Raw genomic sequence first — 57671 nt, 5'->3', positions numbered from 1 at the left:
GTAGGTTTACTTGTAGTGTTTGTACTAGGTTTCCTTATAAGTTCAGATCGTAAGAAAATTAAATATAAACCAATTGCACTTATGCTTGTAATTCAATTGGTACTTGCGTATTTCTTACTAAATACAAAGATCGGATTTGTGTTAGTAAAAGGGATTGCAGATGGATTTGGCGCTATTTTAAAATTTGCGGAAGCAGGGGTTAATTTCGTATTTGGTGGTCTAGCAAATGATGGACAAGCACCATTCTTCTTAACAGTATTATTACCAATTATTTTCTTAGCAGTATTAATCGGGATCTTACAACATATTAAAGTTTTACCGATTATCATTCGTGCAGTCGGTTTCGTATTAAGTAAAATTAACGGTTTAGGAAAACTAGAATCATATAATGCGGTAGCAGCTGCAATTGTTGGTCAAGGTGAAGTATTTATTACAGTAAAAGATCAACTAAGCAAATTACCGAAAAATCGTTTATACACACTTTGTGCATCATCAATGTCAACAGTATCAATGTCAATCGTTGGTTCTTATATGAAAATGATTGATCCGAAATATGTAGTAACAGCACTTGTACTAAACTTATTTAGTGGATTCATTATCGTTCATATCATTAATCCATATGACGTAAACGAAGAAGACGATATTTTAGAATTACAAGAAGATAAGAAACAAACATTCTTTGAAATGTTAGGCGAATATATTATGCTAGGTTTCTCTATCGCTGTAACAGTAGCGGCAATGTTAATTGGTTTCGTGGCATTAATTACAGCAATTAACGGTGTGTTCGATTCTATTTTCGGAATCACATTCCAAAGCATTTTAGGATATATCTTCTCACCATTAGCATTTGTAATGGGTATTCCAACATCAGAGATGCTAACAGCAGGACAAATTATGGCAACGAAATTAGTAACGAACGAATTTGTTGCGATGCTTGATCTAGGAAAAGTAGCTGGTGAGTTATCAGCCCGTACAGTAGGTATTTTATCAATCTTCCTTGTATCATTTGCGAACTTCTCATCTATCGGAATTATCGCAGGTGCAACGAAGAGTATCGATGGCAAACAAGCAAATGTTGTATCATCATTCGGACTAAAACTTGTATACGGTGCAACGTTAGTAAGTATATTATCAGCAATTATCGTTGGGGTTATGCTTTAATAAATAACAAAGAAGTCGTTTATCTCTCGCCTAGAGGATGAACGACTTTTTTATTTTGGTATGATAAATATAATAAGGCAGTGGGTGGAATTATGATGAAAGAGCGAGACAACTTAAAAGAGCTTGATGAGGTTATTGAGAATATTGATAAGTTAACCGGAGAAGATGCTAGAGCATTTTTGAAATTTATACATGGGTACTTGAACATAGTGGAAGAGGGAGATGGTACTTTTACTGAGAGTGATTTTGTTGAAAAGGTTTCAGGGATTTATAAGCAGGATTTGGCTAAGCTTATTCAGCTTAGAGAAGAACAAATTAAAAAATCACCTTAATACATTCATTAAGGTGATAAAAATATTACTCAGCTGGAGGCGTAAATGTACGTTTCTCTAATTCAGCATCTAGCATAAATAGTGCGTTTGAATCGCTTGTAATACGTTTTAATTTTTGAATGATGCTATCGAATGAAGCTTCTTCTTCTACTTGCTCATCAACGAACCATTTTAAGAATGTAATTGTTGCGTGCTCACGCTCATCCCAAGCGATATCAGATAAGTGATAAATACGTTTCGTTACTTCACGCTCGTGTTCAAGTGCGACTTCAAAAGCATTTAATACAGATTCGTATTCGTTATTAGGATTATCAAATCCAGTAATAATAGCGCGCTCGCCGCGGTCATTAATATAGTTGTAAAGCTTCATTGCGTGGAAACGTTCTTCTTCAGCTTGTACAAGGAAAAAGTTAGCGAATCCATCATAGCTCTCAGCTGTACAGTAAGCAGCCATTGCCATATAAGCGTGGGCAGAGTAAAATTCAAAGTTCATTTGTTCATTTAATGCGTCGTGCAATTTTTTAGATAACATAAAATCCCCCTTATTATTGTGACAATAATATTATATCATAATTGATAACATTCTCATTTAGATGTTTCAAACCTTTTCGAAAGCTTTGTGACGTGTGCTTCCATAATGTCCTGCAAATCTAAATCATATTTTTGCGAAAGAATAATAAGATTAGATAGTACATCACCAAGTTCTTCTTTTAGTTCTTGTTTTAGCTCTTCTTCTGTTTTCGCATCTTCATCAGGACGATCGCGGCCGATTTCAATAGCGCGAACAACTCGTGAAACTTCCCCAACTTCTTCAGTTAAGAAATTTAAGCGAATAAAGGCATTATACTGTGACCAGCTTCGTTTTTCGTAAAATTCCTCAACCCATCTTTGAAATGCAACGATATCCATTTCTTCCTCATCCCTTCAATATGCTGTACAATGTCAATTGTATCATAACAATATATAGTTTCGGGGTGTAGGAATGAGAAAGATTTGTGTGTTTGCAGGTTCCAATTTAGGGGAGAGACCAGAATTTAAAGAGCAGGCAATGGAATTAGGCAAAATGTTTGTTGAGAACGACTATGAGCTCGTATACGGTGGTTCATGCGTTGGATTAATGGGAGAAGTAGCAAACGAAGTTCTTCGTTTAGGTGGACGTGTAACAGGTGTTATGCCGCGCGGTCTATTTCGAGGAGAAATCGTACATACAGGATTAACAGAATTAATTGAAGTAGAAACAATGCATGAGCGCAAGGCGAAAATGGCAGAGCTTGCGGATGCTTTCATTGCATTACCAGGCGGATATGGAACGTTTGAAGAGCTATTTGAAGTTGTATGTTGGTCACAAATTGGTATACATAATAAGCCGGTTGGTTTATTGAACATAAAAGACTTTTACGGACCAATTTTACAAATGGTTGAACGGGCAGCAGAAGAAGGCTTTATGAATCCATCGAATAAAGAGTTAATCGTTTCCGCTGAGACGGCAGATAAACTAATTCATGAAATCCAAAATTACGAGCGTCCTGTCTTGGGGACGAAGTGGAAGCAATTATCATAGTACATTTTTATAGCGATTTATAGAAACACATGTCTTTTTTTTCGTAAAAAGGCATGTGTTTTTAATATAGTCAAATATATTAATGTTAAAATATAATGTTTTCAAAAAGGAGAAATAGATGGAGGAGTTTGTGTATTTACGTCCTGTTTTTAAAAGTATTTTAGCAACGTCTATTCTTGTTATGCTAATCGTTTTAAGACAGAAGAAAGAGCTGATTAATGAATTTTCGCTTTGGTTTATTTCGATAATGTGTGTCGGTGTTTCAGCGATAACATTGTTTATGTCTGGATTTATCGTTGATGAGTATAGTCTAGGTGGAGATCCACAATCGTTTTGTTTGTTTATAGCAATTGATTGTATCAGTGGTTTGAATTTTATTATTTATTATAGACGGAAATAAAAGAAGGCATTCCATATTACTTTGGAATGCCTTTATCACTTTGATTACTTTGTTTTTTATACAGGTACCAGCCACCCCAGCCGCCACCAATTGCTACAACAACGAGGAAAGCATAGTCTTTAACCTCGACACGTATGTTGAAAATATTAGCTATGAGTAAGAGAATCCCAACTGTTATTAACGCAAAAAATGCTCTAATTAAGTAGTCTTTCAACTGAACCACTCCCGTCATTTAAGTCGTAAATGATGAACTTGGAAAAGCTTTTTTGGATCTAATTACTAAAGGGTGTTTCCTATATTTTAACATAAAAGAGATTGTAATATATTGATAAAAGTAGGGAAAGGGCGCGCTAATATTGTCGTGTTTTGTCGGTAAGTCGATATAATGAAAAAATCGCCGATATAATTCGAGTTGCGGTCGATATAATTGAAAAATTGCTGATATAATTTCATGTACTTTCATGTGTGGCAACCTCATAGAAAAAAGCGACTCTGAACGAGCCGCTTCCGCTTTTACATAATATCCAGCTCCAGCGGCTAGAACAGTCGGTTGTTTCACTCCTTCATTCGAGGCAAAAAGCGCCTCTTCGTCAGGAGCTCCAATGCCCTCCTGTTCTGAGCGAGCCGCTTTCGCTTTTACATAATATCCAGCTCCAGCGGCTAGAACAGTCGGTTGTTTCACTCCTTCATTCGAGGCAAAAAGCGCCTCGTAATCAGGAGTTCCAACACCCTCCTGTTCTGAACGAGCCGCTTTCGCTTTAAAATATATTATTGATTCAAGAACGCACGTAGCATCCAAGCGTGTTTTTCTAGTTCTGTGTAGATGCCTAGTAGTAGGTCAGATGTCATTTCATCGTCAGAGTCTTGAGCGATTTCCATGCCTTTTTTCAGTTCACTTAGCATCATTTCGTAGTCTTTCATAATTGATTCGACCATTCCTTCTGCAGTTTCTCCGTAAGCTGCTTCTTGAATAGAAGATAGTTCTAAGTACTCTTTCATTGTTGCTACTGGTTTACCGCCAATTGCTAAGATGCGTTCTGCAATTTCATCGATGTGAGTAGCTGATTCTGTGTAAAGTTCTTCGAATTTCTCGTGTAATGTGAAGAATTGAGGTCCTTTTACGTACCAATGGAAGTTGTGTAGTTTTGTAAATAAAACGCTCCAGTTTGCTACTTGTTTGTTTAATGCTTCGATTACTTGTTTGTTCATTATGATCAATCTCCTTTTGAGTTGTTATGTTATATCAATTACTAATTTATAATTATTATAATCTAGTAATTTGTATAAATCAACCCTTTTGCTGGAATTAATTTGAACAAATTATGAACTGTTGTAAACAAAAATCCCTATTACTGTGAAGTAATAGGGATTTTTGTTGATATCTAGCTCCAGCGGCTAGAACAGTCGGTTGTTTCACGCCTTCATTCGAGGCAAAAAGCGCCTCGGAATCAGGAGTTCCAACACCCTCTTGTTCTGAACGAGCCGCTTCTGCTTTTAGTTATTACACAGCTTGTCTCTTTTCTTCTACATCCTGTCCATCCCAACATTCTGTATTCTTTAAGCCAGGGATAGAACTTGCAATGAAAACAGGATCTTTTCCTTGTTTCTTTTGCTTTATATAGTCTACTAATGCCGCATAGGCGAACTTGCTAAGGAATGAGATGGCAATTAAGTTTGTAAATACCATTAGTCCCATAAAGAAATCAGCTAAACTCCAAACCGTTTGAAGTGCAGCGATAGATCCGAAGAACACCATTCCGACAACTGCAACACGATAAATCAGTAACCATGTTTTGCTTTCTTTAATGAATGCGATATTTGTTTCACCATAATAGTAGTTTCCTAGTAAAGAACTGAAAGCGAATAGGAAAATAATAATCGCTAAGAAAGTGCTTGCCCACGGTCCAATTTGTGAACTTAATGCTTGTTGTGTTAATTCAATACCTTCTAAATTCGATCCTTTGTAAAGTCCAGAACATAATACGATAAACGCTGTTGATGTACATACTAAGAATGTATCTACGAAAACACCTAATGCTTGAACAAGTCCTTGTTTTACAGGGTGAGATACATCTGATGTTGCTGCTGCATTAGGAGAGCTACCCATACCAGCTTCTGTTGCGAATAAACCGCGCTGAATTCCGAACTTGATTGCTGCTCCAATACCACCAGCGAGGGCTTGGTCTAAACCGAATGCACTGTTAAATATTTCTGTAAAAATGCTTGGTAACATATTGAAGTTGTTAATAACGACAAAAACAGCTACTCCGATATAAATGATTGCCATTGGAGGAACAATCATTTCTGTAATACGTGAAATGCTTTTAATACCACCAAAAATAATTACCGCAACTAATAAAGCTAAAACAGCTCCTACGATAGTTCGTTCTAGTCCAAAAGCATTTTCAAACGCTATAGTTACTGTATTTGCTTGTACTGAGTTGAAGATTAATCCGTATGCAACTGTAATTAGAAGTGAAAACCAGATACCCATCCAGCGTTTATTTAATCCTTTTTCCATGTAATATGCTGGGCCCCCACGGAATCTGCTTCCATCTTTTACTTTATAAATTTGTGCAAGCGTACATTCTACAAAACTAGTAGCTGCTCCGAGAATCGCGATAAACCACATCCAAAATACTGCGCCAGGTCCACCCATAGAAATTGCTAATGCTACACCAGCTAAGTTCCCGATACCAATGCGGGCTGCCGCACTTAAGCAAAATGCTTGGAATGGAGAGATGCTATCTTTTTTCTTTTCTTTTCGATTGAATCCTTTACTAATTAAACTGACCATCTCACGGAAATGAGTAATTTGGACAAATTTCATTTTAAAAGAGAAATAAAGACCGAAGCCGATTAACATTGCAATAAGAATATATGACCACAGAATATTATTCGTTACCTCAAGGGATCTGCTAAAGATATCAACCATATAATACACTTCCTTTTTTTCATAATAAGAAAAGTATATGCAAAAAATATATCAGAATCAAATTTTCTAAAAAAACATGTTACTTAATTGTACTTTATGTTATGGTTAAGTTACATCGTAATATTTTTAGAATTATTTACATTTTAAAAAACTAAATTTAAAGCGAAAAAGAGGGGATAATTTGAAAGAAGAATCTTTATTGAAAGTAAGCCTTAAGAGTTTGAAAATGAGAAGTAATTTATTTTTTATCATTACATCTTTAAGTATCTTTTTAGGAGCCACTTATTATTACAATAAAAGATTTCCAAATCACAGGTATCCTGAATGGTTAGAATTTCTAAAATTGATTTGATGAATAAAAGACGGAAAAACAGAAAATTCAAATAAAAATCGTTGTGGAGGAGCTAAATATGAATATTAGAGAAAGTGAACTTCCGGGTATTGGTTACAAATTTCAAATCGTTACGAAAGGTAACGAAAAGATGGTGATTGTCATTCATGATGATGGGCGTAGAGAAATGTATCATTTTGATTCAGACCATGAAGAAAGCATCTCAAGTATTTCATTACGTGACTCAGAGGCAAGACAAATTGCAGCAATATTAGGTGGGATGGTATATAAACCTCGGGCATTAGAAAATGTTGAGATGGTCTTTGAAGGTTTAGCAATTGAGTGGTTCAAAGTGGAGAATGCAGCGCCAGTAATTGGAAAAACAATTGGTGATCTTGAAATAAGAAAAACATATAGCGTAACGATCATTGCAGTTATGAAAAAGAATATGAAAAAGCTATTTAATCCAGGACCAGAAACAGTAATTGAAGAAGGCGATATGCTTGTAGTTTCGGGTGAGAGAGAAGAAATTAAAAAAATTATTAATGAGTTACTTTCGAATAGGGGGACTGACTAGATGGATACTTTAATTTTTGAAGTTGGTACAGCTTTAGTTTTAGTAGCAATTGCGGCAGTAATCGCTGGAAAGTTTAAATTCTCAGTAATACCTTTTCTAATTGTTCTTGGCATGTTAGTAGGACCGCATGCGCCGACAATAGGTGTTATCGATCTCAAATTTATTGAAAGTGCAAGTGTAATTTCCTTCCTTGGAAGGATTGGAGTTCTCTTCCTTCTGTTCTATCTAGGCCTGGAGTTTTCGATGAAAAAACTAATTAAATCTGGACGTTCTATTGCGATTGGCGGAACGATTTATATTTTAATTAACTTTTCACTTGGATTATTATACGGATTTATAATGGGCTTCCCTTTACTTGAAATCTTAATTATTGCGGGTATTATTACGATTTCTTCTAGTGCCATCGTTGCTAAAGTGTTAGTGGATTTAAGAAGAACTGGTAATAATGAGACCGAATTAATATTAGGAATTATTATGTTTGAAGATATATTCCTTGCTGTATATTTATCAGTAGTTTCAGGCTTAGTACTTGGGGATCATGCTTCCTTCTTAGGTGCCCTTACTTCAATTGGAATTGCTTTAGGATACATGCTTCTATTCTTTATTGTGGCTAGAAAGGCTACGCCGTTATTAAATAGATTGCTCAATATTAGTTCAGATGAAATTTTCATTATTGTAGTATTTGCTTCGTTATTCTTTATTGCAGGTTTCTCGGAAACAATTCACGTTGCCGAAGCAATTGGAGCACTTCTTTTAGGATTAGTTTTCTCTGAGACAGAGCATAGTGACAGAATTGAACATCTCGTTGTTCCATTTAGAGACTTTTTCGGAGCTATTTTCTTCTTCAGTTTCGGATTAAGTATCGATCCGTTTTCATTAGGCGGGGCGATATGGTTAACGTTAGGTGCTGTCCTTCTTACAATCGTCGGAAACTTTGTTGCAGGGATGATTGCAGGAAGACAAGCTGGATTATCTCATAAAGCATCAACAAATATTGGATTAACAATCGTTTCAAGAGGAGAGTTCTCCATCATTATGGCTAATATCGGTATCGCCGGTGGTTTAATGTCAGTATTGAAACCATTCTCAGCACTATACGTGCTTATACTATCGATTTTAGGTCCACTTCTTACGAAAGAGTCGAAAAATGTATATAAATTATTAAATAAAATATTTAAGTGGGATACGAAGGCAAACTAAATTTTTAAAAATAAAAGTACAAGATATTTACCGCTTGTACTTTTATTTTTGGCAATGAAAACAGTAAAGAGAGGTAAATGATGTTAGGAGAGTTGATTCATTCAGTTTTAGTTTTTTTAGAAGGACTTGGTTATTGGGGAATTATGCTTGGACTGATGTTAGAAGTTATTCCAAGTGAAATCGTATTGTCTTATGCAGGATATTTAGTATCGGCAGGAAGTATTACATTTTGGGGTGCTGTTGCGTTCGGTACAATTGGGGGTGTAATCGCACAATTATTTATTTATTGGATTGGTCGATACGGAGGAAGACCTGTTCTAGAGCGATATGGAAAATATATTTTGATTCAGAAGAAACATATTGATTATGCTGAAGCGTGGTTTAATCGTTACGGAACTGGTGTTATCTTTACCGCGCGCTTTATTCCTGTTGTGCGTCATGCTATTTCCATACCAGCGGGTATTGCAAAAATGTCACATGCTAAGTTTATTACGCTAACTACACTAGCTGTTATTCCATGGTCAATTGTGTTTGTATATTTAGGCTTTAAATTAGGAACAGAGTGGGAAAGTATTAATAAAGTAGCTGGGCCATATGTGAAATATTTTGCACTTGCTGCTATTGTTTGCGCACTTGGTTATTTTGTGCTCAAAAAAATGATGAAAAAAAAGTGATTACGGAAAAGGAATCTATGCCGACATAGGTTCCTTTTTTTATTGTCATTTTTCAAAGGGGCAAAGAGTACGTTTAATATTTACCATATTGTGGCATACATATAGAAAAAGAGAGCTTGGAAAGGGGAATAAAAAGAAATGGAACTCCAGTTTCAAAATGTATATCAACAAGTTGAGAATTGGTATGTGTTGGATTCGGAGCTTCCTTGGGATGCCAAAAGGCTAAGAGATGATTTGTTTTCACTGATTGAAGCGTGTAAAACGCCAGTTATTTTTTGTGATACGTGTGATGCGAATCATGTACTTTTATCATTAGGAGAAGAAGAAGAGGAATTTTTATTCCCGGTAGGTGGTTTTTATCATAAAGAAAAACAATTAATTTTCGTTTGTATGTGGGAAGAGTATGAGCAAGTGCTTAAAACACTTTTGCATGAATTTCGCCATGCGATGCAGCATAAGAGAGAAGTATTGTATGTTGGAAGTGAATCATACGAAGAGAGATGGATTGAGAAAGATGCGAGGAAGTTCGCGGAGAGGAAATTAGATGAATATAAAAATAGAAAATTGATGTAAAGCATAGTGGAGAAATAGCGCTGTGCTTTCTTTGACGCTTACTATAAGTAAGTTATTGACTTTTATAAAGTTTAGTCCTAAACTAATAGTATTAAACGAGCGAGGTGATGGAATGAAAATCGAAGATAGACTAGGATTACTATTATGGTTTCGTTTATCACGCTTTTATAATAGAAGTATTCGTGAGACAAATCAGCATTTGAAAAAGTGGAATGTATCTGCCGCTCAGTTTGATGTATTAGTTCAAACTGGAGGACACGATCGTTTAACGCAGCAAGAGCTTGGAAATAAGTTGTTTGTTACGAAAGGAAATGTTACGCAGCTTTTAAATAAGATGGAGCAACTAGATTGGATTCAGCGTGAACAAGAAGGTACCACGAAATATATTTCATTAACAGAAAAGGGAAAGGTTCTATATGAAGAAATAGTCCCGCCGCAAGAAACATTTCAAGCAGAGCAATTTGGTAAGTTAAATAGAAAAGAACAAAAACAATTATTAGAATTACTGAAGAAGTTGCAGTGATAAAATTAAAAATAATTATCTCGATTTCGAGATAATATGAGGTGAAGGATATGTTTAGAAAAGTTGATCATAAAAATATGGGAAGAGCAAATCACGGTTGGTTAAATACACATTTTCATTTTTCCTTTGCAAATTATTATAATCCAAACAATATGAATTTTGGAGCAGTGCGTGTTATGAATGATGATTTAATAGCGGCACAAACTGGTTTTGATATGCATCCGCACCGTGATATGGAGATTATCTCTTACGTTATAGATGGTGAATTAACACATGAAGATAGTATGGGGAACCGAGGGACAATTGAGCGTGGGCATGTTCAATATATGAGTGCAGGTACTGGTGTATTTCACAGTGAGCATAACTTAGGAAATGAAACATTACGTTTATTGCAAATTTGGATTTTACCAGACCGCGATGGTCATAAGCCGAACTATGGTGAGTTTAAATTTGATTGGAGTAAACGTGAAAATGAGTGGTTCCATATGGTTTCCCCAGTAGAAGGCGATGCACCAATTCATATTCACCAAGATGCAAATTTATATTCTTTATCATTAGAGGCTGGTAAAGAAATTCATTTTCCTGTTAAAGAAGGACGTCAATTATACCTTGTACAAATTGAAGGTAGCAGCGTTATAAACGGTGAAACACTTGTAATGCGTGATGCAGCGGAGGCTGTAGGAGAGGATGTTCAAATTCAAGCGAAAGAGAAATCTCACTATTTAGCAATTGAAATGAAAATATAATAAAGTGAAACTTTAATCAGTGGAGAGGTATTCATCCCACACCAATCGGGCTTTTACTGGCAGTTAATGCGGGATAAAACAAGATTTTAATTTGTGGTGATTTTTCAGTATATGAATAACAGGATGAAAAGTTAGAGGAAAGAGGACATCGAAAAAAGATGTCCTCTTTTTTATACGTTGAATTATCAGAAAAAACTTTCTCAATTTTTGGAAAAAGGTATTAGGAGGAATATTCAGAATATTATAAAGGTGTTAAAAACTTTTAGGGAAATGGGGAGTGTTAGATTGAAAAAGCAAGCAGTTTCATCAGCATTAGCGTTATCCGTTATTATTGGGGGATTTGGGGCGTTTGGAGCAACAAAAACACAAGCGGAAGAGCAAAAAATCCAGTATCACCAAGAGTTTAAAACACCAGCTTACATAGGTGAAGAGTGGAAAGCACCAGAAGGTCTAGATAAAAAAGAGACAGTATTTCAATATTTAGAGAGCAAGAAAGATATGTTTAAACTAGCAGGAAATATTGATAAACATTTTAATGTCGTTGGCGAAGAAAAAGATGCTGAATCTGGTACAACACATGTGAAGTTAGTTGAGAAGCATAATAACATTCCTGTGTATGGCTCAGATCAAACGGTTACGCTTGATAAAGAGAATAATGTAAAAGCATTTTTCGGACAAGTTATTCCGAATTTAGAAGATAAAAATATTCCTGCATCTGCAAGTATTAGTGCGGAACAAGCAGAAACGATCGCAAAAGCTGATATTGAGAAAGAAATTGGTAAAGTAAAGAATTATGATGGTGTGAAAAAAGATTTATATGTGTATGAAAAAGATGGTCAATACTATCTTGCATATCTTGTAAAAGCATCGGTTTCAAAACCAGCTCCAGGATATTGGCATTACTTTGTTGATGCAACAAATGGAAATGTTATTGAGAAATATAATGCTGTAGATAACATTACTGGATTTGGTTACGGAGTATTAGGGGCTAGACAATCATTTGAAATTGCTCAAGATACGAAAACAGGAGCGTTCAACTTATTTGATGGTACACGAGGACAAGGTGTCCATACATTTGATGCAGAGAATATGGATGAAAACTGGTTTAATTTATTCTCACAAATTCTTGGATATACAGGAGAAGAAATTACAAGTAAATCTAAGTTCTTCGAAGATAAAGCGGCAGTTGATGCGCATGTGAATGCAGGAAAAGTATATGATTACTATAAAAAGACATTTAACCGTAACTCTTTCGATGATAAAGGTGCGAGACTTATTTCTACTGTTCACGTAGGTGAGAAGTGGAATAACGCAGCTTGGAACGGTGTTCAGATGATGTATGGTGATGGCGATGGTAAGACATTCATTCCATTATCTGCTGGACTAGATGTTATCGGTCACGAATTAACGCATGCTGTAACTGAACATACAGCAAATCTTGTTTATAAAGATGAGCCAGGAGCGTTAAATGAATCGTTATCTGACATTATGGGTGTCATGGTTGAGAAGAAGAGCTGGGATTTAGGTGCTGATATTTATACACCTGGTAAACCTGGAGATGCACTTCGATCTCTGAAAGATCCAGCATCTATTCCGAATCCATTAAAACCTGGTGAAGGTTACCCAGATCATTACAATAAGCGTTATACTGGAACAGCTGATAATGGCGGCGTTCATATTAACAGTAGCATCAATAATAAAGCAGCATATTTAGTATCTGAGGGCGGCACTCATTACGGTGTGAAAGTTGTTGGTGTTGGCCGTGAAGCAACAGAAAAAATTTACTACCGTGCTCTTACTAAATATTTAACTGCAAACTCTGACTTTAAAATGATGCGTCAAGCAGCAATTCAATCAGCGGAAGATTTATATGGTAAAAACTCTAAAGCTGTTCAAGCTGTAACGAAAGCTTATGACGCTGTAGGCGTAAAATAATAAGAGAAAAAAGACCTGACTGGATTGTCAGGTCTTTTCCTTATTTAATCACGAATACCTAATGCGATTTTTGCCATACGTGACATACGTTCTTTCGACCATGGTGGATTCCATACAACGTTTACTTCTATTTCATTTACTTCAGGTACGTTCGTTGATAATACTTTCTTAACGTCGGATACGATTTGGCCAGCCATTGGACAACCGATAGAAGTCATCGTCATTGTAATGACAGCATTATTATTTTCATCCACTGTAACGTCATAAACTAATCCAAGATTGATAATATCAACACCTAATTCAGGGTCAATAACAGCTTCTAAGTTCGCATATAACTTTTCTTCAAATGCTTGTTGTGACATGTGTAGCACCCCCTAAATATTAATGATATCGATTCTCATTATAACGGATATATGTATAAAGTGCAGGAAATGAGCTCAAAAAAAATATTCCTCTTGGAAGAGGAATATTTTTAAAAAAGCTATTCAGTTTTAAAATGAGATACGAGTTGATCTAATTCTTCTACTGTTTGTTTCATTTCTTTTGCAGTTTTTGTCATTTCATTCATAACAAGGACTTTCTTCCCAGCAGATTGTGCTGTTGCGGCAGTCTCACTTGAAACTTCATTAGAAATTGAAGCGATGTTATTAAGTGAAGCATTCATTTCTTCAGCACTTGCGGCCATTTCTTCAGCAGTTGCTGATATGTCTTGCATTTGAGTAGACACTTTATTCACTTGACCAACGATTGTTGTGAAAGAAGAGCCGGCATCACGGATGACGTTAATACCTTCAAATGCTTCGGAACGACCTTGAGACATCATAGAGCTAGCAGTTTTTGTGTCATTTTGAATTTGCTGCAGCAATTGGTTAATATCCTTTGCCGCTGTTTTTGATTGTTCAGCAAGTTTACGAACTTCATCAGCTACGACAGCAAATCCTTTTCCTTGTTCGCCGGCACGAGCAGCTTCAATAGAAGCATTTAATGCAAGTAGATTTGTTTGTTCAGCGATATTAGAAATAGATTGTACAGCTGTATCAATATATTTTGTGTGAGTGATGAGACGTTCGACTACTTCTGATGTAGCATTCACAGCTTCATGTATCGTGGTCATTTGTGAAATGGATTTTTGGATTACAGTACTTCCATCGTTAGCATGTTCTTCTGTAGCTACAGCAAGTTCAGCTACAGAAGAAGCTGATTCAGCAATACGCTGAACACTCATTGCCATATCATCCATTGCAGTCGAGCTTTCCTCCATACTAGAAGTTTGCGATTGAATGCTTGCATTTAAATTGGACATCGAGCTTTGAACTTTTAGTGTCGCATCAAGCGATGTATTGGTCTTTTCTAGCATGTTTTCAGAAGCATTTTGTACTTCCACAGAAGTTTTTTGAACACGATTAATGATATGTTGTAGGTTTTCTAACACTTTATTAAATGATGTTGCAATTGCACCGATCTCGTCATTGCTATTTACTTGTAGACGAGCTGTTAGGTCACCCTCTTGGGAAGATAACTCTTTTAGTTTAGTATCAATTTGCTGAATTGGTTTTACAAGTTTACCAGAGAACCACCATGCAAGAATAAATGCAACGACAATACATATAACAAGTGATAAGAATACAACGTATTCAATTAGTAGTGATGATTGGTCAATTTTTTCAATGGATTGATCACGTAACTTAGCTTGTTCGTTGCTATAGTTTGTGAAATCACCAATAACTTTATAAACCGTACCATTTTCTTTAGAAGCAACTTGTAATGCTTCTTCCCATTTTTGTTCTTTCGCAAGAGTAACAACTTTATCATCAATAAATTGTCTCCATGTAGAACCTAATTGCATTGTATCTTTTACTTGCTGAGAAATATTAGGATTAGAAAGAAGCTTATCTTTTGAATCCTCAAGACGTTTACTCATTTCATGAAACTTGTCTAATTCGACTTGATCATGTTGCAGTAAATAACCTCTTAAAGCAGAAAGTTGTACTTGATAAGCGTCTCCACGTTCTTTTAACTCTGTTGCAAGAGGAGAAATTTCTTTTTGCAATGCTTCAGCTTTACGAGTCTGATCAATAGCGAAGAATAGAATAAAAGCTAAGGCAATGCCAAATAAAGCGCAAATCGTTCCCATCATGAACATTAATTTTTTTCGAATGCTAATAAAATTCATATGATTAAAAAACCTCCTTTGTGAAATTTGAGTATTAGGATTATCTTATATAACAATTTAAGAGAAAGCCTTATTCCAATTTAAAGTTGGAATAAAGCTTTCTTATTTCCTTTAGGAATTATAGCAGACAGAGTGGGAGAGAGAAAGATATATTTTTAAGTAAAAAAGAGGGGCTAAAAAAACAAATCCCTCTTTTTTACTATTATGCATTTGTTTTGAAATGAGAAACGTGAACTTCGAGTTCTTGTACTGCAGTTTTCATTTCTGATGACTTTGTAGCAATGTCTTTCATTACACTTACTTGGCCACCAGCTGAATGTGCTGTCTGTGTCGTTTCAGCGGCAACTTCGTTTGAAATAGAAGCGATATTATTTAAAGCGGCATTCATTTCCTCAGAACTTGCGGCCATTTCTTCAGCAGTTGCAGACATTTCTTGCATCTGTGCAGAGACTTTATTAACGTGGTTAACAATTGCTGAGAATGAAGAGCCAGCCGTACGAATGATTGTGATTCCTTGTGAAGCTTCTGATTGTCCTTGTGTCATCATTTCATTGGCTATTTTCGTATCCTCTTGAATTTGATGAAGTAAATGGTTAATGTCGGTTGCAGCTAGCTGAGATTGTTCCGCAAGTTTACGAACTTCATCAGCGACAACAGCGAATCCTTTACCATGTTCACCAGCGCGGGCAGCTTCAATAGAAGCGTTTAAAGCAAGTAGATTCGTTTGTTCTGCAACGTTAGAAATGGATTGAAGAGCAGTATCAATATGATTTGTATGTGTAATGAGTCGCTCTACCACTTGTGATGTAGCGTTAACAGCTTCGTTAATTGTATGCATTTGTGTAATAGATTTCTCAATGACTTTATTTCCATCATCTGCTTTTTCAGAAGTCGTAACAGCCAATCCAGCAACAGAAGAGGCAGATTCTGCAATACGCTGAACACTTGTTGCCATATCGTCCATTGCCGTTGAGCTTTCTTCGATGCTAGACACTTGTGAACGAATATTATGATCAAGTGTATTCATAGTTGCTTGGATGTGTGCGGTAGTATCCATAGATGCAGTCGTTTCGATAAACATATTTTCTGAAGCTTCTTTTACGCTTGTTGATGTTTGTTGAACTTGCTTTATTATACGTTGTAAGTTGGTGAGCATTTGATTAAAGGAATGTGCAATATCACCGATTTCATCTTTACTAGTTACGTGCAATCTCGCAGTCAAATCGCCATCTTGAGAAGCTAATTCTTTTAATTTCGCATCAATTTGTCGAATAGGTTTAACAAGTTTACCAGAGAACCACCATGCTAATAAAATAGATGTTAATGTGCATGTAATGAGTGAGAAGAAAATAATATATTGGATAAGAGATGATGAAGATTGAACATCAGCAATTAATGTGTCACGTTTTTCATTCTCTTCATTTGCGTATTTAGTAAAACGACTTAAAAGGTCATTTACGTAATCTGTTTGAGCTAAAGCAATTTTGGATGCTTCGTCCCATTTTCCTTCACGCGCAAGGGGGAGAACCTCATTATCTATGACGCTTCGCCATTTCGCACCCATTAAAATGGCCTCTTTCATTCCTTCAGGGAGTTTTTTATCACTTGTTACTTGTTCCCTAGTATCAGCTAATTTCTTTCCTTCACGGTTGAATTTATCCAACCCTTTTTGATCATGCGATAGTAAATATTCTTGTAAGCCAGCAACTTGTGCTTGAAACCAATCACCACGTTCTTTTAAAATGGTTGCTCTTTTCGATACATCGTTTTTTAATGTTTCAATTTCACTTGCTTGGTTCGTAGCGAATGTAAGAATAATAATGAGAGCAATGCTAAATAAGGAACAAATGCTTAAGAGTGTGAAGAGTAGTTTTTTTCGAATACTGACATATTTCATCGTTATCCCTACCTTTAATAAACTTATTATCTTAATTTATGGATATTAAGAACGGAATTAATAAATCCATTATTACGAAGTTATTAATCTGTTCAATGAAAATTATAGCAGATAATGGAAAGGGGGCAGATGAGTATGGGTAAATGTTCTTAAAATGTATACATTTATATATCAAAAATTCTTAAATAAAAATAAAAAATACTATTGTAATTAGAAATAACATCATGTATACTTCTAATTAGTTGATAACGATTATCACTATCAACTGTAACATTACTCTTCGTTATGTTGGTCATACCCCTTTTTGACGACGTAAGTCAGAGACGAATGTTGAAATATCTTGTGTCCTATTCTACAGAATTATGGTAATCTCCAACCTCAACTTATATGCGTAAGCATGCAAAAAAAGGATCCTATCCGTGAAGGGATCCTTTTTTGCATGTTGTCGCAATTAATGTATATAGACCGGGTATACGCTCTTCAATTCCTTCGGGTACAGTAGAAGGGAAGACCCACTTTTGATGAGATCCGTGTTCCTCAATCAATTTTTCAACTTTGAAATTTGTTTCCGCCATTGCTGTAATAATTTCTCCTAGTGTCCAGCGCCTAATTTTTGTTCTCGGTAAAGCGTATTTCTGTGATTCCGTAAGGAGAGTACTATAAGCTACGTCATCTTCAATAAGTTCTTCATCGAAATAATTTCCATTTGCTCGAAAGGATGGGTGATCTACTCCTAATAATTTTGTATAAACGGGATGATAGTCACGTAGTATAAAGGTCCCATCTTGCTTTAGTAAGTGAGAGATTATATGAAAGAGTGGCTTTAAGTCTAAAAAGTAATGGAGCACGCCAAGTTCCAGTAACACGATATCAAATGATTGAGATAGATTTAAATCTAGTACATCGGAAACGATATATTGAATAGAGACGCCAGCAGCTTCTGCTAGTTCATTTGCATATTTAGCATTACTTGCTGAAATGTCTACAACTGTTACATCGGCTCCTAAAAGAGCAAGAGCAACGGCTTTGTTGCCTTTTGATCCGAGTAAATTAATAATACGTTTCCCTTTTGGAGATTGTATGTAGGGTAAATAATGATCTATCTCGCGCATAGGATTTTCCATGAGCTTTTTCGCATAATCCTCTGGAGCCCCGTGGCGATTTGTCCAAGCTTCATAAGCAGCTGCGTTCCAGCTTTTTTCATTTATCGTGCTTAGTTGCTTTTGATTCAATCTTATCACTCCTTTTGTGAACATATAGTTATTCGGTGAATGAGTGGGATTTCCTGTTTTTTTGAATTGGAGTTTGATTTTTCTGTTATTAAGTCGTAAAATACGTGTTATACATAAAAGCGTTGAAAAGGAAAAGTAGAATGGAATCATTCTTTCCAGAGAGCTTCGGTAGCTGAGAAGAAGCAAGAATATTCATTTGAACAATGGCCTTTGAGCTTCGTCCTGAACTTATTAAATGATAATAGTAGGCGGCGACGAGAGTTGGTACTCGTTATCAAAACCACAGTATAAGAGCATATAGCTCCGTACTTGTTAAGGCTGATTATGTGAGTAATTGGCGAAATAAGGTGGTACCGCGACTGTTTATACAGCCCCGCCCTTATCTTTTTTAAGATAAGGGCGGGGCTTTTTATATTTTAAAGGAGGAATATAGGATGAGTATTTTTATTGGAGGCGCTTGGCCGTATGCAAATGGTTCGTTACATCTTGGGCATATTGCTAGTTTGTTACCAGGAGATATTTTAGCACGTTATTACAGGGCAAAAGGTGAGAATGTGTTGTATGTTTCAGGAAGTGATTGTAATGGAACACCGATTGCAATTAGAGCAAAACAAGAAGGGGTTACAGTAAAGAAAATAGCTGATCAATATCATGAAGAATTCGAGCGATGTTTTCATAATCTCGGTTTTACGTATGATTACTATACACGTACAGATAGTGAGCATCATCATGAAACTGTGCAAAAAGTCTTTTTACGTCTATTAGAAGAAGGTTATATTTATAAAAAAGTCGTTGAACAGGCTTATTGCGAAACGTGTACGCAATTTTTACCGGATCGATATGTAGAAGGTATATGTCCGCATTGCCATGAAGCAGCGAGGGGCGATCAATGTGATGCTTGTTCCGCTATTTTAGATCCACTCGATTTGTTAGAAAAGAAATGCAAGTTATGCGGTAGTACGCCATCAGTACAGGAAACAGAGCATTTCTATTTTGCATTGCATAAATTTCAACAACAAATTAAAGCGGCTGTAGAAATTGCAAAGCAGAAAGGGGCATGGCGCGACAATGCAATTCAATTAACAGAGAGATATTTAAAGGAAGGATTACAAGATAGGGCAGTATCACGTGATTTACCAATTGGGGTACCAATTCCTTTGGAAGGATATGAAGATAAGAAAATTTACGTATGGATTGAAGCGGTGACAGGGTATTATTCAGCGAGTAAACACTGGGCTGAAGAAGCAGAGAAAGCGGATCAAGAGTTTTGGGATAGAGATGCGAAAACGTATTATGTACATGGTAAGGATAATATTCCGTTTCATTCAATTATTTGGCCAGCGGTATTACTTGGAATAGGAGAAGAAGCGATCCCGCGTCATATCGTTTCGAATGAGTATTTAACAGTAGAAAAAAGAAAGTTATCGACAAGTAAAAACTGGGCAGTATGGGTACCTGATATATTGGAACGCTATAATCCAGATTCTATTCGTTACTTTTTAACAGTAAATGCACCAGAAAATCGTGATACTGATTTTTCATGGCGTGAATTCATTTACAGTCATAATAGTGAACTATTAGGCGCATACGGGAATTTTGTGAATCGGACATTAAAGTTTATTGAAAAATATTATGATGGCATTGTACCGAAAGGCACTATTAATGTAGAGCTGAAAGATAAAGTAGAAGGATTATATATAAATGTAGGGAAATCGATTGAGCAAACTAAATTTAAAGTGGCGTTAGAGACAATATTTGATGCAGTACGTTTTGCAAATAAATATTTTGATGAAAAGCAACCTTGGAAACAAAGAGAAGAGGACCCAGTTTCATGTGAGGAAACAATTTGTAATTGTGTTTATCTTATCGCTAATTTTGCAAATCTCCTTGAACCGTTTCTACCATTTTCAAGTGAAAGAGTTCGGAACACATTGTCGATTGTTAAACGAAATTGGGAACCTCAAAATACGTTGCCGAATAGAATTGATAGCGTGCAGCCATTATTTGAACGAATCGATATAAAACAAATTGAGCATGAGATAGAGAAGCTATATGGAGCGGTAAAGTGAGATAGAGAAAAAGACCTTTCAAATGATGAAAGGTCTTTTGTTATGCAGTAGGATTTTCTTTCTTATCTTTTAAAAAGAAAAGTACAGCAAGGATTACGAGAATAATAGCTGCAATATCATATGTTATTTTGAAGGTAGTATTAAAGTTTAGGTACTCTACTAATGGAGTTTTCACTGCTCCTGCATATATGCAAATAGGAATGAGAAGCAAATCGTAAAACTTCTTTTCTTTCATATATCTTATTAGGAAGAAGATACACATAATAACAAAAAACATGATGCTTAAAATAGTCATTTATACCTCCGAATCGATTTAAATGCATACCGTATTTTAACTTCATTTACATTTATACGCAATTTATGTTTTCACGCACTATGCACACGATTATGTTTTTTTTCTTTCCTAGCAGTAAGTAGTTGTGGTGTGAAAATACCAAGTAATATAACTACAATCCCAATCCACTGCATTAGCGATACAACTTCATGAACAAGTGTAATAGAAGCGATAATAGCCGTTGGTAATTCAGCTGCACCTAAAATAGTGCCAAGTCCTATTCCAACTTTCGGAACACCGATTGAAAAACAAATGACAGGTACAACAACGCCGAATAATCCGAGGAAGAAAGCATATTTCCATAGACCGGCATGCAGGGCACCGTCTGTTAAAAAAGTTGGCGGGAAGAATAGGCATACGATAAGAGTAGCGCTTGTTGTCATGAGAAAGCTTTTTGTATAAGGCGGAACATCTGTAGCAACGCGCCCACTTGCAAAAACATAGAATGAAAAAGAGACAGCAGCTAATAGTCCAAAGATAATACCTTTCGTGGAAAAACTTTGTCCGAGTCCGTCAAAGACACCACCAGCAAACAATGTACCAGTAAATAAAATAATAATAGATATAACTTTCTCACGGCTTGGAAATGTTCGATTTGCAATTGCTTCGATAACGACACCAATCCACGTGAACTGGAATAGTAAGACGACAGCGATAGATGCCGGTAGTTCTTCTACAGAAATAGCGTAGAAAATCCCAGTCATACTCATCGTTGTTCCGACTGTTAGTAATGAAAGGAATTGCTTTTTTGTTACTTTATGGCGTGAAAAGAAAAGAACGAGTAGAAGTAGTCCAATCCATCCGAAGACATATTGCCCTCCTAATAGTTGATGTGCTGAAAATCCGTCAATGAATCCGAGTTTGAAAATAGTTGAAAGTACGCCGTAGCTACAAGCTCCGAGTAAAACGAGTAATGAATACTTAAATTTCTCCATAAAAATCCTCCTTAAAAATAATAAAAAACGCCCGTTATCCTAATAAGGATAACGGGCGAACGAAACAGAGTAAGAGACTCTACAAAATTCCGCCATTCATACGAAGTATGAATTTGGGGTATGAAATTGTAGTAGGTTTTTTACATTGCTTTTGGGAATACAATAGAACATTTTACACCTTGAGGTGTGTTTTGTATCCCATAAGGAAACTGATGTTTATCTAATATTTGTTTTACAATATATAGCCCAAGGCCACTACCTTGTACTAATCCGTGTTTGCCAGGGTTTGCACGATAGAATGGCTCAAATAAATGGGCAAGTTTATCCTCATCAATTTGTGAACCTGTATTTAATACTTCTAATGCATAACCGTTTGGCTTTTCATAAAGCTTTATATAGACATGCTGATGGTCAATTGTATAATGAATTGCATTTGAAATAATGTTAAAAATAGCAGTTTGAATAAATGTAGGATCAGCTAAGATTTGTACATCTTGCTTAATGTTAGATTGAACATTTAATTGCTTTACAGATACAAAGTAATCTACTTTTTTCATAACATCCTCAATAATAGTAGTTAATGAAATAACTTCTAAATTCGGTTTAAATTGAGGGTTTTGTATTTTGGATAATTCTGACATCTTTTCCGTTAATATGTTAATATCTTGCATCATCTCATAGGAGCGCTTTAAATATTTATCTCTATCTTTATAAGCACCAATTCCGTGAATCATGCCATCGAGTTGTCCCATAACTGCCGCGATTGGTGTTTTTAATTCATGGGATACCATAGACATAAATTCTTTACGAGATTGTTCTAACTGTTGTTCCTTCTTGAGCTCATTTCTTAAATCTTGATTGCTTTCATGTAAATTCTTCACAATATTTGGTACTTGTGAAGCAGCTACTTGCAAATTAAAATCTGTTTGATCTGTATTTTTGTTCAGCGCCTTTTTATCTGAGAAATCAAGATTCATAATATCTTTTAAAGCATCGCTCATAAATTGAAAAGGTTTGGCAATTAGTTTTGTATAAATTAAAGATCCGAGTAACGATAATGCAAGCATTGTTGCACCAATATGTGGAGCTAATTGCTGCAGTGCATCTGCTAATTTTGGATAATCTTGTGTATCATTTGTGTTATTTTCTGCATTTTGTTTATGCAAGGCATCATTAGTAGCGACTTGCTTTTCCGTTTCTGTAAGTGGAGCAGAAGTGCTGTTTTTCCCCGCAATATTTTGGGTATGTTCTTTTGCTTTTGCAGTTTGGCTAGGCTGCAAAAGGTGATTTATGGCTGTAGAGAGTGCTTTATAATCTATAATAGAAGGTTGGAAATTGGAAATCATACTCTCTGAAACAGCCTTACTTTGATTCGTTTTACTTTGGTCGTTTTGTTTGTCTGAATCCGCTTGTTCTGTAGACAGCGCTCCATTTTCTTTTGCAAAACGTTCTTTATCGTAGTTTGAAGCTAGAAAATAAATAATTTGATAAAGACAAAGTGATAAAAGAATACAAAATAATAAGGTTTTGATGAAAATATTTTTGGTGATGTTGTCTGTGCTACGATTCGATTTTGTAGCCAATGCCTTTCACCGTTTTAATATAAGGAATCCCTAGTTTTTTTCTTAAGTTTTTAATATGTGTATCTATAACTCTTACATCACCATAATGTTCATAGCCCCATACCTTATTCAGCAAATCACTTCTTGATAATACTTTTCCCCGATTTTGCAGTAAAGTATAAATAATTTCAAATTCCTTTGTTGTTAATTCAATTTGATTACCATGAACATAAGCGGCATATGCTGTAGAATTTAAAATCAATTCACGGAATTGTAGTATAGTTGCAGTTTCTGCTTCCTTCGTTGCTGCCCTTCTTAATACAGCTTCTACACGTTTAATAAATACGGTGTAATGGAACGGTTTCGTAATATAGTCATCAATACCTAATTCAAATCCTTTAATTTCACTTTCTTCATTATGTAAGCCTGTTAACATAATGATCGGTACATCAGACTGTCCTCGCATAATTTTACAAATACTATAGCCATCTATATCTGGTAACATCACATCAAGGAGGACAAGATCGTATGAATTTTTTTGGAAAAGCAGTATACCTTCTGTTCCAGCGCCAACGACATCAACGGTAAAGCTTTGTGCCATTAGAAATTCACGAATCAGTTCTTGTATATCTGGGTTGTCTTCAATCACCAGTATATGCGTCATAGTAACACCTCCTAAATAACGCTTTTTACTGCAATATTCGAATTCATCATTTTTGAATGTCTCAGATTGCTTATACATATAATAAGCCCCCGCTATAAAATAATCATGAAAGTAGCAAGGGGAGTTGTTTAGCGAAACTGAATATTTCAGAATCACAGTAGTTCTATTATAGTATGTAATGTAAAATTTATAAAATATTATAACTGTATAATTTTAATATCCATGTTTATCAATGTTTTGATGTTATTTGACACAATCTATTCTCATTATATATGTAAATACAGTTGTTTTGCTACTGTAATTGAATAAATAAAATAAGCCAAGATATAAAATTCTTGGCTACACGTAAATCGTGTTCTTAGGTTATTTTACAGTGACAGTAGCTTGCTGCTGAATACGCTCAAATAACCAGTGTATATCATTGTTATACATACGAATACAACCAAGTGTTGTCGCTTTTCCGATTGCTTGATTATTGTTAGTTCCATGAATCGCATACGTTGTTCCGTAAGTTCCTGCCATATTTAATCCGAGCCAGCGGTCTCCAAGTGGATTACGTGGATCGCCGCCTTTAATTTTTCCTGTATAGTAAGGACGGTCTTTAATTTTATTTACGATTTGAAAAGTGCCTTTAGGTGTAGGTGTTGCTACTTTTCCAGTAGCGACAGTGAAACTTTTTATGAATTTTCCATCTTGATAATAATCCATTTTATTTATTTGTGTGTTTACGATAAGCTGATCTTTCGTTGTAGCTGCTTCTGCAGTAGTGAATGGAAGAGTTAAAAATCCTAATGATAATAGCGCACTTAATAATAGTTTTTTCATTATATTCTCCTTTTACTTATTGTAGTAGTCTTACATACAATGAATTTGTAATCCTCGTAATGCTTGATTTATATTTTCATCTAATGTTTCAAAGAAGGTAGTAATTTTTGTATTGTGTTTGTTGTTTTTATCAATAAGTAATCTTTCATTTAATAAAAGCTCACCATGTAGTCCAAAACTTTGAACTTGAATCTTTAGTTCATCTTCAGTTTCAGAAATAATAGGTAAGAAATAGTGAAAAGCTTTCGTTGGAATGATGTAGCTTTTGCCAATCATGCTTTCTTGATTTGAATTGATCCATTTTCTCGTGACGATCTTAATGTTCTTTTTTGAAACGATAAAAGATAGTGTTGTAGATTTTGTTAAACTTACGTCAAATTCATTTGTTTCACATATGTGTAAATTAAAAACGTTTTCATTTTGATGAGATTCAACATTTGTATTAATAAAATCGTGCATTTTATAAGCTTCCATTTGTATTCACCCTTTTTTCAATTTCGAAAAACGACTTATATTTATTCAGTTTAATGCTTAGTCATATATTAGTTAAATTTTTCAACAAATTCCGATATAATCTTACAATACGTATATGAAGCTAATATGAAGTTAGTATGAGTTTGTTATGGTTTTTTATAGAGAACAAAATAAGGTGATTTACAAGTGTTAAAAACTGGATAAAAAATGTATATTAATGGTTATATTCCGTACGGTATATAGTTTTTAGCTCATTTTAAAATGATAATGAGTATAAGCAAATAAAGAACAGAAACCTTTAGTGTGAGCCTTACAAAAATGTAATAAAAATGTAAGCTATTGTGATAGTTATTTCGACAATTTTTTTATACAATAATAGTAACAAGTTGTACGTGAATGAAAGGGGAGATGACATGGAATGGGTTCATGAATTATTTCAGCAATACGGGTATTATGTAGTACTTGTAGGTTTGCTGTTAGAATATATTGCACTTCCGTTTCCGGGAGAGCCAACATTAGCATATGCGGGGTTTTTAGCACAGAAGGGTGATTTAAGTTTACCGATTTTAATTATTCTATCCTTTATTGGGACGAGTGTAGGAATGACGATTCAATACTTTTTAGGAAATAAATTAGGTATGCCTTTCATTCAAAAATATGGGAAATACGTATTTTTAACACAAAGAAAAATCGACTTAACAAGAATGTGGTTTGATAAGTATGGGTACTTCCTGATCTTTATCGGTTTCTTTATTCCTGGTGTACGCCATTTTACAGGATACTTTGCAGGAATCATCAATTTACCATTCCGTCGCTTTGCGATTACAATTTATTCAGGGGCTTTATTCTGGGTATCATTCTTCTTAATTGGTGGCTACTGGCTAGGTGGTAACTTACATGATATTTTTGGAGTACTGGAAGATAATATCGGTAAAATTATCTTTGGAGTAGTTGTAATTGTAGTAATCACGCTGAGCATTCGTTTCCGCAAACAGTTAAAACGAGTACTGTTACAAAACGCAAGTTAATATGGAATCCATTCTATGTCAGAAATTAGGGAGGCAGTGCAAAAGCACTGCCTTTTTTATTTTATGTTCCAATCTATGTTAATAAGCTATTGTCTTCTCATATGCTTAATATTCCATATTTATTATATAGATTACCTGACAATTATTAATGTCAAAATGACAATTATAATTGACAAATATAAGGATATTATTTACAATTTTAATTAAATAAATGAAAAAGAGGGAAGACATGAAGCTTCAAAATCGAGTGAGGGAATTTCGAGCAAAGCATCGTTTATCACAAGGGGATTTAGGGAAAGCGATTGGCTCATCACGGCAAACCATTAGTTTAATTGAACGCGGGGATTATGCACCATCTATTGTATTGTCGTTAAAAATCGCACACATTTTCAATGTACCGGTGGAGGAAATATTTACGTTAGTGGAGGGGGAAGATGGAGATGGAGATGGGGAGTAAGGGGAATGGGAAAATGACGGCTATATTGAAGTTGTTAGTAGGAGCAATTTTTGGTGGGTTTATAGGGTATGTAGTAGGGGATATTGCAACAGCGGGTACTAGCAAAATATCTCCTGTTATTAGCGTTGTTATGATAAGTGTATTTGGCATAGCGGTTATGTATTATATTTGGAAGCGTACAAGAGCGCTCGCACAAACGAAAGATGAAGAAGAAAATGTTAAGGGACGAAGATTAGGGATAGCGATTATTTATTTTCGAGTAATGGAAATTATTATTCCATCATGGTTTGTTTGCTCAGTTATCGCTTTTTATAGAACGTATACAAGTGAGGGGAACTTGCTCTTTGTTAGTGTAAGTATTGTGGTATCTACAGTGTGCTTTATTGCTATAACTTGGTTAGGATCTGTAATGAGGAAAAGGTATAACGCTCTATATCCAGAACAGAGTGTTACGTATTCTCAGTCAATGGAAATGTGGGCAAAGAATGCAGATGAAGGGCAAAAGCAAATTGTTCATGAAGCGGGATATAAGGCATATCAATATACAAATATGACACTTGCTTGTGCGTGGTTGGCGGCGATTGCATATGCAATTTTAGATGGAAAAGATTTCTTTATGGTCATTATGATTTCGTTCGTTTGGGTATTACATGTTGGAACATATATGTACGAAATGCATAAAAAAATGATTTATTAAGGGGAGAAAAACGGTGGACGTTTTAAGAAGACCTGCTTTTTCAATGTTCGTTGCTTTCGTTTGCTCCGCTTTATACGGATTTATTCGAATAGAAAAGGTCCAGCAAATTATAGAAATATGGGCCTTTTTCGGGATTGCATTGCTAGTGTTAATTATTCATGAATTAGGGCATGTAATATTCGGTTTGATGGGTGGTTTGAATTTTAAATTTATGACAGTAGGCCCCATTACTATTCAAAAAGAGAAGGGGAAAGTACGCATTCGAGAAAATAAATTATGGGCGTACTTCGGAGGCGTGGCGATGTTAGTGCCTTCTTCTATAGAGACACCGAATCTTTCGAAAAAATGGGCGTGGCTCACTTTAGGTGGACCGATTACGAGTTTATTATTTGGTATTACTTTCGGTTACATATATATGGTGAGTTATTATCAATATCTTTTATATTTTTCTGTTTTACACTTTGTGATTTTTGCAGCTACAATCGTACCGATAAAAGGAACGTTTTTGAGTGATGGTATGCAATTTCTCATTTTAATTAAAGATGATGAAAAAGCTAAGCAGCATTTATATACGATTCAAGTATCAAGTGAGTTATTTAGTTATAAAAGACCGAAAGATTGGGATGAGAGGTTAATAGAACTTAGTGAGGAAAAATTAAAAGAGAATAAAGGAATAAGAGAGAGCCTGAGCGGACTGATGCTCGTCTTCCTTGCTAGATCGGATCAAAAGGGAATGGCAAGAGCAATACCATATATAGAACAAATTGTTCAACTACCGGTAACGAAGGAAAATAAATTCTTCGTTAGTAGTTTTCATAGTTGGTATCTCTTATATAAAGTTCTTTATCAGAAGGAAAGTCTTTCCTTGCAAGAAGCAAAGGCACATGTAAAGGCAATTACAAAAGTGGATTTACATGGGTATTACCGTACACATGGAATTGTTAAATATTTAGAGGGAGATCTAGAAGATGCCCGCACTTATATGAAGAAAGCTGATAAAGAATTGAAGAGTGCAGAGAAGAGTGAAATCGGATATTTACAATTAGAGAGAGAATGGTTTGAGCGGCTACAGGAGAGGGTATCTTACGACGGGTGAGGTATCCTCTTTTTTCTATGTCATCTTATGCCGTTCCATAAAAAGTCTGAGGCGAGTAAAATGAGATAAGAAGAGCAAAGCTTGGAGGAAGTAAATATGGAAATTTTAACGATTATTTTGATAGTCTTGCTTATTTATGCTGTTTTTAAAGTCGCATACGTAGCATTAAAAATACTCGCGATCCTATTAGTTATCTTTTTAATCGTAGAGTTCGGCAGTAAGTTGCTTGGGGGATAGGGTATGTTGTGCTTTAGAGATATCGAAGGATGTCGGTAAATCGATATCCTGTGTCGAATCGTTGATATAATGAAAAAATCGTTGATATAAGTGGAGAAACGATCGATATATTTTAAAAATCGTTGATATATTCCGGTGAGTACCGGATGGGGTATGTGGAAAAGAAGTTGCCGTGGGGGTAACTTCTTTTTATTTGTTTATAAATTGTTTATTTTTACCGTCTATTCTAGTAGCAAGGAGGCGATAAGAATGAAAAAAGAGGTTTTAGAAGTAAGAGATGTGACGAAAAGAGTGAAGGGAAGAACGTTGTTAAGTCACATGTCTTTTTCTGTTTATAAAAATGAAATTTGTGGTTTTGTTGGGCCAAATGGTTCAGGGAAGACAACTCTTATTCGAACAATTATGGGGTTAATTCGACCAAATGAAGGGGAAATCCTAATTAATGGAATTAGCGTACAAAAAAATCGAAAAGAGGCTCTTCAGCATGTAGGTGCAATTGTAGAAGCTCCGATTTTCTTTCCTTATATGTCAGGACGAAAAAACTTACGGAATTTAGGTAGGATTACGTTACGTACTGGTGGAGAAGTTCTTGAAAAAAAAGTTCAGCAAGTATTAGAAATCGTCGGTTTAGAAAACCGTGCGGACGATAAAGTTGGTACGTATTCATTAGGGATGAAGCAGCGTTTAGGGATTGCACAGGCCCTTCTTGGCGATCCAGATTTTATTATTTTGGATGAGCCGTCTAATGGATTAGATCCAGTTGGAATTAAGCAACTTCGTAAAATTGTACTCGACTTACAGCGTGAGAAGGGAATAACTTTTTTCATTTCTAGTCATTTAATTCGTGAATTGGAGCTTATGTGTGATTCATGGGTCATGATTCGTGAAGGATCACTAATATGGCGGGGAACGACGGAAGAGTTACAAGGAAGTGATAAAGAATTAGAAGATATTTTCGTGGAGATGATGAGCTCATGATGATGTTAGTACGTTCTGAATGGGGGCGGCTTTGGGCAAAGAAAGTAACATGGCTTTGTTTTTTGATGATACCGGTGATGTTACTTGGGGCTGCGAAGTACTATTTGAAACATAATCAAGAGGTAGAAAGGACAGCAGTTGATTATACATATGCGAATTCATTCCCCGTACTTGCATTATCTGAAATGCTTATGAGTATATGTAATCTTGTTTTACTCGTTTTGATTGTCCTTGTGTTTGCTCAAGAGTATCATAGCGGTCAAATTCGGATGGTAATACAAAGGTCATACACGTATTCTGAGGTTCTTATTGCGAAAATAATTACGATATTAGCAGTAAGTTTGCTATTTATAGGTGTCTATTTTATTTGTAGTTATTGTATTGGCTATATTTTCTTTGAGCATGAACCAAGTATTCTTTTGTTTTATTTCACAGAAAAAATGAATGCACTTGGCGTTTTCTTATACTGTATTTCTTATTATGGAATTGCTTATCTTACTTTAATAGCGATGGCTAGTATATTAATTATGCTTTCGGTTATAAGTAAATCCACAACAAGTGCAACACTACTTGGTATGGGATTTATTATATTTTCTTTTGGATACCCAGCCATGGCGTTAGTGATAGGGAAATCACCGGCTTTTCTTTATATTAATTATTCTTCTTTAATTAAATTACAACATGAAGGAATTGTTATATCTTTATCTGGTAGTTCAAGAATGATTCTTTTTGGATCTATAATTTTACTTATATACATTGTTATTTGTAATGCTGTAACAGTTTATTGGATAGGAAAAAAAGATAATTTTGTGTGAGGTGTGAAGAATGAGACAAATACTTATAAGTGAATTTGAACGGATTTTTGATAGAAAGAAGACGAAAGTATTAATTGTTATTTTTGTACTGCTGCTTATTTTACACAGTGTATGGGTTCATACTTTTGGAGTTGCTATTTATGATACAAAAGGGACAGAAGCAATCTTAAGTAATTTAAATTTTCCTGTTGCAGTTACAAGAGAATGGTATTTTACTCTATTCTTATTAATTTTTCCAATCTTATTTATTGATAGCTTTAATAGTGAAATTTCATCTGGCGCATATCGTCTTGTCATGATCCGTCCGGTAAGTAGGTGGGAATTATTATTGGCAAAATGGATGACTCAAATGAGTATCGTAAGTTTGTTTTTGTTAATGGCATTTATAGAGAGTTATATATATGGAACATTTTTTATAAGGCACGCAGAGGAGACATTCTTTTTGGATAAACAAGTCATTTATGGGACGGGTGCCTCTATTTTATATACTGTAAAATATTATTTAATATTATGGTTTATCACAAGTGCTTTAACAATGTTGAGTAGTTTTGTAAGTCTTTGGTTTCAAAACGCTATCATTACGTATTTTGTGATAGTCGGTTTACTAGTAACTAGTTTGTATGTGAGTGAAGAAATAAGTTATTTTGTAATTGGAAGCGAATCGATTCTAAGAATATTAAGTGAAGGGAAAGGAACATTTTACCTAATAAATGGTACGATTTTAGGAGGATGTGCAATAGCGGCTATGTTTAGTTGGTGTAAAAAAGATGTATTTAATTAGGAGGGATTTACCGTGGCAGACAAAATATTACTTGTAGATGACGAACCGGATATTCTTACATTTATTGAAGATAGTCTTGTCATGGAAGGGTATGAAGTAAGAAGTGCATTAAGTGGTGAAGAAGCTTTGAAAAAATTAGATAGTAGCGTGGATCTCATTATTTTAGATGTTATGCTGCCGGATATGAATGGATTTAAAGTGTGCGAGAAGATGAGAGAGTCTTATGCATGCCCAATATTATTTTTAAGTGCGGATAGTAGTGAACGCTCTCGTATAGAAGGTTTATTGATTGGTGGAGACGATTATATTAATAAGCCGTTTAGTTTAAAAGAGTTGAAAGCTAGAATTGTTGCTAATTTGCGCCGTACGACAGAATTGCAAATGATGGGGCAAAAGAATTTACTGCGTTATGGCGATTTAGTAATAGATTTGCAGAGTTATGAAATACTATTAGGTAAAGAAAAAATTCACTTTACAAAAAAGGAGTATGAAGTTGTGAAAATGTTAGCACTTCATGCTGGCCAAGTTTTGACGAAAGAGCAGATGTTTGAAAAGATTTGGGGATATGATAGTGAAAGTGATGTCTCTACTGTAGTTGAACATATAAAGAAAATTAGAACAAAGCTTAGTGTATATGATAGAGAATATACATATATTCAAACTGTGTGGGGAATTGGATATAAGTGGAGTGTACAGAATTGATGCAAAGGTTAAGGATTAAACAACAGCTAGTAATTGGCTTTTTAATAGTTTTAATTGGTAGTTTAATACTGACAGTTTTAACGGCAGCTAGTGGTTGGTATTGGCTAACGAAGAGTGGAAAAGTATTTCCTGCAAATTATTATGAACAAAAAATTCCTATGATAAAAGAATATGCAAAAGATAAAGGAGCCCTATTGTTAAATGAGAAAGAGCGAAATGAATTAGAGAAAATTATCCCTAAAGAGGGAATTAAATATCAAATTGTTAATAGGCAAGGAGATATTTCTTATGGTACATATAAAAAGAAATTAATAACAAATGAGAGACCAATTTTGAGTGTTATTAATACGAATATTCATGAGGAAGATGATGATACTGGAGTTACGACATATCTGCCTTTAGTGGATAAGACTGGGGATCTACAGGGAGCGATAGGACTTAATTATCATTTGACAATGTCTACTGCTTCGGCAGTTGATTCCTTGTTTGTAATCTTATTTTTAGCTTCGCCCTTTATATACATTACAATTTTATCTTATATTGTTTCAAACCGAATGGGAAAAAGAATAAAGAAACCACTCGCTGAATTATCAGAGGCTTCAAAAAGAATTCAAGAGCAGGATTTAGATTTTCATTTAGAATACAACGCGAAAAATGAAATTGGTGAGTTAGTCGGTTCGTTTGAAAATATGCGCGCAGAATTAGCAACTAGTTTATCACGGCAATGGGAGTTAGAAGAAGAAAGAAGAGAATATATTAGAGCTATTTCTCATGATTTGAAAACGCCGCTAACGATTGTACAAGGTCATACAGAAGGTTTGCAAAGTGGCTTATGGAAAAATGAAGACTTGTTACATCGGTATTTACAAACGATTGAACGAAATACAAACAGAATGACAAAACTTCTTGAGGAGTTCCAAACAGTAAATGAGTTAGAAAGTTTCTCGTTTCAATTACGTTTAAATAAAGTGCATATAACCCCATTCTTTCTTAAAAAACTAGAAGAATATGAATGTATAGCTAGGAAAAAAGAGATTGAGTGGGACGTTACCTTTGAAAATAATGAGGGTGTACAAAGCTTAGTATTTGATCAAGAGCGGATCAGTCAAGTAATGGATAATATCGTGATGAATGCAGTTAGGTTTACGCCGGTGTCAGGGAAGATGCTTGTTAAAGTATGTGCTTGGCATGGCGCAATAGAGTTTCATGTATATGATTCAGGACTTGGTTTTCAAGAAGGGGATTTGAAGAAAGTATTGCAGCGTTTTTATCAGGGAGATCAGTCGCGTTCAGGAAGCAAGGAGCATTTTGGGCTCGGGTTATATATTGCCAAGACAATTGTTGAGAAGCATGGCGGCATAATACAGGTAGAAAATAGCAAGGTGCGAGGTGGGGCACATGTTTCATTTCGAATTCCGAGTGGGGTATCCAAAAGTAGTCAGTAAAAATAAAAAAGCTGGAAGAATATCTTCCAGCTTAAGAGTTACTTTCGATTTGGTGACCGTTTTCTTCTTCAGGATCTTGTAATAGGTTGAATACATCTGCTAGGCAGAATGCAATAAACCAAGTCCATAGACCGTGGAAGAAAGCTGAGCTTAATTGAAGTGGTAATGTATAGTTTGTCATTGAGTAGGAAATACATCCGCCAACGATTCCGATCATTGTTAATAACATTGTTTTTTGAGCATTTTCTTCTGGATTGAAGAGGAAGAAAATGTAGCCGCCTAAAATTGAAGCGCTTACAAGTGTTTCGATTCCATTAAAAATGATATTCTCTCCAAGTTGAGTGTTTGTCCAGAAGCAAATTACGCCGCCGATAATGGCAAACAGGACAGCTATTGTGTATCGTATATGTTGATTCATATGTTCATCTCCTTATGTAATAAGATGATTTGGAAGTCAAAAAGGTAGGTATAGTATATTGAAGTGAATTTTAGTTGTACGAATCTTTTTATAAAAAGATCAGTGAAGAATAACTAAGATGAGCAGCTTTTTTAAGCCGTTACGTGTATGGTGTCTGAAATATACACGACTTCTTGTTTCTTTTTGCTTATATAAATAAGGGAAACTTCCAAGTCTATATACTCTTTTTTGTAAGTCTACTTTTATTATAACACATTTATTGCCACACTAATAGAATTATCTGATTTTGTAATAAGTGTAAAAAATAAAAAACGCAAGGAACTGTAGCTCCTTGCGCTTTTTTATATACGTTTGAAACGTCCAACGATTTCAACGGTTTCAGTAATATTCATAAATGCTCGATTGTCTACTTGGCGAATAATTCGTTTCATTTCGCCTAACTCATAGCGAGTTACGACAGTGTAAATCATTTTTTTCTTATGGTTTGTATAGCCGCCGACAGCATCTACCATTGTTACGCCACGTATGCCGTGATGTAGTAGTGAGCTTTTTATTTCCTCACCTTTTTCTGTAATTGTCATTATCGTTAATTTAATATGTTTTGTATGCACGGCATCAATTACTTTGCTGACCACAAACCGACTAATTAACGTATAAAGCGTAATATCCCATCCGAAAATAAATCCTGCTGCAACAAGTAAGATTAAGTTGAATCCAAAGATGATTGCTCCAATTGAAACATCGCGATGTTTCGCTACAATCAATCCAACAACATCAAAACCACCTGTTGAAGAAGCAAATCGGAATATGATTCCTGAGGCCGCGCCGCAGATGACACCACCGAATACAGAAGAAAGTAAAATGTCGTCTGAAACTTGGTGTACTGGGATAATGTTCATCGCTAAAGATGATACAGCTACGAAGTATGCTGTTAAAAAGGTTGTCTTCTTGCCTAAGTAAAAGTGACTTAAAATAAGAAGAGGAATGTTTAGTAAAAAGATAAGTGCACCGATATTGTAGTGCATTAAATAACCGATAATCATCCCTACACCAGCGAACCCACCGCTAATCATATTATGCGGGATAAAAAACATATTCATAGAAATTGCATACAAAATAGAAGCTATAAAAATAACAACTAACTGTATGATAAATTCTAAGTGAAATGTTTTAGCTGCTGGGAAGGATAAAAAGGCGGTGTCGGGAACGTAATCGGCGTCTCCTAGTTGACCCATAGTATGTTTCATCTCCATATTCATTTTTGATTACAAGAAGAGAATAAAGCTTTTTTCAAAAACTGGCAATAGTTTTATTATAATGCGAAAATTTTATAAATTTCTAAAAAATTAAACCTATTCAAAGATACGTGTGAATATACTAAAGAAAGCGAATACATTGATTTTCTAGCATAATTTTTTGAGAAAATATGCAAAATTCATTTTTGAAAATAAAAGGAAATAGAGAATGTTTGTTGAATGTGCTAAAATGACTTTATTAAGGATGTGAAGCGATGGAATTTTTATTGCAGGATGCACTTCTGTATATATCGTTTGTAACGACAGCACTTTGTGTATTAGAAGTCTTTTTTCTTGCTAACGTTTCTCGTTTCGTACGTCAGCAAGCATCAAGCGGTAGACAGAGAGCTTTTAAACTAGTTGATAAGTGTGAAGAGGGTATCGGAAATGTACCGCTTTTCTCGATTTTTTATAAATATGGAATGATTCGCTCTGTCCGCAGACAAGAATCGAGTGGAGAGAGTGACGAGGTAGGCCCGTATACACCAATGTTTCGCTAATTAATTACGAAACATTGGAGGAATGAACATGTTAAAATCAAACCGAGCTGCGCTCATTAGTTTATCATTATTACTTGTTTTTGTTTTATCTGGTTGCAGTAATGCAGGCACGATAGATTCACATAGTACGGGAATTTGGAACCATTATTTCGTATATCCAATATCGTATATGATTCAATTTGTTGCTCATCATATATCTGGTGGAAGCTTTGGGATTGCGATCATTGTCATTACGCTTGTTGTTCGTTCAGCACTGATTCCATTAGCTGTTTCGCAATATCGTAGTCAAATGAAAATGAAAAAAATGCAACCTGAATTACAGAAGCTGAAAAAGAAACACGGTGATGTGGGTAAAGATCTTGAAAAACAAAAGCAGTATCAAAAAGAAATGTCAGAACTAATGAAATCAGGTGGTTGGAATCCGTTAGCTGGTTGCTGGCCAATCTTTATACAAATGCCGATTTTCTCTGCTTTGTATTATGCGATTAGCCGAACTGAAGAGATTCGTACATCTTCATTTTTATGGGTGAACTTAGGACATGCAGATCCATATCATATATTACCGATTATTGCAGCGTTAACGACATTTATCCAGATGAAGGTGTTCCAATCAAATATAACGCCTGGAGAGCAAGTGCAAATGCTGAAAATACAGCAAATAATGATGCCAGCGATGATTTTGTTTATGGGAATTGCGGCACCGTCAGGACTTGTATTGTATTGGATTACAGGTAACTTATTTACAATGACACAAACAATTGTATTAAGAAAAGTAATGGAACGTGAAGAATTACAATTACAAAAAGCTTAGATAAACGCCGCTCGTGATGAGCGGTGTTTTTTTGTCCCGTAAAAGCCCAATCCGAGTAGTGTAGGATGCACACCCCCACTAATTAAAGTTCCATTTTATTTAACTCGTTAAGGAAATTTTAAGAAACCAGCATTACTATAGGCATTGTATACGAAAGTGTACATGCTTTAGAAATGTGAAGGAGGAAATTTCCTATGAAGAAGAAAACAGTTGGGTATTTAGCAATTGCAGGTGCTTTATCATTTGGAATTATAGGAGGAATTGGTGTGCCAGCATTTGCGGCAACGAATACTCCAGCAGCGGATCAACCTACAAAAACGGCGAAAAAAGATTTAGATGCCGCTACAAAACAAAAAGTAAAAACGATTATGGATGATACAAAGAAACAATTAGAGGAACTAGGTGTAAAGCTTCCAGAGAAAGAGAAACGTAAAGATATGTTTGCGAATCTAGATGAGGCAACAAAAGAAAAAGCGAAGTCGATTCTAGAACAAGAAAAATCCGGGAAACTAACACGTGAGCAAGCGAAAGAAGAATTAACAAAACTAGGCGTGAAATCCCCAGAAAAGGGTAAGCACAAAGATATGTTTGCAGGGTTAGATGAGGCAACAAAGGAAAAAGCGAAGTCGATTTTAGAGCAAGAAAAATCCGGGAAACTAACACGTGAGCAAGCGAAAGAAGAATTAACAAAACTAGGCGTGAAATCCCCAGAAAAGGGTAAGCACAAAGATATGTTTGCAGGGTTAGATGAGGCAACAAAGGAAAAAGCGAAGTCGATTTTAGAGCAAGAGAAATCTGGGAAATTAACGCATGAGCAAGCAAAAGAAGAATTGACAAAACTAGGTGTGAAATTCCCAGAGAAGGGTAAGCACAAGGATATGTTTGCAGGGTTAGATGAGGCAACAAAGGAAAAAGCGAAGTTGATTTTAGAGCAAGAAAAATCCGGGAAACTAACACGTGAGCAAGCAAAAGAGGAATTAACAAAATTAGGTGTGAAACTTCCTGAGAAAGAAAAGCATGAAGACATCTTTGCGAACTTAGATGACCAGGCGAAAGAAAAAGCGAAAGCGATTCTAGAAAATGAAAAGAAACAACTAGCGGAATTGAATGTTGATCTGCCACATCATAAATTGTTCATGAAAAACGAAGATAAATAATTGAATTATGTAGTATCTTTCGTGTGGGCAACCGAAAGGTACATATTTAGGACCGATTTCTTAATGTGGAAATCGGTCCTTTTGATTGGAAATTAGAGAAATATAATAGCTTCTGTTATAATATAAGAAGAGAAAATTTTTTTGTTATATAAAATATATATTGATTTTTTCTAACAATTCAATATAATGAACAATAACTACAAAATTCGACATCAAGAAGTGATGATGAGGACATGATCAATTTTTTACGATTCTCAGAGAGGGAAGCCTTTGGCTGTGAGCTTCCTAATACGAGAAAATCGATTACCACCTCTGAACTGCAGCAGTGAACGGATACCTAGTAATTGCTTGCCGGCAAAAACCGTTATTTAGACTTGAGAAATTGGTGAAGTGTGTAACTTTACGAATTGAAACAAGGGTGGAACCACGAATACAACACTCGTCCCTTTTTTAGGGAGGAGTGTTTTTTTATTTTATTTTTGCATCACACTAGTATTGGAAGGAGGATACGCAGCATGCATCATGATGAGAAAAACAAAATTGGTTTAACAGTAGCACTTTCTATCGTAGTAGGAACTATTATTGGGTCTGGTGTGTTTATGAAACCAGGGAGCGTATTAGATTACTCAGGGAGTTCTAATATGGCAATCCTTGCTTGGGTAATTGGTGGTCTGTTGACGTTAGCAAGTGGTTTAACAGTAGCCGAAATTGGGGCGCAAATTCCGAAGAATGGTGGGTTGTATACGTATTTAGAAGAGATTTATGGAAGTTTTTGGGGGTATTTATCTGGCTGGATGCAAACGATTGTTTATGGGCCAGCTATTATTGGAACGTTAGGTTTGTACTTTAGTTCTTTAATGATTAATTTTTTCTATTTAGATAAAGTATGGAATTTACCAATCGCAATTGGAACAGTTGTGTTCTTAGGCGTTGTAAATAGTATGGGAACAAAATACGGAGGTATCGTTCAAACGGTTACGACAGTTGGAAAGATGATTCCGATTATATTGATTGTTGTGTTAGGTTTTTGGAAAGGAAACAGTGATATTTTCAACGTAGTTGTGCCAATATCAGAAAATCAAAGTATCGGGATGGCAATTTTAGCAACTTTATTTGCCTATGATGGTTGGATTTTACTCGCTTCTATTGGCGGAGAAATGAAGAATCCAACAAAGTTATTACCGAAGGCAATGACAGTTGGGATTGTAATTGTAACAGCTGCTTACGTATTAATTAACTTAGCGTTATTAAATGTATTACCAGCAGCGAAAATTGTAGACCTTGGAGAAAATGCAACAGCGACAGCTGCGGGCATGTTACTTGGAGAATATGGCGGGAAAATTATTAGTATCGGTATTATCGTTTCTATTTTCGGTTGTTTAAATGGAAAGATTTTAACATTCCCACGTATTCCGATGTCGATGGCAGAGCGTGGACACCTTCCGTTTTCTAAGTTTATTGCAAAAGAAAATTCGAGATTTAAAACACCAGCAAATGCGATTACTGTTGAAATTATATTAGGAATTATTTTAATGCTTATTAGTGATCCGAATAAGCTATCTGAGATTTCCGTATTCATCATTTATATTTTCTATGTAATGACATTTATCGGTGTCTTCATTTTAAGAAAACGTAACAAGGATAAAGAGCGTGCGTATAGTGTACCGTTATTCCCGATTGTACCAATCATTGCGATTTTAGGATCATTATTTGTACTTGGAAGTGCGATTATTAATGATCCGGTAAGTTGCTTCTTATCAATTGGAATTGTATTTACTGGACTTCCGGTGTATTGGTACTTAAATAAGAAGAAAGAAATTGGAGTTTAATGATTGAAGGGCAGGCGTATAATACGCCTGCCTTTTTTGCTGTAAAAAAATTATACTTGCGTCTACTTTCTCTTTTGGTTACTATAATAGTAGTAACCAAAAGAGGAAGTGTGGGGGAAGACTTGAATTTTCGTGTATATATTTTAGCTATTGCGGCTTTCGTAGTCGGAACGGTTGAGCTAATTATAGGAGGAACGCTTGATTTAGTTGCCAATGATTTAGGAGTATCCATTAGCGCAGCTGGTCAGCTTATTACAATATTTTCAGTAGTATTCGCTCTATCAGGGCCGGTTTTATTAGCAGTAACAGGCAAGTTTGAAAGAAAAAAATTGTATGTTATGGCATTATCAATTTTCTTAGTTGGAAATATTGTTTCGGCATTTAGTGTGAATTATGAGATGTTAATGTTTTCAAGGGTAATTTGTGCGGCGAGTGGATCGCTTATTATTGCACTATCTGTAACACTTGCTTCTAGTGTAGTAGAACCGCATTTTCGTGCGCGTGCAATTGGGATCATTTTTATGGGGATTAGCGGATCGCTCGTACTTGGAGTACCGCTCGGTCTTGTACTCGGAAATGCATACGGATGGCGTGCGCCATTTGTATTAATTTCGATATTAACTGTTATGGCGATCGCTTGTATCTCATTGTTCTTAACAAAAGTACCACCGACATCAGTATTATCAATAAGAGAACAAATTGCTACTTTAAAGGATAAAAAAATTGTAAGTGCACAGTTAACATCATTTTTATTTTTAACGGGTCATTTAACGCTATATGCATATTTAACACCGTTTTTAAAAGATGTGATGCATGTTGAAGCAAACTGGATTAGTGTGTTTTACTTTATTTTCGGAATCGCAGCAGTAATTGGAGGCGGGCTTGGAGGCTGGCTTGCTGATAAATGGGGATCGAAGAAAAGTATTATCTCGATTATTATCGTATTTGCATGTGCTATCTTCTTATTGCCACTAATGACATTCTCATTCCCGCTCTTTATCATTATGATGGGCTTATGGAGTATGCTGAGCTGGGCGATTTCACCAGCGCAACAAAATTATTTAATTGAAATTGCACCGGAATCAGCTGGTATTCAGCAAGGGTTAAATAACTCTGCACTTCACTTAGGAATTGCACTTGGTTCAACAGTGGGCGGAGTTGTTATTGAAAAATCATCTGTTATATATAACGCTTGGGTAGGCGGCGGTTTTATTATATTGGCACTGCTTTGTGCGATTTTCTCAATTACGAGAGGACGTTCTACTCAGTTCGTGAAAGAAGAATCTATCGTTTTGCAGTGACCCCTGTCAAGTAGACAGTATTTAAAAAGCGCAACTAAGCAACCTGAGTTCTATATTTATATGGACTCAGGTTATTTAATTTCTTTTGAAATCTTTGATGATTATAAAAGTGCATATATTTACGCACGGCAAGTTTGACCTCATTCGCTTTATGGAAGGAGTGTAAATGAAAACACTCTGCCTTAAAGTGACTGAAGAAGTTTTCCATACAAGCATTATCCCAACAGTTGCCTCTTCGAGACATACTTGCCTTCATCTGATATTTTTTAAGTAATTGATTATATTGACGAGATGTATACTGGGACCCTTGATCACTATGTAAGAGGATTCCCTTCACATTTCGTTTTTTCTTTGCCTTTTTCAGTGTATCTAACACAAGTTTCAAGTCGTTTCTACGACTGGTTTCATAGGCAACAATTTCATTATTGTATAAATCCTTAATAGCGGATAAGTACAAGCGCTGTCCATTGAAAATCAAATAGGTAATATCGGTTACCCATTTCTCATTCGGTTTTGAAGCTTGAAACTCCCTATTTAGATGGTTCTCTGAAATCACATAAGCTTCTTTTTTTCCGTAATAAGGTCGTTTTTTCCTAATTACGGCTTTGATACCTAGTTCACGCATCAATCTTTGGATGCGCTTATGATTCAAATAAAGGTTATATGTGGCTTTCAGCCACACTTGTATTCTTCTATATCCATAAATTCCTCTTAATTTTTTATGACACGCCAATATCTTTTTCTTAATTTCGATATCCTCTGATTGTTTTTTTGAAGGCGTCGTATGCCGTTTTATCCATTTGTAGTACCCACTTCTGGTTACACCAGCAATATCGCATAGAATGGTCACTGTATAACCTGTTTTTGTCATTTCATGGATGACTTCGAATTTTTTCGTTTTGGATACGACTTTCATTCCTCCTTTTACATCCCTAAGAGCTTTTTTAACATTTCATTTTCCGCTTCTAATCGTCTGATCTTAGCTTCTGGATCTTCGGGTCTAACCCCCTTGGTCTACCTAAACCTGGTCCTTTCGCTTTACCGCGTTTTTCTTCTAGTCCTTTGATTCCTTCAGCTTCAAAGTGTTTCACCCAACGACTTACAACCGAGTGATGAATACCTAATTCTTTCGCAATGTTTTTATAACTCATGCCGTCTTTTAAGTATAAATCTATAGCTTGTTTCTTAAATTCTACATCGTAAGTGACTCTAATTTTCCCCATAAAAAATCCCCTCCATAGTAAACAGAGTAATGCGCTTTCTTTTTCCTGTCTACTATAAGGGGATCATATCATTTGATAGGTTCTTTTTTTATGTGTGAAAAATTGCAGGGGTCAGTAGAAAAATGGAGAAGGGAGTATATAGCGAGGTGATAGCATATGGAGTCTAATTTTTCAATTATTGGTTTTTTATTTACGATCATACCATTCTTTCTTGTAATTTTTCTCTTTAGATGGGTTCGTTTCATCTATCAAAATTCAGAGAAACAAGTGGAGCAAAATGAGAAGATTATTGAGTTGTTGATGGAGATAAAGGAACAAAATGAAAAGGAGTCTAGGTGAAGAGCTAGACTCCTTTTTGCGTTTTAATTACTTAATACCTCAACTTCATCAACAAACTCTTAATTTCCTCATCTTCCATAAAGAGATCATGGTGTTTCTGGGTAATCTTTGCAAGTGCAACGTCATGATAGAAAAATTCTGTAAAGAACTTCACGAAAGGTTGTGACATTGTTTTCATCGCTTGCCATGATTCTTGCTCTACACCAGCGAATAAAATTTCTCGGTCGTCAACGATGAGTAGTAAATAACGCTCTAATGCGTTAGGTTCTTCAGCTGGGATTAGAAAGTGCATGTTTTCTAAATCTGTTTCTACTTTTCCAACTATAAGGGACTCGATCTGGACGCCTTGCTTTGCTTTTTGTTCAAGTAAAGGAAGATATTCTAAAAGGGTGTCATTCCATGCGGAGATGCGTATGGATTCTTCCGCATCTTCTATAAGTTGTCTACTTTGTACTTTAATAGAAGACTGCATTTTTAAACTCCAAACGCGGTCATCTGTAAATGACTTTTTAGAAATGTTATTTTCGAGTTCTTTAATATTAGATTGGAATTCTGTCGTTAGCTTTTCGATTGCTAGCTTGAGTGGTAATGCTGTATACAATTTTTTCTTTTCTGAAACAGAATCCATTACCATCCCTTTATCAATTAGGCGTGCTAACACTTCATATATTTTTGCTTTTGGAACACCTGAATGTTTAACAATCGTTGTTGCATCTAATGGTTCATTGCTTGATACGACAACTTCGTAAGCTTGGCTTTCATATTGTGAGAAACCGAATTTTTGTAACATAGTTCCCTCCGAACGAATGAGATTATAGTTTAAGGATAATGAACTATTTGTTTTTACACAAGTGGTGTGATGGAAACTAATCGTATTGAAATGAGAATAAATTTCAATTTTTTAAACTATATAGATTGAGGTTTTAGATTTATCTATTATACTTAATATAGTGATTAATACAATTAAATTTCATCGAGAAGGGGATGCTTTGGGGAAGATGTTGAGAAGTTTACGTTTAAAAATTGCGGTAGTATTTTCGGTGCTTATTTCTATGATGTTTGTAATACTAGGTACAGCTGTGTATCAGTTACAGAAGGAGAAGGAAACGCGTTCCCTCGATCAGTATTCTCAAAATACGATGGATCTTGTAACAGAGCAGTTAACTGCATTTATGCAGCGAATTGAAGAAGACATGGGGCATTATGGGAGTCATGATGATATTCAAAACATGTTACAAGATGGGGTTACTCCAGAAGAAGAGAGTTTTATTTTAAAAGAATTTTCAAGATTTAAAAAGAATCATCCTGATATTCTAGATGTATACATTGGGACGAAAGATAAAAAAACGTTAAGTGCAAACCTTGCTGATGGAGGAAAAGTACCTGAAGGATATGATCCAACAAGTCGTCCGTGGTATAAAACATCTGAAGCAGATACAAAATCGATTATTTGGGGACAACCACAATATGAAATCGCGACAGGTAAGTTAAGTATTGGAGTTTCAAAAGCCATTGTCGGGCAAGATGGCTCTGTGTTAGGGGTTGTAGCAATGGATGTATCACTAGGAACGATTCAAAAGCTACTCCATAATATTCAATATAATAATGGCGGAGAAATGTTTATTGTAAATGATAAAAATATTGCCATTGTGTACCCGGAGAAAGTAGGAAAAGATGTTTCGAAAGAACCACTTGTAAAAAGTTTAAATAAAGATGAAACGAAATTTGCGGTGACGACATTGGATGGGAAAGATGTAGTAGCCTATAGTCAAGTGTTTGATAAGATGAAATGGAAAATTGGGATTGTATATCCGAAAGAGTCAATTGATAACTTACTCGTAGAAACAAGAAATACAGTTATTATAATGGCATGTATAAGTTTATTAATTGGAATATTAGCTTCATATTTATTCTCAAGAAGATTAGCAAGACCGTTACAATTATTAACGAATCACGTTCAAAAAGTAGCGGAAGGTGATTTAACGTTGCAAATGAAAGTGACAAGTAAAGATGAGGTTGGTACGCTTACGACCCACTTTAATCATATGGTTGAGCAAATGAATGAAATGGTAAGTAAAATTAAAAATAGTGTATCGACAGTGCAACAATCGACTCATAATCTGCATTATTTAACGAGTGAAACTGTAGCAGCTAGTAGAGAAGTTTCAGGTGCCATGGATGATGTGAGCGGAGGAGCTTCTACGCTTGCTAATAGTGTAGATGAAGTTTCAGCACAACTTGAAAATATGGCACAGTCGATGGAACAGATGAATAGTTCCGTTGGTGAAATAAAGGGAGTGACCGGAAAAGCAGAGGAAGCATCTAAACAGGGGCTCAATACGATGCGGAATTTAGTTCGTACGAGAGGACAATCATCTTCTATCGTTGTTCATACGGAAGAAGCATCCGGTAAGTTAGAGCAAAGAGTTGGATCGATTCAAAATGTGGTAGAACTTATAAAAGGTCTTTCGGATCAAACAAATTTACTGGCTTTAAACGCTTCGATTGAAGCAGCACGTGCAGGTGAGCAAGGTAAGGGCTTTGCTGTTGTTGCTGAAGAGGTTCGAAAATTAGCTGAACAATCAAAAGAGGCAACCGGTGAGATTGCAATAATGATTAGCGATGTGCAGTTAGAAGTAAAACGAGTTGTAGAGGTTGTAAGTAAACTGAAAGATATTGCGGATATACAAAATAAAGTTACGACAGAGGCAGAGGATGAATTCCGCACAATCATGTCAGTCGTAAGTACAATTAGTGCTTCAGTAGAGAAGATTGTAGCAGAAGTGCAGAATATAGGTCACGAGCAAGAAGAAATTACAGAAGTTATGCAAACAATTGCTAGCACGAGTCAAGAGAGTGCGGCTGTTTCTGAAGAGGTAAATGCAGCAACTGAGTCACAAGTGAATCATTTAGAAAAAGTAGCTCATACGATGGAAAGTTTGACAGAGAATATGCAGGACTTAGAGAGATTGGTTGAGCAATTTAAAGTAGAAGAAAACAGATTAGTAAAGTGATGAGGATTTAGGTAAAATAGACAATGGATATATAAGAAGCGATTATAGGAGGTAAGTTACTATGGCAATTGTTGACGTATCGATTATTCCAGTAGGAACAGGTAATCCAAGTGTTAGTGAGTATGTAGCAGAAGTACAAAAGGTGCTAGAGAAAAATGCAGATCGCGTGAAGTATCAATTAACACCGATGAATACAGTAATTGAAGGGGATCTTCCTGTCATTTTAGAAGTCATTCAACAAATGCATGAAGTTCCATACACGAAAGGTGCACAGCGCGTTGCGACAACAATTCGTATCGATGATCGCCGTGATAAAGTAAGTACGATGGAGAAGAAATTAAACTCTGTTCGATCAAAATTATAAGAAAAAGCAGCGATATTCGCTGCTTTTTTCATATAGGAGGAAAATAAGATGAGTGAAAAGTTTAATGAGCAATTTGATGGATTATTAGAGAAATATACAGAATTATTGCTAGGAGAAAGTAATGAAGAGCAAAAAGAGCAGGTACAGAAATGGGCACTTTATTCTTATATAGCTAAGACGATGCCAGCTTTAGTGAAACATTGGAATGAGACGTATCCAGATGCAAAAGAAGAGATGGTACAGTTAATTACGAATATTAAAAAGCTGAATGATGAGAAGCGAAATGAGAAGTAAGAAGGCTTGAGATAATGTTACCTCAAGTTTTTGTTATTAATATCTTCATATAATTTAGATGAAATATAAATGGTTTTGTGAGCATGTCGAATATTTTCGGCATGCTCATTTTTTCCCTAGTAAACTCGTTTTTTTTGAATGTCGAAAAATATTTTCTTCATATTTACAAACGAGAATATAGGGTTTTAAATGTTTTGATAGTATTTTATAAATTATCTAAATAATTATTTGTATCAAATAATTTTAAACAGTGATATAATTTCGAAGAGGGGTAAAAAACAGATAAATTTTAGTCGTAGGGGTGAATTACATGGAACAATTAATGCGAAATTCGTTTCTTTTCTTATCTAAAAATAAAGCGCTAACAAAACTGGCTAAAAAGTACGGTTTACGCTTTGGTGCAGGTCGCTTCGTCGCAGGGGAAACGATTGAATTAGCGACAGCTGCAATTAAAGCATTAAATAAGCAAGGTCTTTGTGTAACAATCGATTATTTAGGCGAATTTGTTGATAACGAAGCGGAAGCAAATGAAATGGCTAGCGAATCGATTGAAGCGATTCGTGCAATTGGGAGAGAAGGTCTTAATTCACAGCTTTCTTTAAAGATGACTTCTATGGGATTAGATATCTCTGACGAAATCGTAATGAATAATATGCGCCGTATTTTAGAAGCTGCAAAAGAAAATGGTGTGTTTATTACAATTGATATGGAAGATTATACGCGCTGCGGAAAAACAATTGATATCTTTAAACAATTAAAATCTGAATACGATAATATTGGTACTGTTATTCAAGCTTACTTATATCGTACAGAAAAAGATATTGAAGATTTAAACGCTTACAATCCTAATTTACGTCTTGTAAAAGGGGCCTATAAAGAACCTGAAGAAGTAGCGTTCCCGGAAAAGAAAGATGTAGATGACAATTATAAAAAAATTATTAAAATGCACTTATTAAATGGAAATTACACTGCAATTGCTTCACATGACGAAGCGATTATTGAATATACAAAAAAACTTGCCGAAGAACACAATATTCCAAGGGATCAATTTGAATTCCAAATGTTATTTGGTATTCGTACAGAGCGTCAACTTGAGCTAGTAAAAGAAGGCTACAAAATGCGCGTTTACGTACCTTATGGAAACGACTGGTATGGCTATTTCATGCGTCGTCTAGCAGAACGTCCAGCAAACGTTGCGTTCGTATTAAAAGGTATGATCAAAAAATAACCAAGGAGAAAATACTCCTTGGTTATTTTAATTGTTGAAATGCGTAGTGCGCCATTTTTTTCGTATCAGGATATAGTTGCGCGCGAGTAGAAGATAATACGACGTTAATGACGCGTTTACCGTCTTTCTCATCAACAGTTACGACCGTATATTTTCCGAGTGCAGATAGACCGCTTTTACTTCCAATTGCATATGGATCGTCATATAGTTCTTCTCGTCCATAGTTTGCGATTTTTGGAGAGCGTTCGGAAGTATGTAGAGTTGTATTTACTGAATTCATATATTGTAAAACAATTGGGTATTTTAATGCTTCTTTCGTAATAATGGCAATGTCATATGGTGATACTTTATTTCCAAGTGCATCAGCACCACTTGCGTTTTTGAAAGTTGCATGCTTTGTACCAAGTTCCTTCGCTCTAGCATTCATCATTTTCACAAACTCATTTTTTGATCCTGCGATATGTTCTGCAATTGACTCAGCGATCGGGTCTGCACTAATGATAAGCATAAGTTTTAATGCCTCATCTCGTTTTAACTTTTCACCCGCGCGAAGCTTAATCTTTGCACTTTGACTTTCTGTTTTAATCGCATTCTCTGTAACCGTAATTTCTTCATCTTCTTTTACATTCTCTAGTAAGAGAAGAGTTGTCATCATCTTGGCTATACTAGCCGGATAAGAGCGCTCATCTTCACGTTTTCCATACAAAATTTCCCCTGTGTCTGCATCAATTGTAATCCCGTATTGCCCAGTAATGTTAGGTTGATCTGCTCTTACAACTTGTTGCCTATGCGCGTAAGAGAAGAAAATCATCCCTGTAAATAGTGTGGCGATCATTACAATCATAATTATTGTTCGTTTCATCGTCGTTCCCTCTTTTGTTTTCCATATGTACAAATAAATTGGGCAGAAAAAGCAGCCATTAATCATTATGCCACGTTCTCTGCCCAAAAATATAGCGTTATTTTTCGCCCATATTATGCTTCTTATATTGTTGGTTATTACCTTGACGCCCTTTTTCAACACCGTGATTATGCGGACCTGCATTTCCAGTTACGCTTGCTGCGCTAATTCCAGCTTTTGAAGGGTTTTTCTTAAGTTTTGCCATATATATTCCTCCAGTTTCGTCAGATTATAAAAAGGAAAAGTGCATTTTAGTGAAGAAAATACACATGTATAGCATAGCCAAATGAAAGAAAAATATTTATTTCAGAAAATTTTATCAATAAATATATTGCGAAAATTCAAACTGTATCATATATTTATTAGTAGAGGCTCACTCATTGATTGCGACTTATGTCGAAAAATTGAATGAGCATTCATTCAAGAATAGGGGGAGAAATGGATGTTCCAAATTAAAAAGGCTGCTGTTCTAGGTTCAGGCGTAATGGGTTCAGGGATTGCGGCACACTTAGCTAATATTGGTATTCCGACATTATTGCTTGATATTGTACCACCGGCGCTTACGAAAGAAGAAGAAGCGAAGGGAATTACATTAGAACATAAAAGTGTGAGAAATCGTTTTAGTAATACGGCTGTGCAAAAACTATTAAAGCAAAAACCAGCTCCTCTGACAGTGAAAGGTAATCTAGCACTGATCGAAGCAGGTAACTTAGAAGATGATCTTGAGCGTCTTGCTGATGTAGATTGGATTATTGAAGTAGTAGTTGAAAATTTAGATATAAAGAAGAAACTATTTGAAAAAATAGATACTGTTCGTAAACCAGGCTCAATTGTGAGTTCAAATACTTCAGGCATTTCCGTTGAAAAAATGGCAGAAGGTCGTTCAGACGACTTCCAGAAACACTTCTTAGGAACACACTTTTTTAACCCACCACGATATTTAAAACTTCTAGAGGTAATACCGACGAAAGAAACTGATCCACAAGTATTAAGCTTCATGAAACTATTTGGCGAAGACGTTCTTGGAAAAGGCGTTGTTATCGCAAAAGACACACCAAACTTTATTGGAAACCGCATCGGTACGTATGGCTTGCTTGTAACGCTTCAAGAAATGATTAAGCGTGGCTATAGCATTGGAGAAGTTGACTCTGTAACAGGCCCATTAATTGGTCGTCCAAAGAGCGCAACGTTCCGCACATTAGATGTTGTTGGTTTAGATACATTTGTACATGTTGCAAATAACGTATATGAAAATGTACAAGAAGAAGAGCGTGATGTATTTAAAGTACCAGCTTTCATGCATGACATGCTTGATAAAAAATGGCTTGGAAGTAAAACTGGTCAAGGCTTCTTCTTAAAGCAAGGAAAAGAAATTTTAGAATTAAATCCAGAAACGATGGAATACGAAGCTCGCAAAAAATTAAAAGCTGCATCCGTAGAGTTAAGTAAGCAAGAAAAAGGATTAGCGAATAAATTGAAAGCGCTTGTATACGCGAAAGATCGCGCAGGAGAGTTGTTATGGAACATTATCACACCAACTCTTTTATACTCTGCAAAACTTCATAAAGAAATTGCTGACGATATCGTTGCAATTGACCAAGCGATGAAATGGGGCTTCGGCTGGGAGCAAGGACCATTCGAAATTTGGGATGCAATCGGCGTTGAAAAATCCGTTCAAAAGATGGAAGAAAACGGCGCAGTTGTTCCTGCTTGGGTGAAAGAAATGGTAGAGAAAGGTTTTGCTACTTTCTATAAACACGATAATGGTGATAGCTACTATTACGATAATGGTGAATATAAGCTAATCGAACGTAACAAAAAAGCAATTTCGCTTAAGCAGTTAAAAGCGAAAAACGGTGTGTTAAAGAAAAATAGCGGAGCGAGCTTAATTGATTTAGGCGACGGCATCCTTTGCTTAGAATTCCATTCGAAGAGCAATGCAATCGGTATGGATATTACACAAATGATTAACTACGCTGTTGATGAAGTAGAAAAGAATTATAAAGGTCTTGTTATCGGAAACCAATCGAAGAACTTCTGCGTTGGTGCGAACCTTGCAATGATCTTAATGGAAGCACAAGACGACAACTACTTTGAAATTGAGTGGGTTGTGAAAAACTTCCAAGATGCAATGACGAAAATTAAGTACTCTTCTAAGCCAGTTGTAGCAGCGCCATATGGTATGACGCTTGGCGGCGGTACAGAAGTTTGTTTACCAGCAGCGAGCATTCAAGCTTCTAGCGAAACATATATGGGCTTAGTAGAAGTAGGTGTTGGCTTAATCCCTGGCGGAGGCGGTAACAAAGAGTTATACATTAAACACTTAAACAAAATGGCAAACGGTGTAGAGTTTGATCTGCAAAAAGTTGCGAACAAAGTATTTGAATCCGTAGCGATGGCGAAAGTTTCAACATCAGCACAAGAAGCTGTCTCTAACAACTTCTTAGGCGATAAAGACGGTATTAGTGTGAATGGTGATCACTTACTATATGATGCGAAACAAAAAGCACTTTCGTTATATGAAGCGGGTTATAAGGCTCCGATTCGTAAAAAGATACCAGTTGTTGGTGAAACAGGCTATGCAACGCTTGTACTTGGTGTAGAAGCAATGCATTTATCTGGTTACATTTCTGAATATGATCTTCACATTGCGAAGAAACTTGCATATGTCATTGCGGGCGGAAAAGTACCGTACGGAACAGAAGTTGATGAGCAATATTTATTAGATGTAGAACGTGAAGCATTTATTAGCTTAGTAAGTGAGATGAAATCACAAGCAAGAATGCAGCACATGCTTGTAAAAGGGAAGCCATTACGTAACTAATAACGAGGGGAGATATCGTTCATGAGAGAAGCTGTCATTGTTGCGGGAGCAAGAACACCAATTGGAAAAGCAAAGAGGGGTTCATTAAAAACAGTTCGTCCTGACGATCTAGGGGCGTTAGTAGTAAAGGAAACGTTAAAGCGTGCGAATTATGAAGGGCCAATAGATGATTTAATTTTCGGTTGTGCGATGCCAGAAGCAGAACAAGGTTTGAATATGGCTCGTAATATCGGCGGGCTAGCAGGACTTTCTTACGATGTTCCAGCTATTACAATTAACCGTTACTGCTCTTCAGGTTTACAAAGTATCGCTTACGGAGCAGAGCGCATTATGCTTGGTCACTCTGAAGCTGTATTATCAGGCGGAGCGGAATCAATGAGTTTAGTTCCAATGATGGGACACGTCGTTCGTCCAAATAGTCGCCTTGTAGAAGCGGCTCCAGAATATTATATGGGTATGGGACATACAGCAGAGCAAGTTGCTGTGAAATATGGAATTTCTCGTGAAGAGCAAGATGCTTTTGCGGTAAGAAGTCACCAGCGCGCAGCAAAAGCGTTAGCTGAAGGGAACTTTGCGGATGAAACAGTAGCTGTAGATGTAATGTTACGCACTGTTGGAGCAAACAACAAACTGCAAGAAGAAACACGTATTTTCGCACAAGATGAAGGTGTAAGAGCGGAGACGACGCTAGACATTTTAGGTAAATTACGTCCAGCATTTAACGTTCGCGGTTCTGTAACGGCTGGTAACTCTTCACAAATGAGTGATGGAGCAGCATCTGTACTATTAATGGATCGTGAAAAAGCAGTGAGCGATGGCATGAAGCCACTTGCGAAATTCCGTTCATTTGCAGTAGCTGGTGTACCACCAGAAATAATGGGTATCGGTCCAATTGCTGCAATTCCGAAAGCGTTAAAACTAGCGGGATTAGAACTATCTGATATCGGCTTATTCGAGCTAAATGAGGCGTTCGCTTCTCAATCGATTCAAGTTATTCGTGAACTTGGATTAGATGAAGAAAAAGTAAATGTAAACGGCGGTGCAATCGCACTTGGACATCCACTTGGCTGTACAGGAGCAAAACTAACACTATCCCTTATTCACGAAATGAAACGCCGCAACCAACAATTCGGTATCGTAACAATGTGTATCGGCGGCGGAATGGGAGCAGCGGGAGTATTTGAATTACTATAAAAAAAGTGGAAGCGGCTCGCTCAGAATGAGAGGGGGATGGAGCTTCAGACGAAAAGGCGCATTTTGCCTCGTAGGAAGAAGTGAAGCCACCGAACATTCTAGCCGCTGGAACTGGATTATAAAAAAAGTGGAAGCGGCTCGCTCAGAATGAGAGGGGGATGGAGCTTCAGACGAAGAGGCGCATTTTGCCTCGTAGGAAGAAGTGAAGCCACCGAATATTCTAGCCGCTGGAACTGGATTATATAAAAAATGTAGGTGGCTTGCTCAGAACAGGAGGGCGTTGGAAGGGGTGAAACGGCCGACTGTTTTAGCCACCGGAACTGGATTAGATAAAAAGAATGGAAGCAACAAAGGGGTATGAAAAATAAAAGTGAGAGTCAGCTTTCCAAAAATGAGAAAAGCGGCTTATGAAAATATAAAGGAGGAAATTTTCATGGAAAAAACAGTAGGAAATGCGGTTAAAGGCGGTAGCTTTTTAGTAGAGGAAATTACAATTGATCAAGTGTTTACGCCAGAAGATTTTTCATCTGAGCATAAAATGATTGCAAAAACGACAGAGGACTTTATCGTAAATGAAGTTCTTCCGGAGCTTGAATATTTAGAGCAACATGAGTTTGATCGTTCTGTTCGTCTTTTAAAAGAAGCTGGTGAACTTGGTTTATTAGGCGCTGACGTACCAGAAGAGTACGGCGGAATTGGCCTTGATAAAGTAAGCTCAGCGTTAATCGCAGAGAAATTCTCTCGCGCTGGTGGTTTTGCGATCACTCACGGTGCTCACGTTGGTATCGGATCTTTACCAATCGTATTATTCGGTAACGAAGAGCAAAAGAAAAAATATTTACCACTACTTGCAACTGGTGAAAAATTAGCTGCATACGCATTAACAGAGCCAGGTTCAGGATCTGATGCATTAGGTGCAAAAACAACTGCACGTTTAAATGCAGAAGGTACACATTACGTATTAAATGGTGAAAAACAATGGATTACAAACTCTGCATTCGCTGACGTATTTATCGTATACGCAAAAATTGATGGAGAGCACTTCTCAGCATTTATCGTAGAGAAAGAATATGCTGGCGTATCTACAAGCCCAGAAGAAAAGAAAATGGGTATTAAATGTTCTTCAACTCGTACGTTAATTTTAGAAGATGCATTAGTACCGAAAGAAAACTTACTTGGTGAAATCGGTAAAGGTCATATTATCGCGTTCAACATTTTAAATATCGGTCGTTATAAATTAGGTGTTGGTACAGTTGGATCTGCGAAACGTGCAGTAGAAATTTCAGCACAATATGCAAATCAACGTCAACAGTTCAAACAACCAATCGCTCGCTTCCCATTAATTCAAGAGAAACTTGCGAATATGGCAGCGAAAACATATGCAGCTGAAAGCTCTGTATACCGTACAGTAGGTTTATTCGAAAGCCGCATGAGCACATTATCAGAAGAGGAAGTAAAGGACGGTAAAGCAGTAGCAGCTTCTATCGCTGAATATGCAATCGAGTGTTCTTTAAATAAAGTATTCGGTTCTGAAGTACTAGATTATACAGTTGATGAAGGTGTTCAAATTCACGGTGGTTACGGATTTATGGCAGAGTATGAGATTGAAAGAATGTACCGTGATTCTCGTATTAACCGTATTTTCGAAGGAACGAACGAAATTAACCGCCTAATCGTACCAGGTACGTTCTTACGTAAAGCGATGAAAGGTGAATTACCACTTCTTCAAAAAGCACAAAAATTACAAGAAGAGTTAATGATGATGATGCCAGAAGAAGTAGGCGATGAGCCATTAGCACTTCAAAAATATTTAGTAAGTAACGCGAAGAAAATCGGCTTAATGGTAGCTGGATTAGCTGCTCAAAAATACGGTAAAGCATTAGATAAAGAGCAAGAAATTCTTGTGAATATTGCTGACATCGTAAGCAATCTATACGCAATGGAGTCAGCTGTTCTTCGTACAGAAAAGGCAATTAAAACAACTGGTCTTGAAAAGAATAAACAAAAAGTGTTATACACTGAAGTATTCTGCCAAGAAGCATTCAACGAAATCGAAGCAGATGCGAAAGAAACACTTATCGCAGTTGAAAATGGCGACATGCTGCGCATGATGTTATCATCATTACGTAAATTAACTCGCCACACACCACTTAACGTAATTCCAAAGAAACGTGAAATTGCTGCGAAAATTTTAGAAGATGAGCGTTACACAGTTTAATAGCTGTAAAGAACAGTAGTCGTATAAACGGCTACTGTTCTTTTTTTTTTTTTTGCAAAAATGAAATTTTTAGTGACATAAAACTAATGCCATTAGTATAATAAAACTAATATCATTAGTTTTATTCGGAAAGGGAGCTGGAAATATGAGAGTGATACATGAAAAAACGGTATATCAATTGTCATTTTTGCCAAGAGTGTTTCCTGTGAATTGTTACTTTGTCGAGGAAGAAGATGGTTTAACTTTAATTGATACGGCTTTGCCATATAGCGCAAAAGGAATTTTACAGGCGGCTGAGAAAATAGGGAAACCAATTACTAAGATTGTATTAACACATGCGCATGATGATCATATTGGTGCATTAGACGCATTAAAGGAAGTGCTTCCTAATGTTCCAGTCTATATTTCTAAGCGAGACGCAAAGCTTTTAGAAGGAGATACGACGTTACAAAAGGATGAACCGAATATACCAATAAAAGGCGGTGTACCTAAAAAGGTAAAAACAGTACCTGATGTTTTATTGGAGGATGGCGACCGAGTTGGATCGCTTCTTGCGATTATGACACCGGGACATACGCCAGGTTCCATGTCGTTTCTTGATGTACGAAATAAAGCTCTAATTGTCGGGGATGCCTTCCAAACAAGAGGAGGTATGGCTGTTTCGGGACAAATGAAATTTTGGTTTCCGTTTCCTGCAATGGCAACGTGGAGCAAAGAAATATCATTACAAAGTGCAGAGAAGCTAAGCGAATATGAGCCTTCCTTGCTTGCGGCAGGACATGGGAAAATGATAAAGGATCCAAGCACTGTCATAAAACTTGCTATTAAGGAAGCTAAGCGGAATATAGAAAGTAGGAAAGAGGGTTAATTTATGTCACCGAGAATCGGACTTACATTACAGAAAATCGTAGAAACAGCGGCAGAAATTGCAGATACAAATGGAATACAAGAAGTAACGTTAGCTTCATTAGCACAAAGGTTAGGGGTACGTTCGCCCTCGCTATATAATCATGTGAAAGGTTTACAAGATGTACGGAAAAATCTTGGTATTTACGGAATAAAACAGTTGCATAACAGACTGGAAGAAACGGTCGAGGGTAAACGTATGGATGAAGCAATTCATGCATTAGGAGAAGCGTACGTAGCATTCGTCCGCAAACATCCTGGACTGTATGAAGCAACCTTTTCACGAGACGAAGAAGTAAGAAAAGCAGGTGACGGAATTGTAAAGCTTTGTCTTCAGGTTTTACAACAGTACGGCTTAGAAGGAGAGAATGCACTTCATGCGACACGTGGATTCAGAAGTATTTGTCATGGATTTGCGTCGATTGAACAGCAAGGTGGATTTGGTTTGCCGCTAGATTTAGATACAAGTTTACATTTATTATTGGAAACGTTTATTAAAGGATTACATGTAATGAGAGATTGAATAAGAAGCGAGACAACATGAATTTGTTGCTGATCATGCTTTTTGTATAGTAGGCTGCGGTTTGCTGGAGACAAGATTACAAAAGGATGTGAAGTGAAATGTTTGCAGGACATTTTGGCTTAGCGGCAGTAGTGAAAACAAAGTCACCTAAACTACCACTTTGGGCTCTCATGTTAAGCACACAATTATTGGATGTCATTTTTTTACCGCTTTATGTTTTAGGAGTAGAGACAATTGAGCCTATTAATAGTAATGGTTATGGTGAAGCAATCATTCACGCAGATTATTCACATTCTTTAATAGGGGCATTGTTTATTGCCTTTGTTGCAGGAATAGTAGGTATGAGATTTTGGGGCAAACGGAGTGGCTTTGTTGTTGGGGCTGTAGTTTTTAGCCATTGGATTCTTGATTTACTTGTGCACCGCACTGACTTGCCGCTACTTCCAGGGAATTTCGGAGACTTACCTATGCTAGGTTTTGGGTTGTGGCGATTTCCGGCTATTAGTATCATATTGGAATGTATTCTTATTGCGGTGGGTGGCATATTATATTTCAGATTTACCGTTTCCAGTGCGGGCGAACAAAAGAAATTTATAGCAAGAGTAACCGGCGGATTGGTAGTTATATTATTAATTCTTTCGTTACTTATAAGTATGGCGTTTTGATTATGAATAGCCAGAAACCTTAGAAGCGATTCTAAGGTTTTTTAGTGCATATGATTCCAAAAGAACGGTAGGCTTTTTCTCATTAAATGATATTATCTTGCAGGTTTGAAAAATGTGTATATGGCTAAGGAAAAGCAAACGAAAATAAATGCGATAGGATCTTGATATGGATTAGGTTCAGAGCCCTTCTGGATTTCTGTAAGGAAGTCATGTGTTTTCATGTTCATTTCTCCTTTAATTAATAAGTTTTATATGATGCGAGGGTTATGGTGGATAGATAAGAAATTTTTGAAATTTCATCTAATAATTATTCTATAGTAATCTAATTCCAAAAACTATAGAATACAAAGCTTTCATGATATGTAAAATTGCATATTATTCTTTTTGAAATTTTTGTTATATTATCTATATATTTGTATTAAAGGGTTTTTGTTAAGGTAAATGAAAATAAATGGAGGAATAGTATGAGTAAAATAGTATTAGACGCGTATAATGCAGAAAGAGAAGTAGATAACATAACATAACATATAAAGATCTAGTTGTAATGATTGTAAGCATTCTAGGGTTCTCACTCTTAGGGGGATTATTCCTTGCTTTAGCCCTTGGAATTTTTGGAGAAGAGGCATTACGTGCTAATTTAGAGGGATATTATTTACTTCTATTTGATGCAGCTGTTGTTACTATTGTTTTATTTGCTTATAAACCAGTGCTTCATTTTATTAAGAACATTTGGGATGTATCTGTTTTAAAAAATGGGAAAACCTACTTGTATTTATTAATAGGTTTTATCGTCATTGCATTAACTCAGTATGCAATGTTAGAGTTGTTTAGCTTTGAAAGTGCAGAGCAGCAACGAAATCAATTAGGGGGAGAGACACTTCAAAATAGTTTGATACAAAGCATTATATATGTGCTAAGTGTTGCTATAATTACACCAATTAAAGAAGAAATTTTATATAGAGGTATTTTGTATCGATTTTTTGAAAAGAAATATAGTTTTCTAGTTGGTATCATTATTTCTTCCTTCATTTTTGGGATTCTTCATGGGGGTTTTCCGATTACGGCAATGATTATGGGGATTGTATTTGCTATGTTATATAAGAAGACACAATCTATTGTACCTAGTATCATTTTACATATTGTATGGAACCTACTTGTGAGTATAAGTATGATTGTCTCTTTATAAAATTGAATGAATATTTAGCGGAAAAGATGAATGGCCTAGCTATTCATCTTTTATTTTGTTTATATGTGGGAAAAGTTAATGAATACAATCCAAAAAAACCCAAATACTAATGACGAATGAAAAAAGAAAGGC

At 35.9% G+C, this 57671-nt stretch carries 60 protein-coding genes, 3 pseudogenes and 2 other annotated features (1 of these 65 only partly in view); of the genes and pseudogenes, 40 read left to right on the top strand and 23 right to left on the bottom strand.

Features of this window, described 5'->3' with window-relative positions; all coding sequences use genetic code 11:
• Together KPL75_RS12000 and KPL75_RS11995 are read left to right on the top strand one after the other, a co-directional pair.
• A protein-coding gene (locus tag KPL75_RS12000) for a NupC/NupG family nucleoside CNT transporter (protein WP_219920794.1) crosses the window boundary here: on the top strand, positions 1-1161 show its 3' portion. It extends 21 nt beyond the left edge of the window; the window shows 1161 of its 1182 coding nt (coding positions 22-1182); its start codon lies off the left edge, out of view; its stop codon occupies positions 1159-1161.
• Positions 1162-1256: 95 nt separating this feature from the next.
• Positions 1257-1493: a hypothetical protein gene (locus tag KPL75_RS11995; RefSeq protein ID WP_219920793.1), complete on the top strand. Its 237-nt coding sequence runs from the start codon at positions 1257-1259 to the stop codon at positions 1491-1493.
• Between the two features lie 25 nt (positions 1494-1518).
• On the opposite strand, the gene KPL75_RS11990 is transcribed toward KPL75_RS11995, so the two are convergent.
• Entirely contained in the window at positions 1519-2025 is a 507-nt protein-coding gene (locus KPL75_RS11990; protein WP_000949400.1) for a ferritin, read from the bottom strand.
• A 53-nt stretch (positions 2026-2078) separates the two neighbouring features.
• A complete protein-coding gene (locus KPL75_RS11985) occupies positions 2079-2402 on the bottom strand; it encodes a MazG nucleotide pyrophosphohydrolase domain-containing protein (RefSeq protein WP_001990794.1) in 324 nt (107 codons plus the stop codon).
• A gap of 88 nt (positions 2403-2490) precedes the next feature.
• Between KPL75_RS11985 and KPL75_RS11980 the strand changes: the two genes are divergently transcribed.
• Both KPL75_RS11980 and KPL75_RS11975 read left to right on the top strand, forming a co-directional pair.
• Positions 2491-3054 (top strand): LOG family protein, encoded by a 564-nt coding sequence (locus KPL75_RS11980; protein ID WP_002144990.1) that lies wholly within the window; start codon positions 2491-2493, stop codon positions 3052-3054.
• 118 nt (positions 3055-3172) lie between these two features.
• Positions 3173-3454, top strand: a complete 282-nt coding sequence (locus KPL75_RS11975) for a hypothetical protein (RefSeq protein ID WP_219920792.1) — start codon at positions 3173-3175, stop codon at positions 3452-3454.
• Between the two features lie 16 nt (positions 3455-3470).
• Here the strand turns inward: KPL75_RS11975 and KPL75_RS11970 are convergent, their stop codons facing one another.
• The 4 genes from KPL75_RS11970 to KPL75_RS11955 all read right to left on the bottom strand — a co-directional run bounded on the left by KPL75_RS11970 (position 3471) and on the right by KPL75_RS11955 (position 6389).
• Positions 3471-3668 (bottom strand): hypothetical protein, encoded by a 198-nt coding sequence (locus KPL75_RS11970; RefSeq protein WP_000656314.1) that lies wholly within the window; start codon positions 3666-3668, stop codon positions 3471-3473.
• Between the two features lie 18 nt (positions 3669-3686).
• The gene (locus tag KPL75_RS11965; RefSeq protein ID WP_219921186.1) at positions 3687-4253 is read right to left on the bottom strand and encodes a hypothetical protein; all 567 of its coding nucleotides are present in this window, start codon (positions 4251-4253) and stop codon (positions 3687-3689) included.
• On the bottom strand, positions 4223-4663 hold the full coding sequence (locus KPL75_RS11960; protein ID WP_219920791.1) for a Dps family protein: 441 nt from the start codon (positions 4661-4663) through the stop codon (positions 4223-4225). The genes KPL75_RS11965 and KPL75_RS11960 overlap by 31 nt, the downstream gene beginning before the upstream one ends.
• 292 nt (positions 4664-4955) lie before the next feature.
• Positions 4956-6389: an alanine/glycine:cation symporter family protein gene (locus tag KPL75_RS11955; RefSeq protein WP_219920790.1), complete on the bottom strand. Its 1434-nt coding sequence runs from the start codon at positions 6387-6389 to the stop codon at positions 4956-4958.
• A 410-nt stretch (positions 6390-6799) separates the two neighbouring features.
• Between KPL75_RS11955 and KPL75_RS11950 the strand changes: the two genes are divergently transcribed.
• The 7 genes from KPL75_RS11950 (at position 6800) to KPL75_RS11920 (ending at position 12948) form a co-directional block, all read left to right on the top strand.
• Positions 6800-7297, top strand: coding sequence for a cation:proton antiporter regulatory subunit (locus KPL75_RS11950; RefSeq protein WP_219920789.1), 498 nt, complete (start codon positions 6800-6802; stop codon positions 7295-7297).
• On the top strand, positions 7298-8497 hold the full coding sequence (locus KPL75_RS11945; RefSeq protein WP_002068109.1) for a cation:proton antiporter: 1200 nt from the start codon (positions 7298-7300) through the stop codon (positions 8495-8497).
• Positions 8498-8577: 80 nt separating this feature from the next.
• Complete coding sequence (locus KPL75_RS11940) at positions 8578-9171, top strand: undecaprenyl phosphate transporter UptA (protein ID WP_219920788.1); 594 nt, start codon at positions 8578-8580, stop codon at positions 9169-9171.
• Positions 9172-9309: 138 nt separating this feature from the next.
• The gene (locus tag KPL75_RS11935) at positions 9310-9744 is read left to right on the top strand and encodes a DUF3920 family protein (RefSeq protein ID WP_219920787.1); all 435 of its coding nucleotides are present in this window, start codon (positions 9310-9312) and stop codon (positions 9742-9744) included.
• A gap of 112 nt (positions 9745-9856) precedes the next feature.
• Positions 9857-10267: a MarR family winged helix-turn-helix transcriptional regulator gene (locus KPL75_RS11930; RefSeq protein ID WP_219920786.1), complete on the top strand. Its 411-nt coding sequence runs from the start codon at positions 9857-9859 to the stop codon at positions 10265-10267.
• 50 nt (positions 10268-10317) lie between these two features.
• Entirely contained in the window at positions 10318-11013 is a 696-nt protein-coding gene (locus KPL75_RS11925) for a pirin family protein (protein WP_219920785.1), read from the top strand.
• Positions 11014-11298: 285 nt separating this feature from the next.
• Positions 11299-12948 carry a M4 family metallopeptidase gene (locus tag KPL75_RS11920; RefSeq protein ID WP_219920784.1) on the top strand — a complete coding sequence of 550 codons (1650 nt, stop codon included), beginning with the start codon at positions 11299-11301 and terminating at the stop codon, positions 12946-12948.
• 44 nt (positions 12949-12992) lie between these two features.
• On the opposite strand, the gene KPL75_RS11915 is transcribed toward KPL75_RS11920, so the two are convergent.
• The 4 genes from KPL75_RS11915 to KPL75_RS11900 form a co-directional block, all read right to left on the bottom strand.
• On the bottom strand, positions 12993-13310 hold the full coding sequence (locus KPL75_RS11915; RefSeq protein ID WP_219920783.1) for a metal-sulfur cluster assembly factor: 318 nt from the start codon (positions 13308-13310) through the stop codon (positions 12993-12995).
• Between the two features lie 119 nt (positions 13311-13429).
• Positions 13430-15121 carry a methyl-accepting chemotaxis protein gene (locus KPL75_RS11910; RefSeq protein WP_219920782.1) on the bottom strand — a complete coding sequence of 564 codons (1692 nt, stop codon included), beginning with the start codon at positions 15119-15121 and terminating at the stop codon, positions 13430-13432.
• 202 nt (positions 15122-15323) lie between these two features.
• Positions 15324-17018 (bottom strand): methyl-accepting chemotaxis protein, encoded by a 1695-nt coding sequence (locus KPL75_RS11905; protein WP_219920781.1) that lies wholly within the window; start codon positions 17016-17018, stop codon positions 15324-15326.
• Between the two features lie 413 nt (positions 17019-17431).
• Positions 17432-18250, bottom strand: a complete 819-nt coding sequence (locus KPL75_RS11900) for a class I SAM-dependent methyltransferase (RefSeq protein WP_219920780.1) — start codon at positions 18248-18250, stop codon at positions 17432-17434.
• 113 nt (positions 18251-18363) lie between these two features.
• Positions 18364-18634 (top strand) — a binding site (T-box leader).
• Between the two features lie 50 nt (positions 18635-18684).
• Here KPL75_RS11900 and metG point away from each other — a divergent pair.
• The gene (gene metG, locus KPL75_RS11895; RefSeq protein WP_219920779.1) at positions 18685-20319 is read left to right on the top strand and encodes a methionine--tRNA ligase; all 1635 of its coding nucleotides are present in this window, start codon (positions 18685-18687) and stop codon (positions 20317-20319) included.
• A 40-nt stretch (positions 20320-20359) separates the two neighbouring features.
• Here the strand turns inward: metG and KPL75_RS11890 are convergent, their stop codons facing one another.
• From KPL75_RS11890 to KPL75_RS11865, 6 genes are all read right to left on the bottom strand, one after another.
• Positions 20360-20614: a hypothetical protein gene (locus tag KPL75_RS11890; protein WP_219920778.1), complete on the bottom strand. Its 255-nt coding sequence runs from the start codon at positions 20612-20614 to the stop codon at positions 20360-20362.
• A 71-nt stretch (positions 20615-20685) separates the two neighbouring features.
• Entirely contained in the window at positions 20686-21588 is a 903-nt protein-coding gene (locus KPL75_RS11885) for an EamA family transporter (RefSeq protein WP_219920777.1), read from the bottom strand.
• Positions 21589-21728: 140 nt separating this feature from the next.
• Positions 21729-23171, bottom strand: coding sequence for a sensor histidine kinase (locus tag KPL75_RS11880; RefSeq protein WP_219920776.1), 1443 nt, complete (start codon positions 23169-23171; stop codon positions 21729-21731).
• On the bottom strand, positions 23149-23814 hold the full coding sequence (locus tag KPL75_RS11875; RefSeq protein ID WP_219921102.1) for a response regulator transcription factor: 666 nt from the start codon (positions 23812-23814) through the stop codon (positions 23149-23151). Before KPL75_RS11875 ends, KPL75_RS11880 begins: the two co-directional genes overlap by 23 nt.
• Positions 23815-24177: 363 nt before the next feature.
• Positions 24178-24639 carry a L,D-transpeptidase gene (locus KPL75_RS11870; RefSeq protein ID WP_219920775.1) on the bottom strand — a complete coding sequence of 154 codons (462 nt, stop codon included), beginning with the start codon at positions 24637-24639 and terminating at the stop codon, positions 24178-24180.
• A gap of 30 nt (positions 24640-24669) precedes the next feature.
• Entirely contained in the window at positions 24670-25113 is a 444-nt protein-coding gene (locus KPL75_RS11865) for a DUF3978 family protein (protein ID WP_002145010.1), read from the bottom strand.
• Between the two features lie 413 nt (positions 25114-25526).
• Between KPL75_RS11865 and KPL75_RS11860 the strand changes: the two genes are divergently transcribed.
• The 10 genes from KPL75_RS11860 (at position 25527) to KPL75_RS11815 (ending at position 33349) form a co-directional block, all read left to right on the top strand.
• A complete protein-coding gene (locus KPL75_RS11860; RefSeq protein WP_219920774.1) occupies positions 25527-26141 on the top strand; it encodes a DedA family protein in 615 nt (204 codons plus the stop codon).
• Positions 26142-26370: 229 nt separating this feature from the next.
• Positions 26371-26598 carry a helix-turn-helix transcriptional regulator gene (locus tag KPL75_RS11855; RefSeq protein ID WP_219920773.1) on the top strand — a complete coding sequence of 76 codons (228 nt, stop codon included), beginning with the start codon at positions 26371-26373 and terminating at the stop codon, positions 26596-26598.
• The gene (locus KPL75_RS11850) at positions 26582-27295 is read left to right on the top strand and encodes a DUF3169 family protein (protein WP_219921101.1); all 714 of its coding nucleotides are present in this window, start codon (positions 26582-26584) and stop codon (positions 27293-27295) included. The genes KPL75_RS11855 and KPL75_RS11850 overlap by 17 nt, the downstream gene beginning before the upstream one ends.
• A 13-nt stretch (positions 27296-27308) precedes the next feature.
• Positions 27309-28391 (top strand): site-2 protease family protein, encoded by a 1083-nt coding sequence (locus tag KPL75_RS11845; protein WP_219920772.1) that lies wholly within the window; start codon positions 27309-27311, stop codon positions 28389-28391.
• Positions 28392-28487: 96 nt separating this feature from the next.
• Positions 28488-28628 (top strand): DUF3985 family protein, encoded by a 141-nt coding sequence (locus tag KPL75_RS11840; protein ID WP_000404783.1) that lies wholly within the window; start codon positions 28488-28490, stop codon positions 28626-28628.
• Between the two features lie 249 nt (positions 28629-28877).
• A complete protein-coding gene (locus KPL75_RS11835) occupies positions 28878-29606 on the top strand; it encodes an ABC transporter ATP-binding protein (protein ID WP_219920771.1) in 729 nt (242 codons plus the stop codon).
• Positions 29603-30421 (top strand): DUF2705 family protein, encoded by an 819-nt coding sequence (locus KPL75_RS11830; protein ID WP_219920770.1) that lies wholly within the window; start codon positions 29603-29605, stop codon positions 30419-30421. The genes KPL75_RS11835 and KPL75_RS11830 overlap by 4 nt, the downstream gene beginning before the upstream one ends.
• Before the next feature lie 10 nt (positions 30422-30431).
• The gene (locus KPL75_RS11825) at positions 30432-31202 is read left to right on the top strand and encodes an ABC transporter permease (RefSeq protein WP_219920769.1); all 771 of its coding nucleotides are present in this window, start codon (positions 30432-30434) and stop codon (positions 31200-31202) included.
• 12 nt (positions 31203-31214) lie between these two features.
• Positions 31215-31904 (top strand): response regulator transcription factor, encoded by a 690-nt coding sequence (locus tag KPL75_RS11820; RefSeq protein WP_128856383.1) that lies wholly within the window; start codon positions 31215-31217, stop codon positions 31902-31904.
• Complete coding sequence (locus tag KPL75_RS11815; RefSeq protein ID WP_219921100.1) at positions 31904-33349, top strand: sensor histidine kinase; 1446 nt, start codon at positions 31904-31906, stop codon at positions 33347-33349. The genes KPL75_RS11820 and KPL75_RS11815 overlap by 1 nt, the downstream gene beginning before the upstream one ends.
• A gap of 31 nt (positions 33350-33380) precedes the next feature.
• On the opposite strand, the gene KPL75_RS11810 is transcribed toward KPL75_RS11815, so the two are convergent.
• A complete protein-coding gene (locus KPL75_RS11810; protein WP_219920768.1) occupies positions 33381-33767 on the bottom strand; it encodes a DUF3938 domain-containing protein in 387 nt (128 codons plus the stop codon).
• Positions 33768-34108: 341 nt separating this feature from the next.
• Positions 34109-35002, bottom strand: a complete 894-nt coding sequence (locus KPL75_RS11805; protein ID WP_016096587.1) for a YitT family protein — start codon at positions 35000-35002, stop codon at positions 34109-34111.
• Positions 35003-35277: 275 nt separating this feature from the next.
• Between KPL75_RS11805 and KPL75_RS11800 the strand changes: the two genes are divergently transcribed.
• The 5 genes from KPL75_RS11800 (at position 35278) to KPL75_RS11780 (ending at position 40660) form a co-directional block, all read left to right on the top strand.
• Positions 35278-35562 (top strand): hypothetical protein, encoded by a 285-nt coding sequence (locus KPL75_RS11800; protein ID WP_215574111.1) that lies wholly within the window; start codon positions 35278-35280, stop codon positions 35560-35562.
• Between the two features lie 28 nt (positions 35563-35590).
• Complete coding sequence (locus tag KPL75_RS11795; protein WP_002124186.1) at positions 35591-36373, top strand: membrane protein insertase YidC; 783 nt, start codon at positions 35591-35593, stop codon at positions 36371-36373.
• A gap of 194 nt (positions 36374-36567) precedes the next feature.
• A complete protein-coding gene (locus KPL75_RS11790; protein WP_219920767.1) occupies positions 36568-37530 on the top strand; it encodes a hypothetical protein in 963 nt (320 codons plus the stop codon).
• A gap of 213 nt (positions 37531-37743) precedes the next feature.
• Positions 37744-37980 (top strand) — a binding site (T-box leader).
• A gap of 65 nt (positions 37981-38045) precedes the next feature.
• Positions 38046-39359: an APC family permease gene (locus KPL75_RS11785; protein ID WP_219920766.1), complete on the top strand. Its 1314-nt coding sequence runs from the start codon at positions 38046-38048 to the stop codon at positions 39357-39359.
• Positions 39359-40660: an MFS transporter gene (locus KPL75_RS11780; protein WP_219920765.1), complete on the top strand. Its 1302-nt coding sequence runs from the start codon at positions 39359-39361 to the stop codon at positions 40658-40660. The genes KPL75_RS11785 and KPL75_RS11780 overlap by 1 nt, the downstream gene beginning before the upstream one ends.
• A gap of 34 nt (positions 40661-40694) precedes the next feature.
• Here KPL75_RS11780 and KPL75_RS11775 read toward each other — a convergent pair whose 3' ends face one another.
• The gene (locus KPL75_RS11775) at positions 40695-41576 is read right to left on the bottom strand and encodes an IS3 family transposase (RefSeq protein WP_219917553.1); all 882 of its coding nucleotides are present in this window, start codon (positions 41574-41576) and stop codon (positions 40695-40697) included.
• An 8-nt stretch (positions 41577-41584) separates the two neighbouring features.
• Positions 41585-41883: pseudogene (locus KPL75_RS11770) on the bottom strand (transposase).
• Positions 41884-42039: 156 nt separating this feature from the next.
• Here KPL75_RS11770 and KPL75_RS11765 point away from each other — a divergent pair.
• Positions 42040-42222, top strand: a complete 183-nt coding sequence (locus tag KPL75_RS11765; RefSeq protein ID WP_219920764.1) for a hypothetical protein — start codon at positions 42040-42042, stop codon at positions 42220-42222.
• 31 nt (positions 42223-42253) lie between these two features.
• On the opposite strand, the gene KPL75_RS11760 is transcribed toward KPL75_RS11765, so the two are convergent.
• Positions 42254-43012 (bottom strand): TrmB family transcriptional regulator, encoded by a 759-nt coding sequence (locus KPL75_RS11760; protein WP_219920763.1) that lies wholly within the window; start codon positions 43010-43012, stop codon positions 42254-42256.
• Positions 43013-43220: 208 nt separating this feature from the next.
• On the opposite strand from KPL75_RS11760, the pseudogene KPL75_RS27810 reads away from it, so the two are divergent.
• The 5 genes and pseudogenes from KPL75_RS27810 to KPL75_RS11740 form a co-directional block, all read left to right on the top strand.
• Positions 43221-44225, top strand: a pseudogene (locus KPL75_RS27810) (cache domain-containing protein); the annotation flags it as partial.
• Positions 44214-45236: a methyl-accepting chemotaxis protein gene (locus tag KPL75_RS27805; RefSeq protein ID WP_375141027.1), complete on the top strand. Its 1023-nt coding sequence runs from the start codon at positions 44214-44216 to the stop codon at positions 45234-45236. The pseudogene KPL75_RS27810 and the gene KPL75_RS27805, both read left to right, overlap by 12 nt.
• A 61-nt stretch (positions 45237-45297) precedes the next feature.
• Positions 45298-45600 (top strand): MTH1187 family thiamine-binding protein, encoded by a 303-nt coding sequence (locus tag KPL75_RS11750; RefSeq protein ID WP_001018862.1) that lies wholly within the window; start codon positions 45298-45300, stop codon positions 45598-45600.
• A 48-nt stretch (positions 45601-45648) separates the two neighbouring features.
• Complete coding sequence (locus KPL75_RS11745) at positions 45649-45894, top strand: YusU family protein (protein ID WP_219920762.1); 246 nt, start codon at positions 45649-45651, stop codon at positions 45892-45894.
• Positions 45895-46204: 310 nt separating this feature from the next.
• Positions 46205-47122, top strand: a complete 918-nt coding sequence (locus KPL75_RS11740; RefSeq protein ID WP_002015957.1) for a proline dehydrogenase family protein — start codon at positions 46205-46207, stop codon at positions 47120-47122.
• Between the two features lie 22 nt (positions 47123-47144).
• Here the strand turns inward: KPL75_RS11740 and KPL75_RS11735 are convergent, their stop codons facing one another.
• On the bottom strand, positions 47145-47984 hold the full coding sequence (locus KPL75_RS11735) for a D-alanyl-D-alanine carboxypeptidase family protein (protein ID WP_219920761.1): 840 nt from the start codon (positions 47982-47984) through the stop codon (positions 47145-47147).
• A 97-nt stretch (positions 47985-48081) separates the two neighbouring features.
• Positions 48082-48228, bottom strand: coding sequence for a YuzL family protein (locus tag KPL75_RS11730; protein WP_001096344.1), 147 nt, complete (start codon positions 48226-48228; stop codon positions 48082-48084).
• A gap of 237 nt (positions 48229-48465) precedes the next feature.
• Here KPL75_RS11730 and KPL75_RS11725 point away from each other — a divergent pair, with 237 nt between their 5' ends.
• The 7 genes and pseudogenes from KPL75_RS11725 to KPL75_RS11695 all read left to right on the top strand — a co-directional run bounded on the left by KPL75_RS11725 (position 48466) and on the right by KPL75_RS11695 (position 57539).
• The gene (locus KPL75_RS11725) at positions 48466-50847 is read left to right on the top strand and encodes a 3-hydroxyacyl-CoA dehydrogenase/enoyl-CoA hydratase family protein (RefSeq protein WP_219920760.1); all 2382 of its coding nucleotides are present in this window, start codon (positions 48466-48468) and stop codon (positions 50845-50847) included.
• Between the two features lie 21 nt (positions 50848-50868).
• Positions 50869-52041 (top strand): acetyl-CoA C-acetyltransferase, encoded by a 1173-nt coding sequence (locus KPL75_RS11720; protein WP_002112692.1) that lies wholly within the window; start codon positions 50869-50871, stop codon positions 52039-52041.
• Positions 52042-52474: 433 nt separating this feature from the next.
• Positions 52475-54259, top strand: a complete 1785-nt coding sequence (locus KPL75_RS11715; protein ID WP_219920759.1) for an acyl-CoA dehydrogenase family protein — start codon at positions 52475-52477, stop codon at positions 54257-54259.
• Positions 54260-54404: 145 nt separating this feature from the next.
• Complete coding sequence (locus KPL75_RS11710) at positions 54405-55127, top strand: MBL fold metallo-hydrolase (protein WP_219920758.1); 723 nt, start codon at positions 54405-54407, stop codon at positions 55125-55127.
• Between the two features lie 3 nt (positions 55128-55130).
• Entirely contained in the window at positions 55131-55688 is a 558-nt protein-coding gene (locus KPL75_RS11705) for a TetR/AcrR family transcriptional regulator (protein ID WP_219920757.1), read from the top strand.
• Positions 55689-55786: 98 nt separating this feature from the next.
• The gene (locus KPL75_RS11700) at positions 55787-56353 is read left to right on the top strand and encodes a permease (protein WP_219920756.1); all 567 of its coding nucleotides are present in this window, start codon (positions 55787-55789) and stop codon (positions 56351-56353) included.
• 464 nt (positions 56354-56817) lie between these two features.
• Positions 56818-57539 (top strand): annotated as a pseudogene (locus KPL75_RS11695) (lysostaphin resistance A-like protein).
• The last annotated feature ends 132 nt before the right edge of the window (positions 57540-57671 follow it).

The organism is Bacillus sp. NP247 (assembly GCF_018966865.1).
Classification (GTDB): domain Bacteria; phylum Bacillota; class Bacilli; order Bacillales; family Bacillaceae_G; genus Bacillus_A.
The sequence above is the reverse complement of the archived record's forward strand: the minus strand, read 5'-3'. Positions and strand labels throughout refer to the sequence as shown.

Coding starts and splice junctions, on each gene's coding strand:
- KPL75_RS11995 (WP_219920793.1), top strand. CDS start 1,257: ATGAAAGAGCGAGACAACTTAAAAGAGCTTGATGAGGTTATTGAGAAT.
- KPL75_RS11990 (WP_000949400.1), bottom strand. CDS start 2,025: ATGTTATCTAAAAAATTGCACGACGCATTAAATGAACAAATGAACTTT.
- KPL75_RS11985 (WP_001990794.1), bottom strand. CDS start 2,402: ATGGATATCGTTGCATTTCAAAGATGGGTTGAGGAATTTTACGAAAAA.
- KPL75_RS11975 (WP_219920792.1), top strand. CDS start 3,173: ATGGAGGAGTTTGTGTATTTACGTCCTGTTTTTAAAAGTATTTTAGCA.
- KPL75_RS11960 (WP_219920791.1), bottom strand. CDS start 4,663: ATGAACAAACAAGTAATCGAAGCATTAAACAAACAAGTAGCAAACTGG.
- KPL75_RS11955 (WP_219920790.1), bottom strand. CDS start 6,389: ATGGTTGATATCTTTAGCAGATCCCTTGAGGTAACGAATAATATTCTG.
- KPL75_RS11950 (WP_219920789.1), top strand. CDS start 6,800: ATGAATATTAGAGAAAGTGAACTTCCGGGTATTGGTTACAAATTTCAA.
- KPL75_RS11945 (WP_002068109.1), top strand. CDS start 7,298: ATGGATACTTTAATTTTTGAAGTTGGTACAGCTTTAGTTTTAGTAGCA.
- KPL75_RS11940 (WP_219920788.1), top strand. CDS start 8,578: ATGTTAGGAGAGTTGATTCATTCAGTTTTAGTTTTTTTAGAAGGACTT.
- KPL75_RS11935 (WP_219920787.1), top strand. CDS start 9,310: ATGGAACTCCAGTTTCAAAATGTATATCAACAAGTTGAGAATTGGTAT.
- KPL75_RS11930 (WP_219920786.1), top strand. CDS start 9,857: ATGAAAATCGAAGATAGACTAGGATTACTATTATGGTTTCGTTTATCA.
- KPL75_RS11925 (WP_219920785.1), top strand. CDS start 10,318: ATGTTTAGAAAAGTTGATCATAAAAATATGGGAAGAGCAAATCACGGT.
- KPL75_RS11915 (WP_219920783.1), bottom strand. CDS start 13,310: ATGTCACAACAAGCATTTGAAGAAAAGTTATATGCGAACTTAGAAGCT.
- KPL75_RS11910 (WP_219920782.1), bottom strand. CDS start 15,121: ATGAATTTTATTAGCATTCGAAAAAAATTAATGTTCATGATGGGAACG.
- KPL75_RS11905 (WP_219920781.1), bottom strand. CDS start 17,018: ATGAAATATGTCAGTATTCGAAAAAAACTACTCTTCACACTCTTAAGC.
- metG (WP_219920779.1), top strand. CDS start 18,685: ATGAGTATTTTTATTGGAGGCGCTTGGCCGTATGCAAATGGTTCGTTA.
- KPL75_RS11890 (WP_219920778.1), bottom strand. CDS start 20,614: ATGACTATTTTAAGCATCATGTTTTTTGTTATTATGTGTATCTTCTTC.
- KPL75_RS11885 (WP_219920777.1), bottom strand. CDS start 21,588: ATGGAGAAATTTAAGTATTCATTACTCGTTTTACTCGGAGCTTGTAGC.
- KPL75_RS11875 (WP_219921102.1), bottom strand. CDS start 23,814: ATGACGCATATACTGGTGATTGAAGACAACCCAGATATACAAGAACTG.
- KPL75_RS11870 (WP_219920775.1), bottom strand. CDS start 24,639: ATGAAAAAACTATTATTAAGTGCGCTATTATCATTAGGATTTTTAACT.
- KPL75_RS11865 (WP_002145010.1), bottom strand. CDS start 25,113: ATGGAAGCTTATAAAATGCACGATTTTATTAATACAAATGTTGAATCT.
- KPL75_RS11860 (WP_219920774.1), top strand. CDS start 25,527: ATGGAATGGGTTCATGAATTATTTCAGCAATACGGGTATTATGTAGTA.
- KPL75_RS11855 (WP_219920773.1), top strand. CDS start 26,371: ATGAAGCTTCAAAATCGAGTGAGGGAATTTCGAGCAAAGCATCGTTTA.
- KPL75_RS11850 (WP_219921101.1), top strand. CDS start 26,582: ATGGAGATGGGGAGTAAGGGGAATGGGAAAATGACGGCTATATTGAAG.
- KPL75_RS11840 (WP_000404783.1), top strand. CDS start 28,488: ATGGAAATTTTAACGATTATTTTGATAGTCTTGCTTATTTATGCTGTT.
- KPL75_RS11835 (WP_219920771.1), top strand. CDS start 28,878: ATGAAAAAAGAGGTTTTAGAAGTAAGAGATGTGACGAAAAGAGTGAAG.
- KPL75_RS11830 (WP_219920770.1), top strand. CDS start 29,603: ATGATGATGTTAGTACGTTCTGAATGGGGGCGGCTTTGGGCAAAGAAA.
- KPL75_RS11825 (WP_219920769.1), top strand. CDS start 30,432: ATGAGACAAATACTTATAAGTGAATTTGAACGGATTTTTGATAGAAAG.
- KPL75_RS11815 (WP_219921100.1), top strand. CDS start 31,904: ATGCAAAGGTTAAGGATTAAACAACAGCTAGTAATTGGCTTTTTAATA.
- KPL75_RS11810 (WP_219920768.1), bottom strand. CDS start 33,767: ATGAATCAACATATACGATACACAATAGCTGTCCTGTTTGCCATTATC.
- KPL75_RS11805 (WP_016096587.1), bottom strand. CDS start 35,002: ATGGGTCAACTAGGAGACGCCGATTACGTTCCCGACACCGCCTTTTTA.
- KPL75_RS11800 (WP_215574111.1), top strand. CDS start 35,278: ATGGAATTTTTATTGCAGGATGCACTTCTGTATATATCGTTTGTAACG.
- KPL75_RS11795 (WP_002124186.1), top strand. CDS start 35,591: ATGTTAAAATCAAACCGAGCTGCGCTCATTAGTTTATCATTATTACTT.
- KPL75_RS11790 (WP_219920767.1), top strand. CDS start 36,568: ATGAAGAAGAAAACAGTTGGGTATTTAGCAATTGCAGGTGCTTTATCA.
- KPL75_RS11785 (WP_219920766.1), top strand. CDS start 38,046: ATGCATCATGATGAGAAAAACAAAATTGGTTTAACAGTAGCACTTTCT.
- KPL75_RS11780 (WP_219920765.1), top strand. CDS start 39,359: ATGATTGAAGGGCAGGCGTATAATACGCCTGCCTTTTTTGCTGTAAAA.
- KPL75_RS11775 (WP_219917553.1), bottom strand. CDS start 41,576: ATGAAAGTCGTATCCAAAACGAAAAAATTCGAAGTCATCCATGAAATG.
- KPL75_RS11765 (WP_219920764.1), top strand. CDS start 42,040: ATGGAGTCTAATTTTTCAATTATTGGTTTTTTATTTACGATCATACCA.
- KPL75_RS11760 (WP_219920763.1), bottom strand. CDS start 43,012: ATGTTACAAAAATTCGGTTTCTCACAATATGAAAGCCAAGCTTACGAA.
- KPL75_RS27805 (WP_375141027.1), top strand. CDS start 44,214: ATGAAAGTGACAAGTAAAGATGAGGTTGGTACGCTTACGACCCACTTT.
- KPL75_RS11750 (WP_001018862.1), top strand. CDS start 45,298: ATGGCAATTGTTGACGTATCGATTATTCCAGTAGGAACAGGTAATCCA.
- KPL75_RS11745 (WP_219920762.1), top strand. CDS start 45,649: ATGAGTGAAAAGTTTAATGAGCAATTTGATGGATTATTAGAGAAATAT.
- KPL75_RS11740 (WP_002015957.1), top strand. CDS start 46,205: ATGGAACAATTAATGCGAAATTCGTTTCTTTTCTTATCTAAAAATAAA.
- KPL75_RS11735 (WP_219920761.1), bottom strand. CDS start 47,984: ATGAAACGAACAATAATTATGATTGTAATGATCGCCACACTATTTACA.
- KPL75_RS11730 (WP_001096344.1), bottom strand. CDS start 48,228: ATGGCAAAACTTAAGAAAAACCCTTCAAAAGCTGGAATTAGCGCAGCA.
- KPL75_RS11725 (WP_219920760.1), top strand. CDS start 48,466: ATGTTCCAAATTAAAAAGGCTGCTGTTCTAGGTTCAGGCGTAATGGGT.
- KPL75_RS11720 (WP_002112692.1), top strand. CDS start 50,869: ATGAGAGAAGCTGTCATTGTTGCGGGAGCAAGAACACCAATTGGAAAA.
- KPL75_RS11715 (WP_219920759.1), top strand. CDS start 52,475: ATGGAAAAAACAGTAGGAAATGCGGTTAAAGGCGGTAGCTTTTTAGTA.
- KPL75_RS11710 (WP_219920758.1), top strand. CDS start 54,405: ATGAGAGTGATACATGAAAAAACGGTATATCAATTGTCATTTTTGCCA.
- KPL75_RS11705 (WP_219920757.1), top strand. CDS start 55,131: ATGTCACCGAGAATCGGACTTACATTACAGAAAATCGTAGAAACAGCG.
- KPL75_RS11700 (WP_219920756.1), top strand. CDS start 55,787: ATGTTTGCAGGACATTTTGGCTTAGCGGCAGTAGTGAAAACAAAGTCA.